The organism is Cyclobacterium qasimii M12-11B, from assembly GCF_000427295.1.
GTDB classification, from domain to species: Bacteria; Bacteroidota; Bacteroidia; order Cytophagales; family Cyclobacteriaceae; genus Cyclobacterium; species Cyclobacterium qasimii.
Window position 1 is genome coordinate 1 of record NZ_ATNM01000156.1, and the last position, 57,671, is coordinate 57,671.

Below are 57,671 nucleotides of genomic sequence, written 5' to 3' on the forward strand. Positions count from 1 at the left end.
ATCCTGAATATGGAGGACATTATTCGAAATCATACTGATGAACTTGTTCGAAACATCCTTATTATTGAACAATAGTTGGGTAAAGTCTTCTTTGGGAATACTGCATATTTCAACTTTGTTTAGTGCAATGGCTGTTTCGGTATATAGTCCAGAACTTCCCAAAATTGAAAGTTGTCCGATAAAATCGCCGCGGCTGAACATGCCTGTAACATACTCTTTCCCATTTTCGTTGTGTTTGAAGGTTTTAACCTCTCCATGTTGAATTAAATATAGGCTGTGGGCGGTGCTTCCTTCCGAGAAAATTACTTCTTTGGGATTCAATTCTGTGAGATTTCTGTCTTCCGAAAGCTCTTTTAGATTTTGGTATTTTGTGGCTTCTTTGATAAATTCATTGATTCCTTCAACGTTCTTGGCAAATTCCTTTCGCAAAAAGCTGTTCTTGTTAAGACGAACTTCAATTGCTTCGAGCAATTCGTGTGCTTCAAAAGGTTTGGTCAGGTAATCATCAGCCCCCATTGTCATGCCCTTGCGTAAATCTGATTTTTCTGATTTTGCCGTAAGGAAAATAAAAGGAATACTTGCTGTTATATGGTCTTTGCTTAATTGCTCAAATACGCCGTAACCATCAATTATGGGCATCATTATGTCACATAAAATAAGGTCAGGTTTGAATGCTTGGGCTTTTTCAATTCCAATCTTCCCATTTTCGGCAGTAGTTACTTCAAAGTTCTCAAGTTCAAGGATTTCTGCGGTCATTTCGAGAACTTCCCGATTGTCTTCAATTAGCAGTATTTTTTTCATTTTTCATTAAATTTATAGGTAGTTCAACGGTGAAAGTGGTTCCTACATTAAGTTTACTCTCAAAGCTGACATTCCCCCCCATCAATTCAGTATACTGTTTTACGATATTCAATCCAAGGCCTGTTCCTTGAATATTTGTAACATTCTTGGCACGATAAAAGCGCTGAAACAATTGATATACCTCTTCTTCTGGTATGCCAATGCCTTGATCACTAAAGGTTAACAATAATTTTTCATCGTTACAATCAATCGTATAGGAAATCGTCTTGTTTTCGTCAGAATATTTTATGGCATTCGACAATAAATTGTGTAAAATATGTCGTGTTAATTTGGGATCAAGACCTACCTCAATAATGGTTTGATTCGATAGTAGGTTGATTACCTGACCTTTCTTTTTAATTCCTTGAATTTCTTCGACCAATGATTTGGAGAAATCTATAAAGTCGAATAAAATTGGCTGGGCCACTACTTTTCCTTCTTCCAGTTTGCTCAGCGAAAGGAAATCATTGAGTATGGCCACTAAGTTTTTTATACTCGATTTTATGCTGCCTACATATTTTAGCCGCTTATCCTCTTTGCCAGGCTCGTTCTGCCTTTCAATCAGGTTTGTAGCAGAAAGAATAACACTCAAAGGAGTTCTAAATTCATGAGAGGCCATTGAGATAAAGCGTGATCTCAATTCATTGAGTTCTTTTTCTTTCTGTAAGGTATTTCGAATCTCAATTTCAATCTTTTTTTGATCCGTGATATTATTGTTCACCAACAAGACCTGGACAATATTTTTGTCCTTATCAAATAAGGGTGTAGTATTGACTAAATAGGATCTACTTTGCAAATATATTTCAAATGAACAGTGTTGTCCTTCAAAAGTTTTTTGAACATTTGTGGCCACCTTTTTCTTTACTTCTTCTGGTACGATCGTGATCTCACTTATTGTAATAGCAGAGTCCGCTAAGTTTCTAAATCCCAATTCGTCCAATTCTTCGCCCCCCATAAATATCAATTCATACTTTGAATTAACGACTGCGACAAAGCCCTTTGGGAAATTTTTAGAAATATTTCCCAATAGTTCCTGACTGCTGAGTGCCCTGTTTTCGGCGGCTTTAGTATCCTGAATTTGGTCTTCTAGGCTTAAATTTGATTCCACCAATTTTTGGACGATATCCTTTAACTCTGTAGTGCGTTCAGAAACCCTGTTTTCAAGTAATTCTGCATAGGTAGCCAGTTCTTCTCTACTTTTGTTTAAAGCCGTTCTAACATTGTGTTGTTCAATGGCCACACTTGTTGCCTGGGTTATATTGAATATTATTTCCCTTTCAACAGCAAGTGGTTTCCTTGGCGTATTGAAGTAGATTGCGAAAGTTCCCAGTAACTCTTGGTTTGAGGAAAATAGGGGGAATGACCAGCATGCTTTAAGGTTATAAGTAGAAGCTAGTTCCTTGTATTTTTTCCAATTGGCATCATTCGAAATATCGGTAACAATGACTTCTTTTTTTAAAAAAGCAGCGGAACCACAGGATCCTTGTAGAGGGCCAATAGCAATTCCTTCAATTGCATTCATAAACCCTTCGGGTAGATTGGTCACTGTCAATTTATGCAAGGTTCCATTTTCTTTGTTCAGCAATAGAATAGAACCAACGCAATTGGGAATGGCCGTTTCTATTGTTTCAACAATTTTATCCGTAATGTTTTTTAGTGGCTCATGCTGGATGATCATATTCATCACATGAGATTGCCCAATTTTAAAGTATTCTTCCACCTTGAGCGCTGTAACATCATTCTGCACGCCAACAAAGTGGGTCAATACTTTATTGTCATTGTATATCGGTGTGATGGCAACCTCGTTCCAAAACAAAGAAGCATCTTTTCGGTAATTACGCAAAACTACACGGCAACCTTTCCCCTGTTTTAATGCAGTAGCCATGATCTTAATTTCCTTCTGATTTTTGTCCTGACCTTGTAAAAAACGGCAGTTTTTACCAATGAAATAATCTCTATCATAGCCTGTTGTCTTCGAAAAAGCATCATTGCCATAGATAATGGGGAAATCTGGCTGCAGTGCATCGCAAATAATAATGCCACTAGCGGTTGCGGCCAAGGCACGATTTCGAATGTACAGCATATTTTCAATGGTTTTCTCCGCTGTAATGTCCTGGATTGTTCCGAACCATTCTAAGGGATTGCCATTGGTGTCATAGGTTGCTTTGCCCTTGGCCATTATAAACCTTACTGTACCATCAGGCCTAACAAATCTTGTGTTTTTAGAATAAGGTGTTTGGTTTTTAATGGCGGAATCAATGGCAGCCAACGTGTCCTTCCTATCTTCAGGATGAATAAACTGACTGGCAGTTTCAACGGTTAGTTTTTCATCGCCTGGTGGGAGACCACATATCTTATAAAATTCGTCCGACCAATTTCTTTCATTGGTCTGCAGGTTCCAAACATAGCTACCGACATGGGCTAAACTTTGGGCCTCATTCATCCTTTCTGAATTAATGGCAGCCTCCTTTAATGCCGACAACCGGGTAGAGATATCCATTATAAAGGCGATGACTACTTTTTTCTCATTTATACTGGTTGGACTAAGGCTTATTTCCAATGGAAATTGCGTACCATTCTTTCTAAGACCCCACAAATCAATGCCTTTGCCCATAGACCTACTTTTAGGTTTCTTTGCATAATGCATTCTATGACCTTGGTGATTTTTTTGAAACTTTTCGGGAATAAGGTCTTCTACTTGTCTCTTTATCAATTCTCCTGCTTGGTAACCAAACATTTTTTCCACCGAAGGGTTTGCCCTGATTATACTACCCTCGTGGTCTACTACCAATATTCCTTCTACCGAAGATTCAAAAATGCCTTTAAAGAGTTCGTTGTCTTTTAATTCCGCTGCCATTCTATACAGGTTAATGCAAGTATTATATTCCTCATAATTTTAAGGGTTTTGAAATAATTGAGGAATTCATTAATAGGGTTTTTGATGGGTATCAGGATGAATTTCTTTAGTATATTCTAACGGTTGTTCTCGTAAAATACATATTTTATTTCATTTATTCATTAGACTAGTAGGAACTCAATACTTCGAGGTAGGCTCATTCGTTTCTGTCACCAATAAATCGACCATTGGCTTTTGGACTAAGGGTCCTGAATTAACCCCAATAATTCCCGAAGAAGTGAGTATTGTCTCACCTATTTTTTTGGTCGTAGGAATATTCCATAGAATAAGGGTGATGGCATGTGTAACGATGATTATAAAGGCCATGTTTTTGATAAACCTGATTTGGGTAAGTATTTTTCGGTCTTTCGAATTATGGCCGGTAGCTTTCTCAAATTTGTGTTGTATATCCTTTTCTACCGACCGAAGAAATTCAATAAGGAGCCACATACAATTGATAATGATAATGGCCTCAATAAGCCTATACCAAATATCAGTTAATTCTAAAAAGTTTAAATAGATGAAAATTAAGAGTATCGAGACTAAAAATTTGCTGGGCTTCTTAAGGTGCTTCAGCAGTTGGGTTTTTAAAACAGTCGGGCTTTTTGTATTGCTTGCTTTAAACAAGGTATAAATGACCCACTGCAAGGCCAGACCTAACATTAGGCAGGCTAGGAATGCCACCGAGTAGCTTAGCCAAGACATTTTTCCAATATAGGTTGACGTTGTGGTGTACATGTACTGTTTTGACAAATATATAATTGCCAAACGTACCTAGGTATGACATAGATCAGGAACAATTTTTATAGGGGATTATTGAGGTCCAACCTTTTGGATCAGGCTGTTAAGGTTTACTTGTGTTCTTCCAGAATTTTTTTAGCCGCTAAGTAGCCCAAATCAAAAATTTCATCGATTCCATTCATGTCAAAGGTATTGTATCCTGCCAAACCTTCTGGGGATATTACTATATCACAATCTGTGAATTTTAGGATGGATTCGGAGGCTGATTTTATTTTGTAAGCCCTTTCAACTACGCTATAGGCATGTTTTAGGTCTACTATGTTGATCTTTTTTAAGGGATTCACATAAACACCAATTATTTTTTCACAATCTTTTTGCAGTGGTTCAGTAGGAAAATTGTTCAAAACACCTCCATCTACATAGTAGTCATTGCCTATTTTTATGGGAGTGAACATCCCCGGAACGGAGGCTGAAGCAAGTATAGGTTTTATGAGTTGGCCTTTATGAAAAATTTTAAGCGTTCCATTAATTATATCGGTGGCGGTTATATAAAGCGGTTTTTTCAAAACATTGAAATTGTCTTCGGGAAAAAAGGCCTTGAAGTTTTCATAAAATTTTTCAGTATCAATAAAACCTGGTTTACTGAGGGCATACCTATTGGAATGAAAGATCGGAATGGTTTTGAAGAAATTCAACATTTCAGGCCAACCAACACCACCTGCATAAAGTGCACCTACAACGGCCCCTGCGCTGGTGCCAGAAATGTGGGTAGGATAGATACCATGCTCTTCCAGTGCTTTTATCACACCAATGTGTGCAACACCTCTCATTCCACCGCCAGAAAGTACAAGACCTGTATTCATATTTTATTTTGCTTATAGTGCTGTAAATTTACAAAGGGTATCAAACCTACAATATGATCTTAGTCATTTAATTGGGGTTATTGGCTATTTATTGACCACCATGGAAGCAAGATGGCCTGTTCTGTATAAAAAAATAAAAGCTAACCCATTTAATGGGTTAGCTTTTAATAACTTAATTTTTATTGGGTTTATATAATGGGATTTCCTCCTCTTTCAATGTGGGAAGGTCTGTCACCCCGTCTGTCTTTTTCTAGGAAGCCACTACCAGAACTCTTATCTTTAATTCTATCAGCGCTTGTATCCAAAGTATCCTGATGGTTGAAAATGGTTCTATTTTCAAAGTCATATCGTCCATAAAGACTTCGGTCATCTTCACTGTAATAGGATCGCATGGTATGAAGGAACTCTCCTTGTGGACCAGTCGGCCAGTTGTCACTATCAAAACCTGGCGCATTTTCCAGTGTTTCTTTGGTCTCCCTTACAAATATGGCATCATCATAGGAAGGGGTGAAACCAAAAGATTCGAAAGGTAGCGCAAGAAGTTTTGAGCCAAGGTTCAAGAACCCTTCGTCTACCTTTAATACGACATAATCTATCTGAGACGTGGTTTTGTTAAGAACGATGTCTTTGATGGAGCCAACAGACTCATCTCTCGCAGTTTTAACGTTACGTGAAATTAAATCCGTTCCTCTTAACTGAAAATCATTTGCATTTTTCATTTTAATAGTTGGTTTAATGAGAAAATCATTTAACCAGTATTTCTCAAGATTTGTGCCAAAACCAATATAATCTTAAAATACTATTAAATCTTTATATATTTGTTTTAAATAACTAAAAAAGAGATTAAATAAATATTTAATCAGTTAATTATTTATTTAATAAAGGCATTTCCTTTCTTATAATTTATTAAGAAGCTTTCACAATTGGGCTAAGTAAACCTTCAAAATGATTCATTAAATTTCTTTTAGCAGGCAATGCAAATTGTATCGAGGTGGGGACTTGAAATTCCTTATAATTTCAAATTATTCAGTTTTGCGACCATTAAGTAAGGCGTTTTAATCTCAAAAGCTTTGGAAGTGGGATGTGGCTACTTTTAAAGCGATTTCAGCACGTAACAGAAGGTCTATTGCATATTTCAGGTTTAACTCTCTATAGCCTTCTCAATACCTTATTGTCCACATCCAAGCTCGCTTGCTTTTGATGGATGATTGGATAAACTCTTGGACCATGTCCTGATATTTAGCGCCCGATACCTCTCTCCCTCTCATTCTTTTTGGCAGGGTGGTGATTTCTTCAGGTTCTCCAAAAGTGATTTTCTCGGCTTCCACGATAAGCATGCCATCGTTGATGTCATAAGCCAAAATCAAACCTGGAAGCCCGAATTGCTCCTCCGGACCCGTTGAAACGGGAATATCTGAGGCGAACCAAGCAGTGATCTTTTGGCCTTTAATGCTGTCTTCAGACACAGCTTTCATACACATGTGTCCCAGGATATCCCGTATTTCGTTCATTACCCTCCATTTTGGAGTATTTAGGCTGCCACGAACGATATAAGTTTTGCCCATTTGGTCCATGTATTTCAGATAGGTCTGGTCTTCTAAATTGTTTTCAATGAAATAGTCATTTACCTGCCAAGAGTAGCTTTGGACTTGATAGGGTTCTCCGAAAGTATAGACACTTTTTTCTGGCCAAAACTGAAGTTTCATCCGAGTGCTGTAGCCATCAGGATTACTCCAAGTGAGTAGAATTCTATCCTTTTCCTGCTCGGTAATGTGAGGGAGGCTGGAATAGATTTTATCATAGAATATGCGGTATCGGTACTCTACCTCACCCACTATATTTTGGGCTCTTACTCCTGTGGAAATTAATAATAGAATAAGGATCTTTAGGTATTTTAATTTCATTTTTTGAATATTTTAAGAGATGGCTGAATCTGAATATGTGGAATGGATTTGCAAAATATACCAACATTGAAACCTTTCTATTTAACTACTTATACAATGTTAGATTAGAAGGAATCAACTTACTCTGCTATCTATATTTTTTTACTTCTACTCCCCGCATATTATAAGTAACTCCAAGTAGGAAATACCTTGATAGCGTTTCAATCCTTCCAGTGGAAACGTAGTTTTGGCCTGCAAACTGGCTGATGGTTTGATTTTGCTTGAAGATGTCATATCCAGATAGCCTGACTTCCCATTTTTTAGTCTTGCCGAGTAGTTTATAGACGAATGCATTGAGGATAGGTACTTCCTGATCAAATCCAAAACTTTCGTTTTTATATTGGTTGTAGTTGAATTTCACATCTAAGTAAAAATCTTTGGGGAATTTTATGTTCATATTACTATAAGCACTCCAATTTATTATGTCCTGATTTTGGGAGGGGTTCTGTTCGTATTTGGTTTTGCTAAGTCGGAAAGATGACCCGGTATATAGGCTGAGCCATTCTAAAGGTGTCAGATTTAAATTTACCCCAAAGTTATTGCTAAAAGTATGGGTCTCTGTCTCGATTGAGTTGATGAGGGAGAGGCTTTTAGAATAGGAAGGATTTGCAGATATGTACGCGGAAGCCTTGGTTTTTACGATGGGAAAACCAAAACCTAGATATGGGTTATAACGCTGCCCCCCTGAAACATTTCCTGCCTTGTAGGTAGTGACAAAGGTTTCTGGGTCTATGGTTTGATTTTGAACTACTTGATTCTGATAGAATGTTGAATTGAATGAAACCCGCAAATTTATAAACGTGGCAGGATCATACATGCTATACCCTGTATTGAAAGAATGGGTTACTTCAGGCTCTAGATCAGGATTTCCTTCCCGTATATACAAAGGATTAGATATGTCTTTGTATGGCTGTAGGTCGGCGATATTTGGGGGATTGACGCCCATGATATAGCCTGCATTGATACGCTTGTTCCCTTTCATTGTTTTCGAGTAAGTTACATTAGGGGTAAAATTAAGGTAGCTCTTGTTCACTCGGCCTAATATCTCACTATCTTTTACGACTGAAAATTGTCCATTTAATCGATAACTGGAGGCGGCTATACCTACGCTTAAGTTATTGCCTTTGTTGGCATATCGCATGCTAGAACCAAATCTGTTGTAGGTAATTGTATTTTCAAAAAGTCGACTGAGGTCTGGATTTAGCTCTTGGGTGTCGCTCGATTCCACATCATATACTTGTCGGTCTGTTTCGCTCTGTGACTGGCTGAAATTATAGAAAGTCTCCCAGAAAAATATTTTTTGATTGGTTCGACAAAGAGTAGGCTTGACTTGATCAGGTTAGAGCCATTCAGTGACTGGTTCAATTGATCCAAGTTTCGGAAATAGGTATTTGGGTCTGTTGAGTTCATGAGATCTACAACAGATTTTTGTATACCATTTTGGTCTGCCTTACTATACGTATCACTGATACTGGCAGCAAAGTTTCGTCCATTTTTTTTGAATTTATGCCTATAAATTGCTGTGCCCTGAAAGGCCCCAGACCATTTATCCGATTGGTTGTTCCTATCCATTTGGCTTTGCTCCGTGCTACTGCGAATCAGCTCTTGATGGCTGGCCAAGTATGTCGTAAGTGAACTTAGCCTTCCTTTTGCGGTAATGGTGATGGTGTTGGCGCTGTCTAATTCGTTTTGAAAACGAAGGTTTACCCGATGGTGACCTGCCATGTTATTTTGTGAGCTTTGGTCAGTTGAAGTGAAGGAGGTATTGTCCTGCAAGAAATTTGTCCTGCTATTGAAACTCTCTAGCGATTGATCACTTCGGCTATAGAAGTAGTTGCTATTAAAATCCTTCTTATCCTTCAGGTAGTTATAATTGATGCCTATGGCTTGGTTGTTGGAGTAGCCAGAGTTGAGGTTATTGAAGGGAATTTCGAAGGATTCTTCATTGTCTCCACCTGAAAACGAAATATAATTCGTCGCACCCCTTCCATTAAAACCAAAGTCCCCAGTGTCGCCATATTGGAAAGCACTGCTCCCTTTAAACTCCTGTAAGTCATCCCAGCTCAGACCGGATTGGTTGACATTATTGCCGTAGCCGATCACCGAAAATTGGTTTACTTTGTCAAATTTATTGAATGAGGCATTTGCAGTCCATCTTCCGTCTGTACCCATTCCTGCAGAAAGCTTACCAAAACCTCCTTTCTTGGCTTCCTCCTTCAGCTCAACGTTCAAGGTTTTTTCCTTCACTCCATCTTCCACGCCTGTTAGCTTTGACTGTTCTGACTTGTCATCGAACAGCTGAAGCTTGCTTACTGATTCTGCATTCAAGTTTTGCGTGGCCATTTTTGTGTTACCTCCAAAAAAGCGCCTTCCATCCACTGTTACTTTCTGTACTTGTTCCCCTTGTGCAACTATATTTCCATCCTTGTCGATTTGTATTCCAGGCAGCTTGCGGAGCAATTCTTCCAGGGTCGCTCCAGGGGGAACTTTGAACTTGCTTGCATCATACTCAAGCGTGTCTCCCCGCATCATCAACGGTGCTTTGGCGGCTTTCACCACTACCTCATAGAGTTCCTGTAAGATTGGCATCAACTGAATCTCATCGACTTCCAAATCACCTGTTTCGGGAAGAACCAGTTCCTTTTGCACGGGAAGGTAGCCCATATAGGTGGCTTTGATGAGCAGCGGTTGTCTTTCTACGTTTTTGAATTGGTATTCTCCGTCTTCATTAGTCAGGGTGTATGTTACCAAGGTCGAGTCTTTTGGGCTAAGAAGTAGCACAGAGGTGTAATCAAGCGGCATATTCGTGGTATCTTTCACCACTCCCCGAATAGTAAGTTTGGATTGGGCATGGGAGGCAAAAGTGATGAAGGCCAGAAGAAGGCATGAAATGAGCAATTTCATTTTTTTTCAGGTTTATGTTAATAACAATAATTTCTTTGACTAAAAACGATCACACCATTGATCACTATCAGTTCACCTTTACAAGTTGAATTGGTAGTGTCAGAAGACAGGCTCAGGATTGAATACGATGTTTATGAATCCAATTAAAAAAGTGGAAGTTGAGCGAATTTAACTTTTTGAAACGCTTAATCGACTTTTTTAATTATTACTCTTGAGCTTCAAATTCTAATAGTATATGCGCCTTCACTTTTCTTCTTCGTATAGCTATCTTTTTAAACAAATCAAAAATTCCTTCTTTCAAGTAGTGCCATTCAATTAAAAATCGACAAATACTGAAATATAGTACTATACTATTGACTATCAAACTTCTACAATTATAGTAATAATATAACTAAAAACATAATACTAAATTGTTAAATAATGTTTATTTAGGAAAAAGCTATGGAAATAATTCTAATTTTTAAAGTGACAAACACATCCTATTAAAATGGGAATTTTCTAAAAATTGATTTCACTCAAGTAGAAAAGAGAAATACGGGTTATTTTTTCCCCTTACCAATCAGTGCAGTTAATCCAAACTCATTTATGGGGAAGCTTCCATTTTCAACTCCTAATGCATCAGTGGAATGCTCACTTTTTTGGCTGAGCTTGCCAATAACCCCAAGTGCCGGATCAGTACCAAAAGATCGTAGGTGGAAGTTTTCGTAAAGCTCACTTAGTCACTGATCGTTTTCATGTTCAAAAAATGGTCTATGATGCCGTTCAGGAAATGAGAATTTTCCATAGATGGGAGGCAATTGATCAGGAGAATAAAGAAATAGAATTAAGCAAAGAATTAAAAAAGTCATTTAATCTCAAAACTATTCAGGTCCTTGGCAAGGGACTTCCAAACGAGAAAAGTAAAAGGAGTAGCCTTCACCAAATTAGCTCCATGGTACAATGAAGTAGAAGCAGCAGGTTGTAAATCATTCAATATAGTATCTAAAACCATACAAAATGACTACACATCAATCTTCAACTTTTTGACAACCGAAGTACCAATGCTTCAGCTGAATCATTTAATGCAAAAATAAAGGCTTTTAGGACTCCATTCAGAGGAGTTACCAACATGGAATTTCCCTTTTTAGATTGTCAAAAATTTATGCTTGAAATGAGGCTCCCCAGATTTTGAGCTTGACTCAGAAACAGGTGGTTTTTTTAGAAAAAAAGATGGCTGGAAAAAAGAAAAGCCAGTTCGCAATGAACTGGCTTTGTCGGGGTGGCAGGATTCGAACCTACGACCTCCTCGTCCCAAACGAGGCGCGATACCGGGCTACGCTACACCCCGTTGACTTATTGGGAAGACAAAAGTAAGTAAAAATTGAGTAAATCAAAAAGGATTGCACATTATTTTCAATTTATTTTAATTTTTTATTTCGCCCTAATCTGTGTTTGAATGCTCTATAGGCATTTGTCATGGTTGTTGGGATTGCAATCACAAGGAAATCAGGTAGTTTTGAAATTTTAACATGACGCAACAATACTTTTGTAGACTACACCGACCTGCTGAATTATTTTTAACCGCATTTCAACAGTCAATAAATATTTATCGCTAAATTCTACAAGGGAAATAGGTTTGTCTTGAATATTTTGATGGCAATTGAAAGTAGTATGATGCCAAATATTCTTCGTAAAATATCCAAGCCTGTCTTCCCTAGTTTTTGCTCCAGAAAATGAGTGCTTTTCAAAACGACATATATGATACCCAGGTTTAAGATAATCCCAACTGCAATATTGGCTTGTCCAAATTCTGCCTTAAGTGTTAGGATAGTGGTCAATGTTCCTGCCCCGGCAATTAAGGGAAATGCTATGGGTACAATTGAAGTACTGGTTGAGCTTGCCTCAGGATCGGTTTTGAATATTTCAATGCCCAGGATCATCTCTGCCCCTATGACAAAGATGATCAAAGCACCGGCGATCGCAAAGTCTTCGACATCTATTCCAAACAGACTTAAAATAGATTTTCCTACTAGCAGGAAAGTCACCATCAATATCCCCGCTACAATTGTAGCCTTACCACTTTGAATATGGCCTACTTTCTTTCTAAGATTGATCACTATTGGTATTGAACCCAAAATATCAATCACAGAAAACAAAATCAGGGTAACAGATAATATTTCCTTTAAATCAAACACTATAAACTTATTTTAATATGCTTTGAGAAAGACAATTAATTTGTCAAACTCCAAATCATTCAATGCGGGGAAATTAGCAATTCTAAAGCTAGTTGGCTTTAATGGGCCATAGCCGCTACCCATTTGCATTCCATTGGCTTCAGCTTCAGATTTAATGCGTTTAATAAAGCTTTCTTCTCCCCCTACTCCTAATACTGTTCTACTTCTGGTCGCAGGATTGCTAACCAGGAAATCCAAGGCTGAGGAATTTTCAACGATGCTTTCCAAAGTCTTCATCCTTGCCTCTGTTTTTTCATGTACCTCCTTGATATTTGGCATATCAGCCAATACCCTATTCAACAGAAAAATGCCTAGAACATTTGGGGTATAATGCGTTTGGAAATTGGCAGCATTCTCCAACATGAAATTAAGGCTGTTGTACCTTCCGTTTTCGCCTTTTTCCTTGGCCCTTTCTACGGCTTTTGGGGAAAGGATCAAAACGCCCAGACCTGCAGGCAGGCCAAAACATTTCTGAACGGATGCATACCAGATGTCAGCTAAGTTAAAATCAAGATTGATTCCCGCCATAGAGGAGGTGGTATCTATCGCTAGCATTTTGTCTGGATACTTTTCTCCAATGGCTGCTATGGTTTCATTGCTGACCTGGGTAGCGTTGGCCGTTTCGTTTTGTGTGACAGCGATGATGTCAAAATCAGACCCAATTTCCAGGTCATTTACTGCCAAGGCCGTGTTTTTGTCCAGTACCAAAGCGGCAGTATCGGGATTGATGTGCTTGGCAAAGCCAAACCATTTTTTTCCAAATGAACCGGAATAAATATGGAAAGAGGACTTTAAAACCAATGACTGGGTAATGATTTCCCAGTTTTCTGTAGCAGAGGAAGTAAAGAGCAATTTGTAATCATTGGGAACGCCCAATTTTTCCTTGAATAGCCTTTCGGTATCTTTATAAAGGTCCATGAAAACCGCACTGCGGTGATTGGCACTTAAGATTCCTAGTTGAAAAGCCTCCTGAAAATAGTCAGGTAGCTTGTCATGTACCTTAGATGGACCCGGAGCAAAAGTGAGTATAGCCATTATGCGTTTTCTTTCTTATTGTCAATGAAATAATTCAATCCTAATTCGTAACCTTTCAATCCCAAGCCCGCAATCATGCCCACACATTCCTTGGAAATAATGCTTTTGTGGCGGAAAGTCTCTCTTTTGTAAATATTTGAAATATGTACTTCCAGAACTGGGCTGCTGATGCCTGCAATAGCATCTGAAAGGGCGACCGAAGTATGTGTATACGCACCAGCATTAATAAGGATGGCATCATGCTCAAAGCCTACTTCATGAAGCTTATTTACCAGCTCACCTTCCACATTACTTTGGTAATAGGTCAATTCCAGGTCTGGATATTTTTGAACCAGGGTTTCAAAATAATCTTCAAATGAGCGACTGCCATAAATTTCTGGCTCTCGCTTACCTAATAAATTCAAATTGGGCCCGTTAATGATCGTGATTTTCAATGTTTGAAGGATTTAATTGACTACTAAACAGGCGCAAAGTTAAGCATTCGGAAAACAACTTAAATGGATATTCATATGTTTTTAGAAAAACTATTATTTAATACCCGCATTAAGTTAATTTTACTTTGTGTCTTGGGAAAAGAATAAAAGCTTTTGGTTATTACCTGAAAATTGAGCGTTCTCTAAGTGAAAACTCAATCCTGGCTTATCGACAAGATATCGATAAGCTCGCAGGGTTTTTGGCGAAAAGCTTCCCAGAAACCATGCCCAATAATGTGCAATTGTACCATCTTCGACAATTTGTAAAAGTGCTGGCTGAATTGTCCATTTCAGAGTTTTCTCAGGCGAGGATAATTTCAGGGATCAAAGCCTTTTTTAAGTTCATGTTGTATGAAGATAAAATCACTGAAAATCCCGCCGCCTTGCTCGAGGCACCCAAGCTAACACGAACATTACCTGATACCTTAAGTTATGCCGAAATAGAACAATTGTTTGAAGCAGTTCCTTTGGGGGAGCCTGAAGGACATAGAAACAGGGCAATGATGGAGATGCTATATAGCAGCGGACTTAGGGTTTCCGAATTGACAAACCTGAAACTAAGTCAATACTATGAAGACATTGGGTTTTTGAGGATTCTTGGAAAAGGAAACAAAGAACGTTTGGTACCTATCGGAAAATCTGCTGCCAAATACCTCGCCATATACTTAAATGAAGTTAGGGCCCATCAGGTGATTGCGGCAGGGCATGAAGACTATGCGTTTCTAAATCGGAGAGGAAAAAAACTTTCCCGGGTGATGGTGTTTTTAATCATTAAAAAAACGGTGGAAAAAGCAGGGATAAGTAAAAAGGTAAGTCCCCATACTTTCAGACACAGTTTTGCTACCCACCTTGTGGAGGGTGGGGCAGATTTAAGAGCTGTACAAGAAATGCTTGGACATGAAAGCATCACCACCACCGAGATTTATACCCATCTTGACCGGGATTACCTTAGACAAGTCTTAAATGAATTCCTTCCCGGAAAAGCTTAAATTTAACGGCACCTATCATTGGAAAAAGCCATTTACTGACGCTAAGTGCCGACTTGTGAAGCATTTCCTACTATTTGAAATTTTCCAGGCTTAAGTCAAAAGCACTCCGGAATGCTGTTTTTAGCTGGTATTGGTCGATTCAGTTAAGGACTAATTGTGAAGTTCACAAATAGAGTTTACGTTAGGCATGTTTTTTGAACTGTGGACTCCTTTAAAAAATATTTTCAATAACTTTCTTCAGAACAATGAAAACTACCTTCTTTTTAGGACTTATAATTTGGTTGATGACTTTACCTATGGAGGTCAGCGGTCAGGAGAGGCTAAAGAAATTGATCGGTGAGAGAGAGCGTTTGCACCTGGAATGGCAAGAATCTGAATCCCGGAAGTCAGGAATTTTTGGCAACAGAACAAAAAAGACATGACGGTAACCAATGAATGGATGACTCGTATCTTGCAGAAAGACAATCAGATAATTGGTGAATTGGAATTGCGAAAAGACATAGAAACTTCCGAAATTGGCAATGAAAAAGAGGATTACAAATACATTGCTCAAAAGGCTGAAGAAGATATTGTAAAGCTCAAAAGAGCCCTTGAGATTAGAGATGAGAAAATCCAGGAAGGGCTTAAGGAAAAACGCACTTATGAATGGTTGACCCTTATTTTTTTGTAAGTAGCATGGTATTGGGTTTTATGTATTCCAAAAAGAGAAGGAATAAGGTGGTATAAGAATCAGAAGTATTACGGTTTTCTTTAATTTTTGTTTTATTATCCGCGGGGTTTTGATAATTTCATTTTTTAAAACCTAAAACGATTATGAGTAAACTAATTATTAATAGCTTTGAAGACTTTCAAGAATACATAGGAAAAGAATTGGGAGTTTCTGAGTACCACGAAGTAACACAAGATCAGATTAATCTTTTTGCCGATGCGACCATTGATCACCAATGGATTCACACAGATCCCGAAAAAGCAAAAGCCGAAGGTGCCTTTGGTGGGACTATAGCACATGGATACCTTACCCTTTCATTGGTGCCATTTCTTTGGAACCAGATTGTGCAAGTTAACAACCTGAAAATGATGGTTAACTATGGAATCGAAAACTTACGATTTGCCAATCCAGTGAAAGTCAACGATGAAATCCGGATGCATGCTACTCTAGCAAATATCAGTGACCTTCGAGGTACTATAAAGACGGAAATGAAAGTAAAGATTGAGATTAAAGGGGAAAGAAAACCTGCACTTGCTGCTCAATTGATTTTCCTTTACCATTTCCAGTAAGCTTTATATTAAGTTTTAACACAATTATAGATTATCCCTACAGCGCTATTTTAAGGTCTCAATCTGCTGAAAATTAGCTCAATTAATAGTTTTTGTTGTTTTAAAGTTTTATTAATTTAAAAAGGAACGTATTTTATCGTTAGGTTAAAAACAAAAAACAACATCCATAGGATGCTGTCTTTTCCATTTTAAAAAACCTAATCTTTACTTATTAAAGTCTGTTTCTTTCTTCCGTACTACCGCTTCGTTCAGACACATTAAACTTCTCGCCCTGGGCAAACTTCCACCTAAGGGTGAAGCGAATACTTTGTATGCTGTTGTATTGACGGACATCGGTGTTGATATTGTAAAAATCGATACCTCCTTTAAATTTCATCGTTCTGAAAATGTCAGAGCCATTCACTGTCAGGCTTAATTTTTCATCCTTAAAAGTTTTCGTTATCCCAGCATCCAACCAGCTCATCCCATTTATTTTGATTTGCCCATCCTGAAAAGGACTTCTGTAGATCCCTACCAATTCCAACTTGAAGCCTTTTGGTAAGATGATATTGTGTTGGCTTCGAAACATATAGGAAAACTGCTTTACATCCAATAAGTCTTCTCCGATTTGGGATTGGAAAGAACTCCCATTGAATTGTAACATATTGCTCGTATTGTACCATTCAGCAAACTCAACCGGTATAGTAGCCCTAAGGCCTAAATTTTGTGTTTGATCAAGGTTTCTCATTTGAATTAGCGTGGTTCTACTGGCTTCGTCCTGAGTCAATATCTGACCGAAAGCATTTTCGGTTTGTGAATAAGTCAAAGCCAGCTGGTAGGCACCCTTGTAAATATGGTTCATCTCAATATTATTGGCGTACTGTGGCTTGAGGTTAGGGTTGCCTTCCTCTGTCGTTAGTGGGTCTATATAGAAGACAAAGGGGTTCAGCTGTCGGTAATGTGGCCGGGTGATTCTCCTGTTGACATTGTAGACAATTTGGTAGTCCTCATTCATTTTGTGTTGCAGGTATACACTTGGAAAAAAGTTGATGTATTCCTGGGTATTTACCTGAGAGGAGGTAATGGAGTTGCCCTCAATGTTTGCATATTCCGTTCTCAGTCCCATTTGGTATTCTAACTTTTCACCAAGAGGAGCTTTGAAAGAGGCATAGGCAGCCATTACCTTCTCTTTATAAATGAAGTGATTGCTATTGGCATCGGGTAGAAAAGGACCTTCTTCCTCACTTTTTGCAATTTCAAGAATGTTATCTGATTTCACCCAACTTCCTTTTAAGCCTAATTCCAGCGTTTTGTCCTCACCTATAGGCTTAGTAAAGTCGGTTTTAGCCGTGTAAATAGCGTAAACCATGTCATTTCCTGTTTTGACCCTATTCAATCTTCCCGCTTCTTTTTCCTCATTGACCCAATAGCTATTGTTCAATAGGATTATGCTGCTGGCATCCATATTGGAGTAATCAAAATCGACAGAGACCTTTGTGCCCAAGGTGTCAAGCTTTCCGATATAATGAAAATTCCCAAATATTCTGGCGTTCTCAAAATTTGTCTCATTTAGGGCATTTATATAGTTTAGGTCCGTGTTTTCTGGGTTCGAAATGGTGGTAAATGAGGTACCTCCATCTTCTCCGTTCTGGGTGGAGGCTTGTAAATTGACCCCTACGCTATGCTTTTCGTTGATCTGGTAATCTGTCCCTCCAGAGAAAAACAAGTTCTTGGTTAGCAACTTCATTCTTGCCCGTTGGTCAAACTCAGAAAGACCATTTTCCAATTGAAACCTTCTCAAAAGGTCAAGTTCCATATTTCTACCCCAATGGTTGTAATTCAAACTGGCATTGGATGTCCATTTGTTTCTCTTAATATTTATCGCTCCACCTGCAGAAGGTAAATGAAGGCCATTAAACTGGCTACCAATATTTAGGTTTCCATTTATACCATTGTAAGTATTTCTTTTCAATACCAGGTTAATAAGGCCTGCGGCACCTTCAGCATCATACTTAGCAGGAGGATTATTGATGACCTCTATGCTTTGGATATTGTCAGCAGGCATGGCCCTTAGAAAGTCTGCTAAATCTTTAGCCGACATATAAGTTTGCCTGTCATCCAGAAGTACCATCACGCCAGATTTTCCATTTAGATTGATGTTACCATCTGCATCTACAAATACACCCGGCGACCTGCCGATGACATCCAATGCATTATTGCCTTCGGCCATAGTCGTCCCCTCAATATTCACCACTGTTTTGTCTGCCTGAATCAATACATTTGGGCGTGCTGCACGAACTTCCACCTCGTCTAGCGCTCCCAATTCGGCATTCAGTTTTATGCTCCCGAAATTCCTGTCTTCAGCTTTTAATTGGAATCCTTCACTGATGAAATCTTCATAGCCAATAGTGGAGGCCTTGAGTTGGAGTTTGATGGTGCTATTTGTTTTTAGGGAAAAATTTCCATCTTCATCAGAAATTGTTCCTGTTATAAGTGCACGGGAGTCGATGTCCAGTAAAATCACATTTGCAAAAGGCAATGGCTTGTTTTCTTGATCGATTACCCTGCCGCTTACAGTTAATGAAGTGTGTTGGGCAGCCACGTGGCTTAATCCGAGCAAGAAAAAAAGGAAGTGGCAAAAATTAACTTAGAGAAATACATGGTTTTAAATATTGAATTGTTCAGATCAATTCAATGGGAAAAAGGTGCCAAAACCAAAAATACTATTAAGTACCTGATAATGAAAGGAATAAAAAATTGAGTGTTTAATAGACTGTCTCGGAAGTGAACACTTTTTATGTTCGATTTGGACACAAAAAAGCCTCCAATGTTTAAACAAAGGAGGCTTTTTCAAATCTTTAATAACTATGATTTATTTGGCAGCAGCAAATCTTTTAGCTACTTCCTCCCAGTTTACTACATTCCAGAATGCAGCAATATAATCTGGTCTTCTGTTTTGGTAGTTAAGGTAGTAAGCATGTTCCCAAACATCCAAACCTAAGATTGGTGTTCCTTTGCTTTCAGCCACGTCCATTACAGGGTTGTCCTGATTTGGAGTAGAGCTAACAACTAATTCACCATTGCTTACGCTTAGCCAAGCCCATCCAGAACCAAATCTAGTAGCAGCAGCATTTGAAAATTCTTCTTTGAATTTATCAAAAGAGCCAAACTTTTTGTCAATGGCAGCAGCTAAATCACCACTAGGCTTACCTCCTCCGTTTGGAGAAAGAACAGTCCAGAAAAGAGAATGGTTAAAGTGTCCTCCTCCATTGTTTCTTACACCTGCAGGTGCAGAAGAAACATTTTTCATTAGCTCTTCTAAGCTTTTTGATTCAAATTCAGTGCCTTTAATAGCATCGTTTAATTTGGTTACATAGGCGTTATGATGTTTGCCATGGTGGATTTCCATGGTTTTTGCATCAATATTCGGTTCCAATGCATTTTTTTCATAAGGTAAACTAGGAAGTTCAAAAGCCATTTTTTTTCTATTTTAGGTTAAACATTTAAATAAGTTGATGGTTGTGGGTCCCTATTAAAAAACCTATTCTATAAACCATCAAACATTAAAAAAGGTTCTTTTATTCCTTTGAATCTCTAATTTCTTAGATTTTTAAAAAATGTTTGCAATAAATCTTTGGATTCTTCCTGCAATATTCCGCTATGCAGTTTAGTTTTAGGGTGTATGATAGAAATGTCTGTTTTGGAGAATCCACGCTTAGGATCAGATGCAGCAAAATGTAATTCACCAAGTTGGGCCCAAAAACAAGCGCCTGCACACATGATACAAGGTTCCAGGGTTACGTACAATTTGCATTCGGGCAGGTACTTGGCACCGAGCGCATTTGAGGCGGCTGTGATGGCCAGTATCTCCGCATGCGCAGTAACATCGGTTAATTTTTCCGTTTGGTTATAAGCTTTAGCAATCACCCTGTTTTTAACCACTATCACGGCCCCAACAGGGATCTCTCCCTCATCTGCAGCAATTCTTGCTTGCTTGAGGGCCTCATTCATCCAGTATTCATCTGAAAACAATTCCAATATTTCGTTTTTAAAAAATGAGTGCGAATAGTTCTTTCCTTACACCTTCATTGATAATCAATGCCAAAATAAGTGATACGATCAAACCTATGCCCGCTTTTAGAAGGTCATTGGAAGCCATACGATAAGCCCTTACTAGTCTTGCTTTTCGCTTTTTCAATTTTTTTGATTTCGCCAGTGCAATGGAAAGCTCCCTACCTCCAAGAAGTCCGATAAATACCCAGGTGGTACTCATAGGCATCTGACTGTATGCTTTGAAATAGAAAAGAATTACAGCATATACCAAATCTACAATAGTAGCTGCCCTTACATCTGTGACCCTGGTTTTTTCATTTACAATACCTTGAATTTTGTCCCCTTTCATGTAGAAAAGAACACCAAGCCCTAAAAATACAAAGCCAGTATAGGCAGAAAATTCCCAAACATTCAGCTCTCTTGGAAGAAACACCGCTATATTGGCTGCATCCTGCATGATCCAAACTGCCCAAAGACAACCTGAAATGATCCATTGAAGAGGGTACCAATATTTACTTGGCTTGCCTTTTAGGTAGTTGGTGACAAATTTTTCTAAAACAAACCAGACGATTATGGCAAGGAAAAAGGCTACAAAATACCCAATGAAACTTTTTTGCATCACCCCTATGATGGTTCCTGCCTTGTAGGTAAATACATTAAGCAAAAGAAAGGTGGTGGATACAGGCATTCTCAAACGCGTCATCACCAACAACACTATTGGAGCCGCTATTTGGAGAAAGACAAAATTTGTGGGTGCCTGGTCAAGTCCATCTACCTGCAAACGCTGATAACTTACATCACCATTGTAATAAAACCAGCTAAAGGTTACAGTACCGACAAAAATCAGTCCCATAAACAGCCATAGGAAATACCACTTCTGTTTTTGGTTTGATGCGATAAAAGTCCCTATCGTCTGGATACTGTCATTGGCAATCGCTGAATAAGCGGCCAAAGCAAAGCCAAACCACATGGCGGCATAAGTATAAGGCGTAATGATCCCAGCAATTGAGACCAAAATACAGATAATCAAAAGAAAGGGTTTCTCCTTTTTAGTGAAATCAAAAAGTGAATAGGCTGCCTTAGATAATGTAGCCTGGTTAATGTTTTGATCTTTTAGTTTGGCCATGAGTAGATTTTGGCTATGAAATGAGGTGCAAATTAAACAAGAAAATTTAAGGATAATGTTACCAAATTGTTAAGTCCCTGTTTAAATTATTGTAAAGCCTTCCCCAATAAAGTTATTTCAATGTTTCTTTTTTCTCAAAAATATAAATATTTTAGTTCCCATTGAGCTAAATCGGCATTTTTAATCATTTCTTTATGAGCTAGTTGTTCTTTTTCATTATTAACATAAGTTTTACTTAAAAAGCGTGTTATTCTGTCTACTCTACCCGTATTTTGCACTTATATTCTCTGGACAAATTACAGCCTCGTTTTAATGACCAAAGTACCTGAAGGAAATACCTATTTTAAAAACCTGATAACAATAGTTACTATAATTATAGGTCTATTGATATTCATGTTTTCTATTGATTTTTTGACCATTTCCTTGACTGAACTAAACAATGAAGCCGCCAATGCATTGTTCACTGCTACAAGTAATCCATTTGTAGGCCTCTTTATTGGTATACTCACCACTGCCTTGATTCAGTCTAGTTCGACCATTTCTGCAATGGTAGTAGTATTGGTAGCTTCAGGAAATCTTAGTCTGGCACAGGCTGTCCCTGTAATAATGGGCGCAAATATTGGCACCACCTTAACCAGTACACTGGTTGCTTTTGGCTATATCTTAAAAAAGAAAACATTCCGAAAGGCACTTTCTGCCGGAGTGCTCCATGATATTTTTAACATCAGTACCGTTATCATTTTGCTTCCATTGGAGGTGTATTTTGGTATTTTAAGTCACCTGTCTGCCTGGCTTACCCATTGGTTCATCTGGGATGAGCCGGTAGATCTTGGAGAAATTGGCTTGAATGGCTTTTTCCTAAGGTCACTTAGCTATGAGCTGTATTCCTATTTAAGCTGGCCTTTACTTGCCTTGGCTACAGGAATTCTCTTGATGATAGGCTCTATTAAAATCCTTTCCTCACTGGCTTACAAATCCCTAATCACACCGAATTTTAAAAAGGTAAGGAAACATATTTTAATTTTCCCTTCCGCTCTTTTGCCTATGGTGTTTTCTTCACGGCCGCTGTACAATCCAGCACAGTGACCACTTCATTGATGGTGACAGCGGTAGCTACAGGTAAAGTAGCGCTTCGCAAAGTCTTCCCTTTTATTATGGGAGCGAACCTAGGGACTACCATTACGGCTGTAATCGCTGCTTTGTACAAAACAGAGGCCGCTATCAGTGTCGCCATTGTTCATGTTTTGTTTAACCTGATAGGCAACCTTATCTTTCTTCCTTTTCCAAGGTTGAGAGAAATCCCTGTTCGATTGGCCAAAAAATTTGGTAGACAAACAGCCAACAACAAATCGATTGGTTTTGCCTATATCTTGTTGACCTTTTTTGTGATCCCTTTCTTCCTAATCTATTTTAATCAAGCAGAGGTGAAGCCTGAACCATTTCAGGTAACCCTAGAAAAAAGAGAGGAAGTAGCATTTATTAATGATTTTTGTCCAACCAAGCCTCCATTATAAGGTGGCCACTACTGGTGCCAATTCTGTCTGCACCCGCATTTATCATAGCCAAAGCCTGATCTAGTGTTTTAATTCCACCACTTGCCTTTATGCCTACCTGGCTTGGCAGCATTTCACGCATACGTTTGATTGTGTCCACTTCTGCTCCCTTTCCAGCAAAACCTGTTGAAGTTTTTACAAAATCTGCCCCCGCATCTGTACAGATATTACAGGCAAGTAATAATTCTTCTTCACTCAAATAAGCTGTTTCTATGATTACTTTTAATAACCTTTCCGCATCATGACAAACCTTAGCCATTTGAGCCAATTCTATTTTTGGCCAATTCATGCCCGACTTAAATGCAGAAATAGACCAGACCACATCCAGTTCATCTGCGCCGTCTTCAATGGCTTGTTTGGCTTCAAAAACTTTGGTTTGAGTCATGGAGTAACCCAGGGGGAATCCGACCACTGTCACGATCTGTATGTCAAGTTCTCCCAAACCTCTTTTAGCTTTTTTAACCCAAAACGGCGGAATACAAACGCCTCTGAATGAATATTTCTTGGCTTGATTCACTGCAGTGTCGATAGCACGTTCATCTACAGTAGGCTGCAAAGCAGTATGCTCAATATATCGGTTTAAATTTTTCATTAGTCAATCAAATTGCGGATATTCGAAACTTTATGGAATATATCACTTTAGCTTTGGGATGGATTGTGTTTTATGCAAGCCACACCCTTCTGGCAAGTTTAAATATAAAAAGAAAATTCAGGCTTTGGATGAAAGGCAGTTACAAATGGTACAGGCTGGCTTATAGTTTGTACTCGACACTGTTTTTACTGGGCTTGTTTGTTTTTGCTGCTATCATAGCACCCTATTGGATATTTGAGCCCTCAGAGGGAAGTACTTACTTTGGATATATGCTGGCTACTTTTGGCACCATTATATCGGTTAAAAGCATGAAAGGGATTTCTGCAGGCAGATTTATTGGTTGGAGGCCTCATGATGACCTGAGTGAAAAGGAAGAACTTATTAGGGATGGTTGGTACAAGCATATGCGACACCCCTTGTATGCTGGTTTGATTCTGATTTTTCTAGGCTATTTCCTTTATGTGCCTAATTTGTCCTCATTGATTCATCTATTGGCTTTGCTTTTCTATTTGCCCTTTGGAATTTATTTTGAGGAGAAAAAACTGATAGCCATCTATGGTGAGGCCTATGTTGATTATCAAAAAAATGTTCCACCCCTATTTCCCTGGTTTAAAAAATGAATGAGCTGATCTTTTATAGTGTTTTGTTGTTCTTTGTGTTGGGACATTTGGTTATGGCTAGTCTCTTTTACAGACAGATTAGCAAAAATAAATTTTTGTCTTTTCATGAAAAAAATGACTGGCGCCTAAAAGCCCTGATTTTTCCTCTTGGTTATTGGTTTTTATTCAAAAAGCGAATAAAAACATTGAAAAGTCGTGAATTCTAACTTACTTTTTTAGCGGTAAGGGCTGAATTGGTTGGCCATCTATAGGCATGGTTAGGGGAAGAATAAGTGAATGGTGTTTCAACTTTTTGTAGAAATAGATACCATTGATAACCATTATCACCGCACTAAAAGTCATCACCAGGATCAGCCCTTCGGAGTAGAATGTAAACCAACTCATGGCCTCCCAGTCTCCAAATTGCTTGAAAATAAGGATTCCACATGAGCCCAAATAGCCAAAGCTATCTACCAGGTACATCAGGAAGCCAACATTGCCAACATATTTAAAGGCAGCCAATAGGCGATCAAAAAGAAGACAATTGAATGGGATGTAGGCCATGTAGATGCCTGTACCTGTTGCCACTGTCCAATAAAAGGGGTTTATCCACCCATTTTGAAGGCATAGCGTAGAAATAACAGCCAAAAGTAATCCTGAAATAATAATCAGGTGGTAGAGGAAAAGGGCTTTGAAATTATTTTTCACCAAAACCAGCAAACCCATCATCAGCAGCAGTATCAAAGTTATGGGGATTTCCGTTTGGGTAAGGAGTTCAGGAGCCAATCCAACTTTTAATTCTTTCCAGATTTCTACCACGAAGTTATCCCTTATGTCCCTAAAGGCTGTCAATGCCATATAGACCAATACCAGCAATACGATTCCGAAACTAAAATTCCTGAAGAAGGCTTGACGTTCAGGTTTATTCATGGATTTCCGCTGTGTTTTAAGGGCTATGTCTCCCTCACTTGGAGGTGGGGTATGGTCCAGAAAAAACACCACTGTGATCAGAAGTGGAATAAAAAAGGCACCTGTCACAAAGGGCATCCAATAGGGGTCAATCGCCCAATCTACTAATAAATACCGGCCGATAGACTTTACAAAACCCGAGGAAAAAACAAAGCTTATCGCCAGTATACTCCCCATCATTTCGGTGAATTTGCGCCCTTCAAGGTAATGAAAAACCAAGCCCCAAATTAGCCCAAGTGGAAAGCCATTTAAAAGAAAACAGAAAATATTGAAGGGGGCAGGTAATAAAGCAAAGCCGAGCAAGGACAACCAGGAAAACCCAACAAGCGAGAGAATCAAAAGGCCTCGTTTTTTTCCACTTAACTCTGCAATCAATTTGATGCCATAAAACTTACTGGCCATGTAACCGAAAGTTTGCATGAGGATTAACCAGACTTTAATGTCAATACCCCACCATTCTTCTCCCGTGAAGGTGGCTGCGGCAAATGGTTTTCTAAAGGCATACATGCAGCTATAGGTCAGGAAAGCCATGACAGCTACAAAAGTGCTCATAAGCAATGGATTTGCTTCAGAAAGCCTTTTAGAAAGAGAAGGGAAATGGAACATGAATCTTATTCAGGGGTCTTAGTAAGCTCATTTTCAACAAGTGGGATGATTTCCGAAAGAGAACCCAGAATATGGGTTGGTTGGGCGGTTAATAATTCACTGTGGCTAAAATTTGGGTTGGTAATGCCTACACTCATCAGGCAACCTGATTGCTGGCCTTCTAGTATATCAGCCAAAGTACCACCAATTTTAATTATCTCAGAGGGACTACCAATCCCTAAAGCAGCCATCATTTGCAAGATCATATCAGGATGAGGCCTTCCTTTACAAACTTCATCACCGCATACGGTGATGTCTATCAAGGGATGATCCTTCCATCCAATTTGTTTTAATAGTAGGTTTGTTGTTTCTCTATCCAAATTGGTATTGAGCCCTATTTTTATTCCCATCTGTTGCAATGTCTCAAAAACTTCCAAAGCGTCTTCCTCTGGAGAAATTTCAGGGTTTAAGCGACAATATTTTTTAATTTCTGCCTTGAAAGTAGCATAGATCTTTCCCACAATTAGCTCAGAAAAATCCGGCTGATAAGTTGTGTGTGAAGCAAGGATTTGTTTGATAGCTTCAGGAATGGCATAACCCATTTTTTCATGGATCGCTTCCTTGATGAGCTTGTCGAAACCATGTTGAAGAAAGGCTTTCAATAATAACTCAGGTACCACCTTATCATTTTTTATAGCAGTTCCTGCCATATCAAAGACAGCCAATTTGATTGGAGTTTTCATGTTTTTATCTTTCTTTAGTAGCTGTTTCAACTTCAGCATTTCAAAATAATCAAAAATATTGGGAACTTAAAACCTGAGTTGATTAGGTTTAATTTATTATTTAGTGGCTCGAAATTGTCAATAGTGAAAGATTGTTTTTAATTTCCATCTAAAATAAAGCGCTCATGTCCGAACTTAGTCCTGAAAACAAGGTTGATGAAGTTTTTGCCTTGTATGAATCTTATGGAAATGCAGATTATATAGGAGAGCCTGTCTCTCAGGTCGAGCACATGAGTCAGGCGGCCCAGATGGCCGCCGAAGAAGGGTATGGGAATGAAGTGATTTTAGCCGCCTTTTTTCACGACCTTGGCCATTTATTTTCCCAAAGAGAGGAATTGGAACAAATGGCAGGTTATGGCGTTATGGACCATGAAAAACTAGGTGCAGATTATCTTCGGGAGCTGGGGTTTCCTGAAATTGTAGCCCGATTGGTAGAAAGCCATGTGGAGGCCAAGCGGTACCTTACTTTTAAAAACCCGGTCTATTTTAAAAAATTGTCTGAAGCAAGTAAGAAAACTTTGACATTTCAAGGAGGAGTTATGACGGCTGAGGAAGCCAGGGAGTTTGAAGCGGATCCACAGCACAAGCTCATTCTTAAAATGCGTGAATGGGACGAAAGGGCTAAAGAAACTGGTGTGCCTGTGCCCAAGCTGGATGCCTATAAAAAAATGGCCCTGGAATTATTGGCTTAATCTTTCCAGGGCTTGTGCTTATTTATTTTTCTGAGGTAACAAGGTCTTTGACACAATTGACCCAGGTATCTTCTGAATTTAAACTAGGAACCAGGTCCCACCTTTCACCACCCAATTCTAAAAAGAGGTCTCTGTATTCTTGCCCTACTTCCACAGTGGTTTCCAAACAGTCGGCCACAAAAGCAGGTGAGAAAACCATTACTTTTTTCACGCCATCTGCTGCCATCTCTTTGATAAGTTCATCGGTATATGGCTTGATCCAAGGATCTTTTCCCAACCTGGATTGGAAGGAAGTCAGGACTTTCTCCTTAGGTAATTGAAGCTTTTCAGAAATCAAACGAGTTGTATGAAAACTTTGTGCCCGGTAGCAATACTGGTTTTTCTTATGGTAAGTCGCACAGCATTTTCCATTTAGCTGACAATATCCATCGACGGCACCTTTGAGAATTTGTCTTTCCGGAAGGCCATGGTAGGAGAAAAGGTAGCGGTCATATTCCTCTTCCACCATCAGTTTTTTACCTAATTCTGCCCAAGCCTCGAGAAATAAAGGGTGGTCAACAAAATTACTGATAAACTTTATGCCTGGAATAATTTGCCATTCCCTGGCCAGGGCCATGACTTTTTCAATGACAGAGCCATTGCTTGCAGAGGCATATTGAGGAAATAGTGGCAAGACTACAATCTCTTTTACGTTGGCATTGTTCAAAGCCTTGAGACCATCCTCAATACTTGGGGTTTGGTACCTCATGGCAATTTCAACCTGATACTTTTCCTGGTCCAGCAATGGAACCAGCTTGTCTTTTAGGTCCTGTGTGTGAAACAGTAAAGGCGAGCCTCTTTCTGTCCATAGTTTGCGGTATTCCTTGGCAGATTTAGGAGACCTGAAAGGGGCAATAATAAAATTGACCAACATCCACCTTGATAGGAAAGGAATGTCCAGCACCCTTTCATCCATCAAAAATTCTTTGAGGTACTTCCTCACATCAGCCGTATCAGGGCTGTCAGGGGTTCCCAGGTTGACCAACAAAATACCAGTTTTGGATTTGTTTTTATTCATGCTTTGCTTAATTGTCCGTTTTGCTAACCAAAAATACAGGCTATTGTTAGAAAATACCAATAGAATTCAACTTTGGCTTTATTTAGAATAAAAATGAACCAGAATAAGGGGGTTCAATTTGTTTAAAATGCTTTCATTGAGAAATATCTACCAAAGGCTTTTTGGGCCATATGCTGGATATTGCCCTTTTAATTCCGCTATCCTTTTGGCCAAAAGCTATTCCTTCAAATCTTAGTTTTTTATATTCCATAGAAACAACTTCTCAAAGTATTTGAGTTTTCGAATCTCTACGTTTCTATAAGGATAGATTCTATTTTTGGAGATATTATTGAACAATAAGGCCACCACGAGTAATACCATCAAGCCTGTGAAGATAGGGTTGAAAACGTAAAAAAAGCCCATTTCCTTAATCTCATCAGAACCAATATTGGCGATAAGTGCAATGGCTCCTCCAGGAGGGTGCAGGGTCTTGGTATACTGCATGACTAATATGGCTAAGGCTACAGACAAAGCTGGTGATAGCCAAATATGTTCCTCCATATAAAACACCTTATAGGTTAATACACCCACAATTGCAGAAAGAATTCCACCAAACAATGTGTTTCTAGGTTGTGCCAGCGGGCTATTAGAGGCACTGAAAAGCAATACAGAGGAAGCACCAAAAGCACCTATGAGAAACAACTGGTCCTCTCTATCGAGATGGTAAAAATATTGCTGGATCAAACCAATGGCAGCTATACCAATAAAGGCCCCACAAAAAGACCAAAGATTATCAATAGGTTGATGGCTGGTTTCCTTGTAGGCAATCATTTTTACCTTTTGAATCCCCCGCTTTATTTTTTTCATGGGCTTATCAAATGCTTTTAAGCCTGCAAAGTTGGGCATTTGCAACAACCCCACCAAAGATTGACAGGAAATAATCCAGGTGAAACGAAAAAGCCATCCAATAAATGGATGGCTTCATATGAGAGTAAATAGAAATAAAACTTACAAACTATTTTTGATTGGCTCTGTTCTGAAATTCCTTACTTGCAGTATCCAGAAAATCAATAAATTTCTGGATATCCGTTTCGTAAGCAATGGGATTGATAAGCAACTCTTCCTCTTGATCTAGAATCACATAATAGGGCTGCGCATTGTTATTGAAACGGGTAATTTGAAAATCTGCATTTTGCTTGCCAATGGTTTTCTTGACCTTATTGTCATAAGTGGAGGTGTACCATTGTGATTCAGGCAAGGTGTGCCTTTCGTCTATATAAAGCGCTACCATTACGAAGTCTTCCTTTAAGCGCTTAAGCACCCTGGAATCTGACCACACCCTGGCTTCCATTTCACGACAATTGACGCATCCATGTCCAGTAAAATCGATAAACAAAGGTTTGTTTTGTCTTTTAGAGGCCCTGAGTGCCTGGTCGTAATCAAAATATCCTTGAATTCCATGCGGGAAATGAAGGAAATCCGCATACTTGGGTGATTCATCCAGTTCATTGTCCGAGGTCTGTCGGCTGATCTTGGTCAAGTCAAAATCATGTGAAGAAAGTGGTGGTAAATAACCACTAAGCCCTTTTAATGGTGCTCCCCACATTCCAGGAATCATATAAATGACCAATACGAAGGTCGCAATGGCAAGCATTAATCTTGGAACACCGAGGGATTCCATAGGGCTGTCATGTGGTAACCTAAGTTTACCTAACAAATACAAGCCCATCATGGTAAAGATCACGATCCAGATGGCCAGGTAAATGTCCCTGTCAAGAATTCCCCAATGGTATACCTGATCGGCAATGCTTAGGAATTTGAAAGCGAGGGCAAGTTCTAAAAACCCAAGAACCACTTTAACTGAATTTAGCCAGCCACCAGATTTAGGCAAAGAACTAAGCCAACCAGGGAAAATGGCAAATAGCGTAAATGGTAAAGCAAAAGCCATTGAAAAGGCCAGCATGCCTAAAATTGGCTTGATTAGCGCTCCACCAGCTGAACTAATTAATATCGATCCGACGATTGGGCCGGTACAAGAAAAAGAAACCAGAACAAGGGTAAATGCCATAAAGAAAATGCCCATCATGCCACCTTTATCAGCCTTGGCATCCATTTTATTTACCAATCCTGCAGGAAGCGTAATTTCAAACAAGCCTAAGAAGGCCAATGCAAAGAAGATGAATACGGCAAAGAAAAACACATTTGGTACCCAGTGGGTAGAAAGCCAGTTGGCAAACTCAGGCCCTTGTACAGCGGCCAACACTGTGCCTGCAATGGTATAAATGGCAATAATAGAAAAGCCATAAATAAAAGCATTTCTATAGCCTTCCATTTTAGACTTACCTCTTCCAGTGAAGAAGGTAACTGTCATAGGGATCATTGGAAATACACATGGCGTCAAAAGTGCTGCTAATCCAGCGAGGAAAGCAATGAGCATAAAACCGATCAAGGATTCTTCGGGTTGCTCCAAATTGATTTTTTCTCCTACCGGGGAGTCAGGTACCTGTCTAGTAACCGGATTACCCAAAGTTATTGAAAAATCTTCTTGATAATTTATGCAAAGATTGGTGACATCGGAACACATTTGATAGTCCACTGTACCCTTAATTTCTGCATTTTCCTCGGTAATAAGTAACTTTTGTCGAAACTCACCTTCTTTTTCAAAATAGGTGATGTCTCCCTCCCAGGTGTCGTCGAACTTTTTCTTTGAATTGATGGCTTCCAGCCCTCCCATAAGGCTGATTCCTTTGGCCTCTTCAAGGTTGATTTCCGTCAATAAAGGGCCTAGATCCGGATCGAATTCGTTGGAATAAATGTACCAGTTGAGAGGGATATTGGCCTTTAATATTAGTGTAACTGTATCTCCAACCGCTGGATCTTTTTGGTCAAGTTGAATGTCCCATTTTGGTGGGTCAGTTACCTGAGCGCTTAGTGATAGGCTTAGGAAAAAGAAGCTTATTGCTAAATATAATAACTTATTGTAGTTCATTACCGAATTTTTTTACCCATTTAGGTTTCACACCACATAGTAATTAAATTCGGTAATGATAAGTTCCTTATTGTCCCTTCACTTTTGTTGCTTGGTCTTAATCTTTATTTGAAAGGCGGTGATAATGTTTGAAAAACAGAGCAATGGTTTCTATGCCTTTAAAATAATTGTCTACACCATAGTGTTCATTAGGGGAATGGATGGCATCTGTGTCCAGTCCAAAACCAAGTAAAATGGGGTCCAAGCCTAAAACCTGTTGGAACAAAGCGGTAATAGGTATAGATCCACCTTCTCTTGTCGGGATGGCTTTTTTACCGAAAGCCTCGTCTATGGCAGCTTCAGCTGCTTTATAACCAATCGAATCAGTAGGGATTACTGCTGCTTGTCCACCATGGTGAGGCACCACTTTTACTTTTACAGCAGGTGGTGCTATGCTTTTGAAGTGTTCTTCAAATAGTTTGGCAATGGCTTTATGGTCCTGATTGGGCACTAAACGCATTGAGATTTTTGCATTGGCTTTTGACGGAAGCACCGTTTTAGCGCCTTCACCTATATAGCCACCCCAAATGCCATTTACATCAAGGGTAGGGCGGATACCAACTCTTTCGATGGTGGTGTATCCTTTTTCGCCATAGGTTTCATTGATGTCAAGTTTTTTCTTGTACTCTCCTTCATCAAATGGTGCCTTATTCAATTGTTGGCGGTATTCTTTGCCATATTCTTCTACATTGTCGTAAAAGCCAGGGATGGTGATGTGGTTGTTTTCATCGTGAAGAGAGCTGATCATCTTGCAAAGGACATTGATAGGATTGGCCACTCCGCCACCAAAAGTACCACTGTGTAAATCCATTTTGGGACCGGTAACTTCAACTTGCATATAAGCAAGTCCCCGAAGGCCTACCGTAACAGATGGATGCTCCAATGAAATCATTGATGTATCAGAAATTAGGACTACATCAGCCTTTAACTTTTCCTGATTGTCACGCACAAAAATATCCAGGTTTTCAGATCCTACTTCCTCTTCCCCTTCAATCATAAACTTAACATTACAATTGAGCTGTCCGCTGGCCAGCATGGATTCGAAAGCCTTGACGTGCATGTAGAATTGCCCTTTGTCATCTGCCGAGCCTCTGGCAAAAATGGCTCCATTGGGATGACTGCTAGTCTTTTTGATCACTGGCTCGAAAGGAGGTGAATCCCATAAGTCAAGTGGATCAGCTGGCTGCACATCATAATGTCCATAAACCAAAACCGTAGGAGCAGCTGGGTCAATTATTTTTTCTCCGTAAACAATAGGATAACCTGCGGTGCTGCAAATTTCGGCATAATCCACACCTGCGGCTTCAAGACTGGCTTTTACAAATTCTGCGGCCTTAAAAACATCCTTTTTATAGGCGGGGTCGGCACTAACAGATGGGATACGCAACAAGTCCAATAACTCATCTAAAAATCTTTTTGAGTTGGATTCAATGTATTTTTTCAATTCCATGATGCTTTATTATTTTTGTGAGCCCTTCTAAGGCAATTTATCAGCTGCTGAGATCGATTTAAAATCAGTCCATTGTTACTCTTTCTAGTTTCATCCTTGCGCAGGTTGAAAGCTATATGGTCCCAGGTTTCAACTTTGATTTCATGAAGAGTAAAACTTCCGGGTTTATCACGTTATTTTTCAATTCCTCCGAATCCATGTTGAATCCTAAAATTAAGACATTTTAAAGAAATTTGCCTTATAATTTAAAATTAACCAAGCGTCCTTCTTTATTGGAATGCATGTGAGAAGGAATAGCCGATTGAATTTCTTCAAAAAGCAAAGTCACCAGTTTTTGTTTCAAAAAGCTACGGGTGCGGATGAGGCTTATTTCTCTTACTGGAGGATCTCCAGCAAAAGGCCTTAGCCTGATTTTTTCTTCTTTTGAAAGATTTTCTGTAGCAAGTTCTGGAAGCAATGTAATGCCAGTGTAGCGGTCAACCATGTTTTTTAGCCCTTCCAGAGAGCCGCTTTCATAGTGAAAATTCTTGCGCTGAAATTTACTTTTGTCACAGAGGTTGAGGACTTGGTCCCGGAAACAATGGCCTTGCTGTAAAACCCACAAATCTTCAGAAGGAAGATTTTCTACCCGTATTTCTTCCTGGTTCAAAAGTGGGTGGGCATTGGATAAATAGACATAAAATTTTTCGTAAAATATCGGTTTCTCTACAATTCCATTTTCATGAAGAGGGCTGACAACTAAGCCCAAATCAAGCTCATCATTCTTAAGCCGGCTTATAATGTCTTCAGTTACCATTTCTTGCACCTCCAGAAGGACATTTGGGTACTTTTCAATAAAATTCCTAATAAAAAGGGGCAATAGATAGGGAGCAAGGGTAGGGATAATCCCGATTTTAATCGTTCCACCAACTTCTCCTTTGATTTCTGCTACCAGTTCAAAAATGCCCTTACTTTCCGCAACCACTCTTTTGGCCTGAACAACGATTCTTTCTCCTATTTCTGTGGGTATCACAGGCATTTTGGACCTGTCAAATAAAATGATGCCCAATTCCCTTTCCAACTTGCTCACTTGAGCACTTAGGGTGGGCTGGGTGACAAAACAAGCTTCAGCAGCATGTCCAAAATGCCGAAACTTCTCTACAGCCAATATGTATTCCAGTTGTTGTATCGTCATATGCTAATTTACGGTAATTTAGCTACGAATTTCTTCTGCCAAAGATTAAATATAGAAAGCATTTAATCAATTTTATCCCCCTGATTACAGTTGGTTCTATTATTTTTATTTGTTCAAAACATTGACAATAACCTTTTGTGGCCAGGTTGAATGGGGTGAAGAAGCATCAAGCTAAGGCCCCAATTTTAAGAATATTATATTTTAAACTAAATCTTCAATATTATGGTTTTGTCTTTTAGTTTTTAAATAAAATGAATAGCTTTAAGCTGATTAACTTTAGACTTAGTATAATGGTTAGAGCCCTAATTATCATCTTTCTATTTGGCGTTTCATTTTTTTCAGCCAGTTCTCAAACCCTTAAAAAGGTAAAAGAGAAAAGTAAAAACTCTAACACAGTTTTTACTTTTCATGTGCTTGATGACGAACAGACCAAAGAAGGAGCTGCTGAAATTAAGTACAAAGGAAATATGGGGTTCCGAGTAAAAGGACAATATAGTCAAGGAAATAAGTCAGGAACATGGGATTATTTTGATTCTGACAACACTTTAATTCAACAATATAACTTTTCTACAAAATCCTTTGAATACCTACAAGATTTCAAATCAGTCAAGGCCGTTTATATTTTAAAGGACGAAGATTTGGTAGAGGTAAAAACAGGTGCCATGCCTGTATTATTAGGTGGTGATGCTAAGTTTTTCTATTTCCTGGCCAATAATGTACGCTATCCACACGCGGCAAGGGCAAAAGGTGTTACCGGTACAATAGGAGTGATGGTAACCATTACCAAAGAAGGAAAAATGGAGCGTCCATTTATTCCGAAAGCAGGGGATAAATCCTTAGACGCTGAAGCGTTAAGGGTGGTTTCTTTGATGCCGAACGATTGGATTCCATTATATCTTGATGGGAAAGCTACCGATAGTTTGGTGCTGTTATATTTTAACTTCCATATGGGGTAGTTTGTCATCAGCTTAAATTCTTTAAGGACTTTCCAAGGCCTTTTTTAAAAGCAATTGAGAATTGCGCTAAGGTGCTGTAAGTATGGTAGGTAATGATTTACCTGACTTTTTATCTTTTAATTGGTGCCAACTAATATTTAGTCCTCACAGGTCTTCGAATCAAAGATGGAAAACCAAACAGGTACATAGGAAATGGAATGAAAACACCCTTTTTTATTCCACTTAAATCCTTTCAAGACGTATCTAAAGTCCTCTATATTAGGTATTCCATTATCCTTGAAAATATTTTCCCAATTCTTTACTTACAATTTAAAGGTTTTTTATCTTTGCACGGCTGTTAAACCTTTCTTAGATTAAATCTAAATAATGTTTAACTTTATGGAACCGTTTAAGCGCTTTAGGTTTGTGATTGGTAATTCCTATAGGACCAAGGGATTAAAGTATTTGGGAACATAAAGAGGAGTCAATAGTGAGCAGGAGAAAAAGGACTTTGTTGCTCTTTTATATGCGCAGCACAAGAAAATTAATTTGAAAAAATTTTAGCATGGAATTTACCCTAATCGGTTAATTCTCATTGTTGTTTATAAATCAATTCTACCAAGTATATGACAAAGCAGAAAAAATCTAAAGCATGGGCTAAAACCAGGAAGTTCTTTAATGATATCCACTTATGGGCAGGGTTGATAAGTGGGATAGTATTATTGGTGGTCTGCTTGACAGGTACTGTATATGTTTACAACACCGAAATCCGTGAGTGGAATGCTTCACACCTTTATCAAGTAAGCAATAGTGAGGGGAATGCTGCGCTAACTCCAGATGAATTGCTTGCCAAGGGTAGAAAAGTTATTGAGGGGAAAATTTTGGCCATAAAAATTTCTTCAGATGAAAATAGAAGTTTTCAGATAAATGCAAGGGCAGAGGGAGATAAAAGTCGATCTGGAACCACCTATTTCTTCAATCAATATACTGGGGAATTATTGGGTAATAGCAATGAAGAAAATTCGGCGGCTACATTTATGGGCTATATGTTCAGCTTACACCGCTGGTTGTTGTTAGACAAAATTGAAGCCCCAATTTTTGAAGGTTTAGAAAATAGAAAGCTTGGTAGCTATATTACTGGGGCCAGCACTATTCTTTTCACCATAGGTGTATTAACCGGATTGGTCATTTGGGTGCCACGCAAAGCGAAGTATTGGCGTCAAGGGCTGAAGATTAAATTTAGTAGCAATTGGAAGCGTATCAATCATGACCTTCACAATTCTCTGGCCCTTTATTCTGCCATAATTTTGTTTTTAATGGGAGTTACTGGCCCTTTCTTTTCATTTCCCTGGTACAGGGAAGCATTGCAAAAATCCTTGGGAACCTACGAGGAGAGGAGTGTAAGAGGTCCAGCTCAGAATGCTGGTCAGGGTAAGAAGGAAGCAAAAAAAGAGGAATCCAAAATAGAAATGTTGCCTTTGGAAGATTATTTGTACAGCGTGGATCAAACGCTTGACTATAAAGGTGAATACACTGTTAGCTTACCTGGAGCGGGCGATTCTAAAGTAAATATCAGTAAAAAACGTGCAGGATTTTTTGCCCCGGCAGCGTCTGATAAGTTAGTTTTGGATGTGGCAACTGCTGAGGTGTTGGAAGCGGACATTTTTCGAGACAAGCCTTTCAACGAACGGGTTTCAGGATCTATAAAGGCTTTGCACTTAGGGGACGTATATGGGTCATTCTCTAAGTTGCTCTATTTTATTTCTTGTTTGATCGCCACTAGCCTTCCTATTACGGGTACGCTTATTTGGATCAATAAGATGAAGAAACCTAAGAAAAAGAAGGAAAGAAAAGCAGCATCGGTTTGATGAATTGAGGGTTTAAAACCGAATTCGAATCCATTGATAAGTACATTTTGTAGTTAAGCTTACATAGGGATTTTGTCAGTATTGTTGCAAAAAAACAGGCAACAATACCGCCAAAATCCTGTTGTATCTCTTGTTTTCACCTGGGCCTCACTGCCCTGGCTACAATAATTTCACTTCTCTGGGTTTTTGGGATTTATGAAATTTCTCAGTCAACATCAAAATTAAATTTAAGCTAAAAAGAGTTAGATAGCATTATGGAATAGGATGTGCATTTTATATTTAAACGCTTCTATAAGATAGAAACCAAGGCTGTTTGTTTTTGCAGCCTTATAATTAAAAGTCAGGCATAACCATTTTTGACATTTGCTTTTTTATAAAGCAGCAAGGAGAAAGAATAATTTTGGTAACGCTTAGTTGCGATTTGACAAATGCAGGCAGGAATAAATTCCTGCATTTTTTGTTTTAGGTCTTGCTTCTTGTCCTTTCCCCTAGAAAAAAAGATAAAAAACAATTCCAACAAAGAGCAAAAAGGAAATCCTACCAAACCAATAATTAAGCTTGGTCCAGCGGATTATTTGATTGATTTTTAGGTTTAACTCTTCGGTCTCAATTTGGTCAAAAAGTTGGGACAGTTCTTTTAAAGAGTACCTTAAAGAAATGCTTTGTTTGTTAATGGACAACTTGTGTTTCTTTAAAAGCGCAGAAACTTTAAAATAGATCTTGAACCCAACAATTACATGAATTACAAATAGAACATATACAATGTAGAGAAAGGTCATGGTTTTTAGCGAATAGGCCCTTGCAAAAAGCTTTTGTCAATGTTTGAATGTAAGAAATATAATTTGATTTGAAAGTTTGCCTTTAGATCTGTAAAAATTAGGTGGAGGCGTTTTGTTCACAATTAAGCTAATATTTTGATTTATTCTGAGACGAAATGAGCGTATAGTGCGTCTTAAACAATTAAAGCAGCTAAAATATTATGAAAAAGAACCACGTTTTTCTAATGCTATCTTTATTTCTCTTATCGATGAGCTGTGTAGAGGAGGAGGTAATCGAAGCCCAAAACCTTTATGGGAACTGGGAAAACTTTATTTATCTTGAAAATCAGGACTTGAATAAGGTAGATACCTATGTGTTTGATTTAAACGGAAAGTATTATAGAAGCATTGCCTTTAAAAACCCCGAACAAATCAAACTTTGGGTTATTCCATGTATTTGACGGGGAATTATATTTTGGAAGGGAATGAATTGGTATTGAATGAAGAAAGCAGGCTTTTTAACTTAGGGGAAGACCTTTATGAAGACATTGATGGTCTTTCAGAAATTGATGTTGTAGAAAATACAACTGTAAGTTTAGCATTTAAAAGTAGCAGGCAAATTTTGGAAATCACCAAAACTTGTAGTCCATTGTTATCCAGTATTTGTATTCCTGTTACCGCCTATAATCGAAGAGAATATGCCTTGTTTTCTCCCCAGTGATTTAACCCGAAATGGGCAATAGACGACAATTAGGAGATGGACCTTGGAAACCCTAATGCATTTTCTGGGTTAAAGTTTAACAGAAAAAAGTTATTATTTATTTTTTAGCGGAATCCAAATTTCCTCCTCTGATAAAGGGGAGCTGTTGCTGTATTTATCCCCCATGACTTGAAAGTGAGGCCTGTCATCTAGCTGGTAGTCGGAATGGGGAACCCAGGTGTTGTAAATGTATTCAAAAATGCTTTTGTCTGTATTTGGCCCTTTATAATTAAAGACGGCAAACAGACCACCCTTTAGCAGAAATGGCGTTAGCTGATTGGGTATTTCTTTACTATTTTCGACCTCCATACAAGCCCATTGATAAAACTCCTTTGTTGGATCAAAGGTATTAAAGTGTTCTCTATCATATACTTGTAAAGCGATCAATTCCTGAGATTTCTGGATGGGAAGAGTGGTCTTAATCAGCATAAAACTTTTCCAGAGCTCAGCTGTCTGATTGTTTACCATGCTCATTCGACAACTTTTTCCTACCAGCTGCTTGTCTTTAATATTTACTAATCGTGGTTGCATTTTTTACAATAAAACTTTCAATTATAACTTCTTTGAAACAAGCTCTTTTAGCTCTTCATTGAGATCTTTGTATTCATCAATGTCATTTAGGCTTTCCAAAAGGTGTATTTTAAGTGGAATTTTTTTCGCAATGTCCATGGTTTCAGTGAATACTGACTGGGTGCTCCATTCAATGTTTTCAAACAAACGTGGATCATTTTTATTTAAGCCTATGAGGTAATAACCTCCATCGTTGGCTGGGCCCAAGACCAGGTCATTCCTAACCAAACTATCGAATGCTTCCTCAATATGGCTCTGTTGAAGCTCAAAGCAGTCCGTGCCAATGATTAAAACCCTGTCATAATCTATTTTGAAGGCTTGTTCAAATGCATTGCACATTTTTTCTCCCAAATTGTCTCCCACCTGTTGATAGAAAAGGTAATGGTGAGCAGGATATTGCTCCTTATTTATTTGGCCATCATGAAAGATCAGCACATCTGCTTTTGTCCTTCCCAATAATTGATGCGTATAATTTAACAAGTAGGTGTAAATGTAAACCGCTTTTTCATTACCGATAGTAGCAGCAAGTCTGGTTTTTACTTTTCCCGGAGCTGGAAACTTTTGAAAAACAATAATGGCCTGTTTCATAGATGAGGCAAAATTACAGTAAAATTGGAAAAGCTATAAAAAAAGCCAAGGCTTCTTTTCCTTAAATAACCAACAATGACTATTGGGTACTCCAGGTAGAACCTTGGCTTTTCATTAATTATGGTTAGGAGGATAAAACCTCGTTATGTTTCCCTTAAAGGGACTTATTCACCGTCTCCTTGATTTCCGCCTCTTTTTTACGGCCTTGTGGCCTTCCTTCTTTTGTTCAGCTGCCCATTTTTCTTTCTGCTCAGGAGTAAGGATGGCTTCCAATTTCTGTTGGTGTGCCTCTCTTGCCGCCTTCATTGCTTCTCTGTCAGCATCTTTGGATTCTTTACGACTATTGGCTTGCTCAAGGAATAAAGCATTGATTTGCTTTTCCTGTGCCTCGCTCAGGTCTAGTTTTTCATCCATCCTCTGGGTCATCCTTTCGGCCATTTTCTCAGGGTTAACTTCTCTGTCGCCTTGTCTTTGAGCTTGTACGTGCACCACGGTAGCTACTACCAGTGCACAAATCATTATTACCTTCTTCATATTTGTTTCTATTTTTAGATTGTATAGCTGTTAGACCAGCAGATAGTGTACAAGTTTAATGTCGAGGTGTTAAGGAATGTTAAATAAATGAAAAGGATTAGTTTTTGTCTTCTATCAACTCTTCCCTGTCTTTGGGTTTGACATAGGTAGGTCTAATAAGCAACCTAAGTGAAGGGTCGAAGGCAAGGTAATTCCAGGACCAGTCAAGGAAAATAAAAATTCTGTTCTTCACCCCAAGAATCGCCATTAAGTGAACAAAGAGCCAAATTAACCATGCAAGCAACCCTTGTAACTTAATAAAAGGCAAATCTACAACGGCTAGTTTTCTCCCTACTGTTGCCATACTTCCCAGGTTTTTATATTTGAAAGCCTTTGAAGGTTTGTTTTTCAGTTTGGCAAGGAAGTTATTGGCAAGGTTATCCGCTTGCTGAATGGCTACCTGGGCCACTTGTGGGTGGCCTTTTGGGTAATCAGGCAATTGTTGCAAGCAAAGATCTCCCAACGCATATATGTTTTTACTTTCGTTGACTAGATTATGTTCATCTACAAGTAGGCGGCCATTTCTGAACATTTGAATCTCTTGAAGGCCCTCAATGCCATTGGGTTTAATTCCTGCCGCCCAAAGCAAGGTATTGGTTTGAAGGAGCTTTTCACCTTTTGATTATTACATTCAGCCCATCATAGTCTTCCACTGCAGTTTGCAGCATAATTTCTACTTTAAGAGATTCCAGGTATTCCTTCGCTTTAAGACCGGATGTAGCAGACATTCCCGCCAAAAGTGAGGGGCCAGCCTCAATGAGCACCACTTTCATGTTGTGAAAATTAAGTTGAGGGTAATCCTTTGGAAAAACCTCGTTTCTTAGTTCCGCCATTGCCCCTGCCAATTCCACACCAGTGGGTCCTCCACCTACTATCACGACATTCATTAATGCTTTTCTCTTTTCTATATCAGCAATGTTGATAGCTCTTTCATAGTTTGAGATGATTTTATTTCGGATAAACAAGGCTTCAGACACAGACTTCATGGGTATACTGTTCTCCATGATGTTTTTCATTCCAAAGTAGTTGGTATCCGCTCCCATTGCGAGGATAAGGTAATCATATTCAATATATCCAATATCAGTATAAAGGCGATTTTGACTTTGATCGATCCGTTGTGCTTCGGCCATCCGAAAGGTTACATTAGGGGTATTGTGAAATACCTTACGTAAGGGGAAGGAAATGGCACTTGGCTCCAAACCTGCAGTGGCCACTTGATAAAATAGAGGTTGAAACTGGTGGTAATTGTTTTTGTCCAGCAGTATTACTTGATAGTTTTTGTTTTTAAGTTTTCTAGCGAGTTTAAGTCCTGCGAAGCCTGCTCCAATCACAACGATTCTGGGTAAGGATAATTCTGGAAGATTTGGAAGTGGTTGATCCATCATAAAAATGTTTAAATGAGGTTGTATTACCTAAAAATAAAACGTATATCGTGGGCCATAGTTCAACAAATACCCAAAACCTTGCAACTAGATTAGTCTTGCTTAGTTTTGGTGTGATGTTAGTCCTATCAAAAAATTTATTTATTTTTACAATCCAGAAAAATAAAACTTATGGGAAGAGCATTTGAATTTAGAAAAGAAAGGAAATTCAAAAGATGGAATCTAATGTCGAAGGTGTTTACCCGCCTTGGCAAAGAAATAGTGATGGCGGTGAAGGCCGGTGGACCTGATCCGGCAAACAACTCCAGACTAAAGACCATCATTCAGAATGCCAAGGGTGCATCTATGCCCAAGGACAGGATAGAAGCGGCGATTTCCAGGGCCAGCAATAAAGATGAAAAAGACTATGAAGAAGTAGTTTATGAGGGATATGGTCCCCATGGTATTGCTGTTCTTATTGAGACTTCTACCGATAATATCAACAGAACGGTGGCCAATGTTAGGCATTACTTCACCAAAGCTGGTGGTTCTTTAGGCACTAGTGGTTCTGTTAGTTTCATGTTTGAGCACAAAGCAGTTTTTCGTTTTCTTAAAGCAGAATATGATTTAGAAGAACTTGAACTGGAATTAATCGATTTTGGCTTAGATGATATTGATGAGAACGAAGGTGAAATTTTTGTCTATACAGCCTTTGAGGACTTTGGCAACATGCAAAAAGCACTTGAAGATAAAGGCATAGAGGTCATAAGTGCAGAAATGCAACGCTTCCCAATGTCGACTACTGATATCACAGATGAGCAGGAAGCCGATATAAACAAAATGATAGAGCGTATAGAAGAGGATGATGATGTAAACCATGTTTACCACAACATGTCTTAATCCAGGTATTTCAAAAATTAATTCACAGAATGGCATTCCCTAAAAGAAGAAATTTACAGGAACAAAAAAGGCAAAAATTAGTAATTGTCGGCAGTAAAAATCCTGTAAAAATTAAAAGTACCGAAAATGCATTTTCCACCCTATTTGATGAAAGTTTTATAGTTCAGGGATTGAATGTTGACTCTGAAGTTAGTCCTCAACCCAAAGGAGATGTTGAAACCTATACCGGTGCCTACAACAGGGCTTTTGCCTCAAAAAATGCCTTTCCTGAAGCCGACTTCTGGGTTGGGATAGAAGGTGGTGTGGACAATGTGGGGGAGCAAATGGTGTCCTTTGCCTGGATGGTCGTACTTAATAATGAGACTACGATTGGAAAAGCCAAGACGGCAACGTTCTTTTTACCAGAGGCTTTGAATAAAATGGTCAGTGAGGGAATGGAACTGGGCGAAGCAGATGACAAGCTGTTTAATCGAACCAATTCCAAAGAGAGTGGTGGAGCAGTTGGTATTCTTACCAATGGCGTGATCAGCCGGTCTGATTATTATCAGCAAGCATTGTCTTTGGCCCTTATTCCTTTTCTTCAAAAGGAGCACTATTAAGAAACGCTATGGCTCATAGATATTTTCAATTGGATTTATTTAATTATAGTATTTATCTTTGAGCTTTAAATAAACCAAAAGTTATATGCTACAAGAATTAGAATCAGACAATTTAGGACAAGTCATTAAGGACAACGAAAAAGTAGTGGTTCAATATGGTGCTACCTGGTGTGGTAACTGTAGGATTATGAAGCCTAAAATGAAAAGATTAAGTAAGGATTATGAGGGGATCACTTTTTTGTATGTTGATGCAGAGAAACTACCAGAATCCAGGAAACTAGCTGAGGTAAATAATTTACCTACTTTTGCGGTTTTTAAAGGGGGATCACTCATCAATCAAATACAAACAAATAAGGAAGAAGCTTTAAAAACACTGATCGATGAGGTTGCCAATAATTAAACATGTACTGGGTTTCATAGAAGAGAACGATGAGGATTGGGTTGTAGAAACCATAGAACTTCTCGAGTCAATGACGGAAATAAGCAGTCTGAAAGATGAGGAATTGGATGTGATGGGAGAATTGCTTTCCAATTTGTACGGAAGCTTAGAAGTTCAGAAAATGATCAAAGAAGAAGGCATGGATAAAAAAGAAGCCATGAATGCTTTTTTGAAAAGAGTAATGGGCTCCATAGACAAGTAATATCGCATTGGAGAAGTAGAAAAGTTGTTTATCACCCTAAATAAAATCTGCTATTTCTAAGTGTGGAGGTAGGTCCGTTGGATCTACCTTTTTTAATTTCCCTTCTACCAAAACATTGAGATGGGAAGTTTGGGCGAGAATCAGCTTGAAATTTTAAGGCGTGATTTGATCTAAAAAATCCTTAAGCGCTATTCGCCAGTCCGGAGAGGCATCCCATTTTTCTCCGATATACAATTCATTCCTTACCAAAAACCGGATGTAGTATTTCACCACAATTTTGTCTGGATTTTTACCTTGTTCCAATGGCACACCCATACTTCTCATTAGGTCAGCTTCCCGGCCTTCCTGTTTCATAAGGATAAACTGGACTTTTTCGCTGATAAGTTGCTGGTTTGATTTAGATGAGGTCAGGAATTCAGTTTGAAAGGGATACTCAGCTTTAAATATTTGTTCTATTCCTTCTCTTTGAGCGCGTTGCTCTGCCATTACTTGGTTTTGTTCCTTACCATAAATGTCTTGTCGGAAGGTATTCAGAAAGCTCTCATTGCCTGCAGCACCTGTGAGTAATATACCTAGCTTGAATACGTCCAGGTTTAAAGGAGCAGCTTGTATGTACCCGCTATTTACCGAGTTGTTTTCCAAGCCTGGAATAGCAGGGTATTCTGGCACTTCTATTACGAGGAAATTTTCACTTCTTTTATTCAGTCCTATAGCTTGGATTTGTTCCTTAAATTCATCCTTGTCACTTGCTTTAGTGGACCAATTATTGCCGGGAGCTATGATATTACCATTGCCTGAGAAAGGGAAAATATGACAAAACAGACGGCCATCCTCTTTTCTGATTAATAAAACAATGTTTTTAATCTGCCTTGTAACAAAGTGACTGGCATAGGCATTTTTAATGGCATCAGTTAAAATGACTTCTTCCAGGTCGAAGTAGGCTACAGGATCTCCTCCAGCAGCTACCAGGGCAGGATGAATTTCTGCTGCTAGATCTTGCCAATTTATTGGGGGAAGTGGGGAGGTTGCTGCCGAAACAAGAACCACTGACTTACCGTCTAAAAATTGATCTACAGGTGTTGTTTGGGCAATGCTTACCAGAGAAAAAAAACACATCAGCCCTGTCAAAGAAATATATTTCATAAACAAAGTCAAATCCACATCTGAAAGTTTAGTATTTTCACGAATATACACAAGCCATTGTAAAATCTTTCGTTATGAAAACGATTACCTACTTCTTTTTATTACTTTTTTGTTATTTACCATCCTTGACATGGTCTCAAAAGATAGATAAGCAGACCTTGTTGCAGGATGTACAGTATCTTTCTTCAGACAAATTAGCAGGAAGAGCTACAACTACCGAGGGAAACGAATTGGCGGCTAATTATATTATTAGCAGGTTTGAAGAGTTAGAAATAACCAGTCAGTATCCTGATTACATTCAACATTTCACTTTAAGCGAAGGAACTGAAGGGAGAAATATCATTGGTTTTATACCTGGCACATCCTCTTCACAAATCATTTTGCTGATGGCGCATTATGATCATTTGGGTAAGAAAGACGGTAAAATTTACCATGGTGCGGATGACAATGCCTCAGGAACGGCTACTTTACTTAACCTGGCCGCTTATTTTATGGAAAACAAACCTTCCCATTCCATACTGTTTGCCGCCACTGATGCCGAGGAAATGGGGCTCTTAGGAGCTAAAGCCTTGCTTCATGACTTTCCTTTTCCTTTAAAGCAGATCAAATTGGTAGTAAATATGGACATGATAAGCCGAAGTGAGGAGAATACCCTTTATGCTGTGGGCACTACCTTTTATCCCCAATTCAAACGCTATTTGGAAAAAGCAGGCAAACGCTCTCCTGTGGAACTCGTATTCGGGAATGATGGAGGCAAAGGAGAACTTGATTGGACCAATGCTTCGGACCATGGACCATTTCACAAAAAGAAATTCCATTCATTTATTTCGGTGTGGCAGATCATGCCGATTATCACAAGCCTACTGATACCTTCGAGAACATCCAACAGACATTTTATTTACAAGCCAGTGAGCTTATATTAAATGCGCTTTTAGAAATTGATGCTACGATAGAGTGATTAGGTAAGATAGGTCGGAAAGTGATGGCTTTGCTCATTTAGCATTTGAAAAATCAAAATTGCTCATTCCTTTGACCCATAGAGAACGCCTGGAAATTTACTTCAGTAGATAGGTAATCCCAATATTTCCAACGAAAGTGCTCTTGTCCAGCCCTGGGATAAAATAATCGTTAGGATCATTTTCCAGGTACCATTTATAGTTTAAGGAGGTTACGTATTTAAAGTTGGCTGACAACAGAAGGTTATCAAAGCGCCATTCTCCAATGAGTGAGGGTGCTATGTCAACATACTTTCGACGAAGGTCCTTGATTTCTTCAAAGCGTTTGTAATAGAAATCGTTATTGTGATTGATGTATTCAAACTCAAAACCTAAGCGGTTAAAGTTTTTAACCCAGGCCATATCTATGGTAAGGGCATTGCTTCCTGGTCCATATCCAAAACCTAAAACTTGCCCTTTGTGGGTATAGCCATGTCTTACATAAGGGTGCGTATACCAGCTATTTCTTTCAAGAATCACCTCCCGAACAGTTTGTCCTGTTTGGGTAATTTCCATACCCATTTGCAAAAATTCATCTTTGTTCTTCAGTGGCGTTAAGTTTGTAAAGCCAAGGATAAAAGCCCTGTTTTTGTCTGGGTTAATAAGGAAATCCTTGAAGGTTCGGCTATTGCCATTGCTGCCATATTCGCCGTAGAATTCAAAATGTCCATTGGTATTTATCCATCTGAAATAACCTGAACTTAGCTGATTCCTTTTGTCTACATTAGGCTTGCTTATGCTTTCAGGGCCCTTCTCTCCATTAAATACAGGGAGGTAATCAGCAAATTGATTCATGTCTGTATGGTACATTTGAGACACACTGCTGAAACCCAGGAATAATCCAGGAACCCATTTGGGTTGGTAGCTAAGCACTAATCCAGATAAGTAACGCCAATCTTCATCAGGCCTTTTTGCTACATAAAGCGGTGTACTTGTATATACATAATCGTAATTGACAGGTTCTACACCTGATGACCTGAGCTGGCCAGCAATTATTTGTCCTTCAAAACTACCGATAACTGTTTGAACAGGTTTGCGGGTATTTAAGGTAAAATGTAAAAAGCCAGGAGCATTGTTACTCATCAGCAATGAGGCCTTTCTTCCAGGGCCCCACCATAAGTTTTCATTAGAAATTCCGATGGAATATTCTTTATAGTTGAAACGAATACTGGATTGTCCCAGTGAGAGTTGAGTGATCGCGCCACGGTCAAATCGTTCTGGGATATCTGAGGTGTTGATCCATTCAAAGTACTGTAACCATGTGCTTCCCCAATGGTCCAAAGGAAAACCTATGAAGTCTTGATTGCCTGCATGCAGTATTTCGGGTTGAAGCTGAAGGGTCAATGGTCCATATTCAAAATATATACCCACACTGGCATTTAATTGAAGTCCTTTGTTGGGGATCATCTGCCCATCATTTATGCCAAAAGGGAGGTCACTATTGTACCTGCTTTTTATCATTGGCGGAAGGGCCTTAAAATTCAGTTTTTCGAAATTTTGGAAGCCTGGCTCGGCTAAAGCTGAATCTTCATTATTCTCTTCAAAATGGAATGGATCACTCTTATTAAAAGCCTCGGTAGGGTAAAGGGGACGAATCATGAAGCTAGACTCCTCCGGCAGGTTACCTAGGAGTTGTTGCCTGCGCATATAATCGTCATAAATGGGATAATTCAACCCTATGCTTTGCGCCAGAACTTTTGTTGGGGAGGCCAAAAATATAAAACATGCCCAAAAAATAATCTGTAGATAAAAAGGATGCTTCTTGTTCATGCCGGGTTCAATTTATTGTCAAGGTGCTAACCTGGATGCTTGATACAGACCAACTTTCATCACAAATCGGTTCAGGCGTGTTTTCTTGTTTAAGATCATCTCCTAAAGTGATGGAAAGTTGATTTTGCTTATGGTTGATGATTTTGGTGATTCTGTAAAGACTCGTCCAGCCATTACCGTTTTTATGTTGACACCTACCTGGCAGATCAGTGCTCAAAGCTTCGGTTTTTGGGTTGTTAAACCTGGGGTAATTGGCTGGGTAAGACTGGTAAAGGCAGAACGTGGATTCGCATGGTGAATTCGAAAACGTTGTGTTGAGAACGGATTGACCATCCAATTCTAAATACCAGAAATCTGGGCCTCCAACATTTTCCGGATTGCCATCCCAACTGTCATGAAGGAGAAGATCAATGGTGACCTTGATGGCATTGTGTTCAGGTAAAGACGCCAGGTTTAAGACGACTTCTTCATCATTGTAATAGCCTAAAACGGTGTCTCCGTTGAATTCAAATAGTCTTCCGTTTTCTATGAAATTAAGATCTGCCGTAGAGAAATCGTTATTATAAATCATGATTTCTTCTTCGAGCGCATTTTCACAAGAAAAGCTACAAAGCACAAGTAAAAACAGAAAGGTTGATTTCAATGAGATATGGTTCATTAAATACATGGTACAGGCACCTTCAATATAAATGACAAATAAACAAAATATTATCCACATAAAGGTGGATTTAGCCTGATTTTGCCTTTAACCTCAATCCAGTATATATTGCCGTTTTACCCTTGGCCCTATACCTGTTAACAGTTCGTAGGGAATGGTTTCAATCTTCGCTGCTAAGTCCATAATCGAAGGTCTGGCGCCAAAGAGTATGGCTTCATCACCCTCGAATACATTTAGGCCAGTTACATCTGCCATGCACATGTCCATACAGACATTGCCTATTATTGGAGCCATTTGCCCCTTTATCAAAACCGTTGCCTTTCCATTGCTAAATCGACGGTCATAACCGTCCGCATAGCCAATGGCCAAAGTGGCCACTTCTCCATCATTTTTCATTTCTCCTTTTCTTCCGTAGCCTATTGTTTCACCTTTCTGAAGTGTTCTTACTTGTGATACAACCGTTTTTAAAGTCATGGCAGGTTGGAGCTTGTCCTGTTCTAGCTGATTGACTTCTATGCCATAAAGCCCAATGCCCAACCGGACCATGTCAAAAGCGAACTCAGGGTAACGGATAATCCCTGCCGAATTTAAGCAATGCCTAATCGGTTTACAGCCAGTCTCCTGAATAATCCTGTTACTTGAGCTTTCGAATGAGCTGATTTGTGATAAGGTAAAATCCTTGTGCACTGCCTCATCTGCACCTGCCAGGTGCGTAAAGATGCCCGCAACCTTTAAATTGCTGCATTGTTGAAGGATTGAAATGGCCTCATCCAACTCTTGATCGGACATGCCAAGCCTCCTCATGCCAGTGTCCAATTCTAAATGAACAGATAATAATCCCGAATTACTATCCATTGCATTCGACAATGATTTCAATTGATTCAGGTTATATACCACTGGTTCCAAAGCATGTTCCTGTAGCAACTCCAAATGGTAACTTCCAGGATTCATGACCATAATTGGTAAGGTTATTCCATTGTTTCTTAAGAAAACCCCTTCATCAGTATAGGCCACGGATAGATAATCAGCACCAATTTCCTGCAAATAGTTGGCGATTTCAGCTGCTCCACCTCCATAGGCAAATGCCTTAACCATGACCATTATTTTGGTCCCGGGTTTAATTTTCTGCCGGTAATGGATGAAATTGTGGCGCAGGGAGTTGAGGTTTATTTCTAAAATGGTTTCATGTGCAAGCGCCTCCAACTTTTGAACAACACGTTCAAAACCATAGGCCCTGGCCCCTTTGATGAGGACCAGGTCATTTGAAAGGGATAATGCCTCTAAATTTCTCAAAATCATGTCGGTGGATTCATAAAAATCACTTTCCGCTGGAAATAAATGTTTAAAGTCAGCAAAGCCCTTTCCTACTCCTACAAAAAGGTCAATACTGTAGTGTTTCAAAAGCCAAGCTATTTTTTGGAAAACAACTTCTTCTTTTCCCTCTTGTTGCATTTCCGACAAAATCAGAATCTTTCGACCACTTGCCGTGATTTGCTGGCTCATAAATTCAAGTGCAAGTTCCAAACCTGCAAGATCATTGTTATAGCTGTCGTCTATTAATTTACATCCTTTGCTGCCTGATTTCAAGGTTAGCCTCATGTCCACAGCATGAAGCAGTTTAAGCCCTTGTTGAATAATTTCAGGCTTCATTCCCAGGCTTAGGGCTGCGGTGATGACATGCCTGATGTTTTCAAGGGAGGCCTGATCCCTGAAGGAAGTTAAGAATGTATACGTTTGAAAGTCCTTGCCAATCAAATAAATCTTCGAGCCGTTGTTATGCCGTTTTACGGATAAAATATAATCCGCACCTGCCTTATCAGACCAACTAATGAGAACAGAGGGATCAAAATTTTCCTCCAAGTATTGACCTACCTGGGTTTGGTCTTTTCTATAGATAAGGTATTTGGCACTTTGGAAGAGCTTGCATTTTTCTTCAATTTTAGCTCTTGTGTCTTCAAAGTGCTCATCATGAGCACTCCCAATATTGGTAAAAATACCCAATTGGGGCTGGATGATTTGGGTCAAAGCGGCCATTTCATCAGGAGCTGAAATTCCGGCCTCAAGTATAGCAACTTGATGTTGTTGGCTAATTCCCAATGCCGAGAGGGCGACGCCAATCTGGCTATTGTAACTTTTGGGTTTTTCCACAAATTATACTTGGCAGAAAGAATCTGGGCAAGCCATTCTTTTACGATGGTTTTTCCATTGCTGCCAGTTATCCCGATTACAGGGCCTTTAAAATTTTCTCGGTTTAACTGCGCCAATTGCTGTAAGTCTTTTAAAGGAGAGGTGGATAAAAGAACATTGCTGTCTTCCAGACTTTTTATAAGGGAAGTAGGGCAATTGGCAGGAAGAATAAAATTCCGAACACCTTTATCGTATGCGTCTGAAGCAAATTCCCAACCTGCATACCTGGAACCGTCTAAGGCTACAAAAAGGGTATTGTTTCCGGATTGAATTTTTCTTGAATCGATGACTACATTCAAGAGCATAATATTATCCGAATTATTGGTAAAATGCTTTGCAAATTTTGAAGCAAATAGAGGGAAATTGATGGCCTGCATCATTTTATGAATAGGTTAAGCAGTTGGAGTTAAAACAAATTTATAACTTATATCCATAGCTATTATTTTTTGATAGGATTTTAAAATTTTACGCTAAAATGCTGTTAAATAATAGCCTTGATCCGCTAGCTTGAATTTGTAAAAGATTAAATAATTGTGTATCATTGGTTTACTAATCGTTAATAATTGGATTAGTTCTTGTTTTAACCAATAAAACCATGCGTTTTCAAAATAATATTCGGATTATATTCAGTATTCCATTTGTTCTTGGGGTTTTGTTTTTATGTCTATTATCCGGGAAATCTTTTTCTCAAGATAATTCCGGTAACGTTTACAATTATGTCCAGCAAAAAAGCCAACTAGAAAAGGCTGAAGTAATTCAAAGTGAAAATTCAGGAGATAAGAAAAATCGTTTTATTGGTTATTCGAATGGCATAAGCCCAAAACCTTCAAAATCCAAAGAAGTTTTGCTTAGCGAAAGCGTTACTGCCTTGCCTCAAATTGCAGCTGAAACGGAAGAAACGTCAACACTCTCCTTGAATGTATTTTTATATGTTCTTGATAAATTTAAAGAAGAGTAATTTCAAGTAGCACCTAAACCAAAGCCTTTAAAGTTTATTTTTTGTTAGTATGCTGGGATTTCGTTATTTTACTCCTTAACGATAAACCCAATGAGAAATTCCTGTATTTTGTTTGTCATTGCCTTGGTGATGACTTTTTCATTTGTACCTACGATAAAAAATTAAGAGATTGACGTGCTGTTTAATGGCTTGAAAGTCAAAATCAAAAAAGAGGTGGAAATGTGCAGTTAAATTATCGAACGAGGTGCAATTTCCTTGATCGTGGATAGAACAGCTTATATGGAAGCAGGAGAGTAGTTCCCTTGGTTTATTTATAAGATTCCATAATCTGAATCTTTTATTATTTAGGGATTTGAAAATTATAACCAACCGATTGAATTTGAACGCATATGTTGTTAAAAATTAAATTTTTATTCCTCTTCCTGAGTTTTGGCTTTATCCAACCTGATCCCATGATCACCTTGGATTTTGATGGCTTCAAGAGCGAAATTGAAACACCTTCTGAAGACCTTAGAATTTACAATTTTTGGGCTACCTGGTGTGCGCCTTGCATACATGAGATGCCTTATTTTGAATCTGTCGTCAAGGATACCAAAGGTACTAATTTGGTATTTGTGTCTTTGGACGATGACAGAAGACCTGAAAGGGTGAAAGCCTTTGTGGAGAAAAAGGGATTTAGCTCTCCAATATGGTTGCTAAGCGAAAAAGAACAAAAGGATTGGAAACAAAAATTGAAGGAAGATTGGTCGGGAGCCATTCCGGCCACTTTGTTTGTTACGGCAGCGGGTAAAAGACATTTCCATACAGGCCAAATAAGTGAAGAGAAGCTTAAAGAGCTTATTGAAACGTACAAATAATGGTATTGGAAAGGCCTCCTGAACTCAAGGAGGCCTTTTTAAACCGACTTTTTCAACAGGTTTTGGGATAGCATAAATAATGAGTTTTGGGTGTAAGCTTAATTTAGGGTCAACCTATAGATCAATCGAAATGCAAATACTTGCTTACCCCTTCGGCATTTTCTACTTTAAGATAGACCTGTTTTAGAATTAAATGTTTTAAATGATAATTTTTTGAAAAGCCACCGGTTTCTAGGATTTCATCCCTCATGAGTACCTTATGGTTGTTGTTGAAAATGGTTACTATCGTACCTGGGTCAGCTACTCCAAGGACTCTTAGATTGAAAGTATTTTTATCAACTGCTTTTGCGTAAGCCATCAGTTTCGTTTCTGCTTTTCGATAACTTTTAATTTCGAAAGTCTGCGAATCTTCTTTGGTTTCAAGCTTTACTTTATAGTGGCCTTCAGGTATTTCACTTAAATTAAAAGGAATGTTTTGTGGCGCTGTTATCTCGAAGAAGGTCCTGTTTATGATTTTTCCCTTTGGATCAATAATGGTAATTCGAACCATACCTATGGCTTCTGTTAGTTTTACTTGAAACCTTTGTTCCTGAATCTCAACAGAGGAAACCTCCATCAAGCGTTTGTCTAATGCGAAGCTAGAGAAGGATAAGCCGATCGCGAGGAGTAATGTTGCTAATGTTTTCATGATTTGATATTGTTTGGTCTTGACTTTATTTGAAACAGTTATTGCCAAGTACATACCAAATCATGGTAGAAATCATTTTTGAAAACCTATAGGGATTATTTTGTATAGAGGTGTAACCTTAAAAAGGACCTTGGTAAGACAGAGGTGTATCATAACCGAACAGCTGTGCAGCTATTTGTTATTTTTCTGAACAGTAAAAGTAACTTTTAAGTAAGGGAAGGTAAAAAATAATATTCTTAATTTTTCACTTAAAAAATATAAGTAGCTGAATATCTGTGTGCTAAATCTTTTTATATGGTCGAAAATGAACAGGAGTTGTTTTAAAAACGGGCAATAGTAGGCCTTTTCACTTAGGGAATGATCCATTTGCTGCAGGGAAAATCTCTAGCAAATTTGTCAAGCTATGCTATTGCAAAATGGATAGGGCTTTACTACACCTCCAACTCTTCTATAGGTGATTGCTTTGAGGTTATCCCTTCATAGAAATGAAAAGAATTTGCCTCTTTAGGGCAAATTCAAGACATAGAGCGATCAAGAATAAATAGAGAAAAGATCAAAAACGGGAAGCCTTCTTTTTTATTCTTCTAAAAGCACCCTTTCTTCTTTTGTTATTGGAGTAAAAATTATATAAAAAATTGACAGCGATTAGTGTAACTGATATCGGGACGAAAAAAGTAGGCATCATGATTTTTATGCCCAATAGGATAAAAAGAGAGGCGATGATCCCAATTTTAAATGAGGTGTGGCTCTCTGGGTATATGCCGCTTATTAATATTAGGCTGGTGATTTCTACAATTATCAACACTACAATCATGTAGGTGAATACTGTAGCTGTTGTTAATCCAGTGCTTACAAAATACCAGGCAAGAAGTCCCAGGACTACTACTAAACTTAGACTGTGAAGGCTAAAATTGATTTTTTCTTTCATATTAAAGAGAATATTATGATTATGAATATAGGATTATTTCCCTTGAATCCAAAAAATCTCATGTCATAATTACAAACTTATAATTTTGCAAATTAAAGATTCGAATGTCAGTGAAAATTCCAAATATTCGTCTGTTCAGATAACTACTGGACCCTGAGAACTTTAACTTGGTCTGACTAAGGAAGTTTGGTGGAATAGGCAATAGGGCAATGCTTGTTTTTCCAGTAGAGGAGATATTTATTCGATTTTATGCCCTTTTTCTATAGCTTACCCAACCATTTCAATAAGGTGTTATAAGGCTTTGACCAGGTACGTTGGAACCTCAGCGGGCCATTTAACTCCCTTTCAAAGAAAGGCAAATGATGCGCATTCAAATAGGCGATTCTTTCCCTCTTTTTTTGGTTGGTCCCTGTTTTTTTTCTTTTGCTTTGCTGGGTCAGCCTGTAATAGAATCCAATAAATGGAAGCTGTACAACCTCTCCTCCATCTTTCAACATCTTTATCCAGAATTCCCAATCCTCACGACCCATTGTCATGTCTTCCGAGAATCCTCCTATTTCAATAAAATCTGATTTTCTAAACAAGGCTGCTACAAAGATCATATTGTCTCTGGCCAGCTTATTTCGACTAAAAGGCTTGAGTTTCCAGGGCTTTTGTATGCTGGAATTGAATTTTACTGCCTGACAGTAGACTACTTTCACCTTTGGCTGCTGCGCCAGTACTTCCACACCTTTCTCCAGGTAATCTGGTGAAATAAGGTCGTCTCCATCTAAGGGTAAAATATAGGTACCTGTTGCTGCATCAACCCCAGCATTTCGCGCTTTGGCCACACCACTGTTGGGTTGGTCCAATACTGTTATTTCAGGGTGTTTTTCTTGTAGTTGTTGGGCAATCTTCAAAGAATCGTCCTTAGATCCATCATTGACAATGACAACCTCAATGGGCCTGTAAGTAGAGGCTAAAACGGATTGAACTGTTTCGTCCAGATAACTGCCCTGATTGTAGCAGGGGATTACAATGGATACCAATGCATTTTTCATTAAGCAAAGAATTTTTGAAATGCGGTACCTATAGGTTCTTTAAGTGCTAAGGTGTTGGGACCAAATTTCCGTGTGGAATATTGGTTTTCTTTTAATAAAAGTAGGCAAGACTCGTAATCCTGAGCATTTAGGCCTACATTTTCAAAGATTATGGCTTCAGGTTTAGTTTGAGGGATGTCAAAAATACGAATGACCTCTAAATCATAACCTTCGGCATCGATCTGTAGCAGATCTATTTTAGCGATCTTATATTTCTTTATAAGGCTTCTCGGTGAAATTACTTCTACATCTTCATTTGCAACCCATTTTTCTTTGTCCTCAGGAATTTCAACCCCAAATTTTGAACAATTGGAAGCAACGATACCATCTTCAAAGGCCTTTAAAACCTTTTCTTTGGAAAAGGAGGTGAGGCCAGTTGCCCAGCGCATGTCAGAAAAACCAATTTTATACATGGCTTGTGTACCATCTTTTTCACCAATAGCAGCGCAGATTGTTTTTATGCCCTTATTCTTAACATAAATCTTTTTAAGGTATTGATGAAATACGCCGGGAAGTGGTTCCAGTAATACACCTTTCCAATTGTCCCGTTTAATAAATTTATGTATGGGGTCATGCGTTATGCCATCATTGGCACCGATCTGAATGACAGTGAAATCACCTTTTTTTGAAAGAGAGTAAAGACTCAAAAAATCACTCAGGCTTCCTTCTTTCGGATTGTAGAAGTATTTGTAAAACCCTATAAAGGCAGGATTATTTGATGCACTTAAATCGAAGCGAAAAGCTTTCCATTTTCCTTGTAATTTCCGCTTAAGGGAAACAATTGATAGTTTTTTGTGCATCAATCAAAGATATTAAAATTTGACTGTTTTGCAAATTTGCAAAACAGTCAAAAGTTGCGAAGCCAGCTAGTGTATCAGATTTATTTATAACAAACCTCTAAATTGACTAAGGAACCTTATGTCATTTTCTGTGAAAAGCCTAAGGTCGTTGATTTGATATTTTAGCATGGCGATTCGTTCAATACCCATACCAAAGGCAAACCCAGTATATTTTTCAGGATCAATGCCACAATTTTTAAGGACATTTGGGTCCACCATCCCTGATCCACCTATTTCTACCCAACCACTGCCTTTACAGATATTGCAGCCTTTACCTCCGCAAAGTTGGCAAGAGATGTCTATCTCAGCACTTGGCTCTGTAAAGGGGAAGAAGGAAGGTCTAAACCTCACCTTGGTGTCTTTCCCAAACATCTCTTTGGCAAAATGGAAAAGCGTCTGTTTCAAATCCGCGAAACTCACATTTTCATCTACGTAAAGCCCTTCCACTTGGTGGAAAATACAATGGGCTCTGGCAGAGATGGCTTCGTTTCTAAAAACTCTGCCGGGGGAAAGGGTGCGGATAGGGGGTTCTTCATTTTCCATTACCCTCACCTGTACTGAAGAAGTATGTGTTCTTAAGGCGATGTCAGGATGCTTCTCTATGAAAAAAGTGTCCTGCATTTCCCGTGCCGGATGGTTTTCCGGAAAATTTAATGCAGTAAAGTTATGCCAATCGTCTTCGATTTCTGGTCCTTCGGAAAGGTTGAAACCGATTCGCTCAAAAATGGTAACGATACGTTGACGGACTGCAGTTAAAGGATGTATGCCACCAACAGGCCAGGCTGTAGGAGGTAGGGTAAGGTCCTGATCAAGACTTGCCTTTTTTTGGTTTCCGCTTTCAGATTTAGCGATGAGGTCCTGGAATTTTTCTTCAGCAAGTTGTTTTACTTCATTGACTTCCTGGCCAAATGCTTTTTTGTGTTCATTTGGAATGTTCCTCATTTCGGCAAAAAGAGCACCTATTACACTCTTTTTACTTATAAACCGCATCCTATAAGCTTCAAGTTCTTCTGCATTTGTAGCTGTAGCTGATGCTATTTCGGCTTTAATCTGGTTTATTTTTTCACTTTGCATGTGGGGATCGATCTTTGTAAGAACACAAATCTAAAATAATTTTTTGAGGCCACCTATCTTTTAAAACGGCTAAAAGCTATTCTTTCTACTTTATGGGCTCTTGCTCTGGTTCTTTTTTCGGAATTTTGGGTTTCATAAGTCCCGAACTTCCCATCAAGCCGGAAAAGGTAGCTTTCCACAGATAGTTGAAAACAAACTTGTGGTGAATTCTTTCAACATAAATGGGTGAGGATACCAGTCTATTAAACAGGGGGCGAGGATTGTTTTTGCGGAGTGCCAGCGTATTTATAACAAAGGTTAAAATACCTTTTCTTCCTCCTGCCTCTTCAAGTGTTCGCTCTTCGAGTAGCTGAACTTTAAGATTGTTGTATTTTAGGGTCATTGCGCCTATAGCATGGTTCTTATCTGCTACAAAATGCCATTCACCCTCCTTAATTGTGCCCCTTTTAACTGTTACAAAAGCATTTGTGGCCAAGATCGAGTTTATGGCAGCAAGCTCGAATGGCCCGACACTTGCGTCGATAGAAATGGGATAAGGATCTATAAAACTCATGGATAAAGAGGCCTTCAACGCTGCTGCCTGGTTTAATCTAAATGTGGCTTCAACTTTTGGGGTTTTTCTATCCTCACCAAATTCACCTAACCTAAAAGGATACATTTTAGCATTGAATTGATCGAAAGTAATTTCCCCAGGTACCATTCCTTTTATAGGAAATTCACTGTAAGTCACTTGCCCATCTTCTACAATTAAAGTGTCTATTTCGACTATCTGACTTGAGAGCTCCATAAGTTGCTGGGGCATCATCTTAAAAGCCGTGGAGTCTTCCTCAATCCTTTTGTCTCTGAATACTTCCAATTGTGGACTTTCGAGCTTCATCGTTACGGCCTCGAGTTTTTCTTCAGAGATGAATTTTTGTAGGTTAAATCCATCGATAATTATTTTCGGAACAAATAGCTCCATAGCGTCCGTTTGCTTTCCTTTTACCCTAGCATAAGCAAACCTACCAACTCTGGGTGAGAAGCGGACCTCGTCAAGCACAAGCCTGTCTGTTGAGACCATTAACTTACCAATGCTTATCTGGTTTAGACTGTCGGGTAGATTCAAGACGTAATCCTTGAATTCAAATCGAAAATCATCATTGAAAAAGA

Annotated in this window: 56 protein-coding genes, 1 tRNA gene and 2 pseudogenes (1 of these 59 running past the window's edge); 20 read left to right on the forward strand and 39 right to left on the reverse strand. The window is 38.8% G+C overall.

Features of this window, described 5'->3' with window-relative positions; translation table 11 throughout:
• The 8 genes from ADICYQ_RS20165 to ADICYQ_RS29040 all read right to left on the reverse strand — a co-directional run.
• The coding region (locus ADICYQ_RS20165; RefSeq protein ID WP_040417278.1) for a response regulator at positions 1–801 on the reverse strand (801 nt) is incomplete at its 3' end.
• Positions 779–3,697 (reverse strand): sensor histidine kinase, encoded by a 2,919-nt coding sequence (locus ADICYQ_RS26285; RefSeq protein WP_020889873.1) that lies wholly within the window; start codon positions 3,695–3,697, stop codon positions 779–781. The genes ADICYQ_RS26285 and ADICYQ_RS20165, both read right to left, overlap by 23 nt.
• Positions 3,698–3,874: 177 nt before the next feature.
• Complete coding sequence (locus ADICYQ_RS27230; protein WP_146947563.1) at positions 3,875–4,186, reverse strand: hypothetical protein; 312 nt, start codon at positions 4,184–4,186, stop codon at positions 3,875–3,877.
• 401 nt (positions 4,187–4,587) lie between these two features.
• Positions 4,588–5,340 (reverse strand): patatin-like phospholipase family protein, encoded by a 753-nt coding sequence (locus ADICYQ_RS20180; RefSeq protein WP_020889875.1) that lies wholly within the window; start codon positions 5,338–5,340, stop codon positions 4,588–4,590.
• Between the two features lie 188 nt (positions 5,341–5,528).
• Complete coding sequence (locus tag ADICYQ_RS26290; RefSeq protein WP_020889876.1) at positions 5,529–6,059, reverse strand: PRC-barrel domain-containing protein; 531 nt, start codon at positions 6,057–6,059, stop codon at positions 5,529–5,531.
• Positions 6,060–6,500: 441 nt separating this feature from the next.
• Complete coding sequence (locus ADICYQ_RS20190; RefSeq protein ID WP_020889877.1) at positions 6,501–7,244, reverse strand: GLPGLI family protein; 744 nt, start codon at positions 7,242–7,244, stop codon at positions 6,501–6,503.
• Positions 7,245–7,371: 127 nt separating this feature from the next.
• The gene (locus ADICYQ_RS29035) at positions 7,372–8,511 is read right to left on the reverse strand and encodes an outer membrane beta-barrel protein (RefSeq protein ID WP_161625618.1); all 1,140 of its coding nucleotides are present in this window, start codon (positions 8,509–8,511) and stop codon (positions 7,372–7,374) included.
• Complete coding sequence (locus ADICYQ_RS29040; RefSeq protein ID WP_051160303.1) at positions 8,484–10,187, reverse strand: carboxypeptidase regulatory-like domain-containing protein; 1,704 nt, start codon at positions 10,185–10,187, stop codon at positions 8,484–8,486. The genes ADICYQ_RS29035 and ADICYQ_RS29040 overlap by 28 nt, the downstream gene beginning before the upstream one ends.
• Positions 10,188–10,851: 664 nt before the next feature.
• Between ADICYQ_RS29040 and ADICYQ_RS20200 the strand changes: the two genes are divergently transcribed.
• Complete coding sequence (locus ADICYQ_RS20200; protein WP_040417279.1) at positions 10,852–11,130, forward strand: transposase; 279 nt, start codon at positions 10,852–10,854, stop codon at positions 11,128–11,130.
• Between the two features lie 310 nt (positions 11,131–11,440).
• Here the strand turns inward: ADICYQ_RS20200 and ADICYQ_RS20205 are convergent.
• From ADICYQ_RS20205 to aroQ, 4 genes are all read right to left on the reverse strand, one after another.
• A tRNA-Pro gene (locus ADICYQ_RS20205) sits at positions 11,441–11,514 on the reverse strand.
• A 271-nt stretch (positions 11,515–11,785) separates the two neighbouring features.
• The gene (locus ADICYQ_RS20210) at positions 11,786–12,361 is read right to left on the reverse strand and encodes a MarC family protein (RefSeq protein ID WP_020889883.1); all 576 of its coding nucleotides are present in this window, start codon (positions 12,359–12,361) and stop codon (positions 11,786–11,788) included.
• Between the two features lie 12 nt (positions 12,362–12,373).
• Positions 12,374–13,429, reverse strand: coding sequence for an aminotransferase class V-fold PLP-dependent enzyme (locus ADICYQ_RS20215; protein ID WP_040417349.1), 1,056 nt, complete (start codon positions 13,427–13,429; stop codon positions 12,374–12,376).
• A 5-nt stretch (positions 13,430–13,434) separates the two neighbouring features.
• The gene (gene aroQ, locus ADICYQ_RS20220; RefSeq protein ID WP_040417280.1) at positions 13,435–13,869 is read right to left on the reverse strand and encodes a type II 3-dehydroquinate dehydratase; all 435 of its coding nucleotides are present in this window, start codon (positions 13,867–13,869) and stop codon (positions 13,435–13,437) included.
• Positions 13,870–13,994: 125 nt separating this feature from the next.
• On the opposite strand from aroQ, the gene ADICYQ_RS20225 reads away from it, so the two are divergent.
• The 4 genes from ADICYQ_RS20225 to ADICYQ_RS20235 all read left to right on the forward strand — a co-directional run bounded on the left by ADICYQ_RS20225 (position 13,995) and on the right by ADICYQ_RS20235 (position 16,175).
• Positions 13,995–14,897, forward strand: coding sequence for a site-specific tyrosine recombinase (locus tag ADICYQ_RS20225; RefSeq protein ID WP_020889886.1), 903 nt, complete (start codon positions 13,995–13,997; stop codon positions 14,895–14,897).
• 245 nt (positions 14,898–15,142) lie between these two features.
• Positions 15,143–15,319, forward strand: coding sequence for a hypothetical protein (locus tag ADICYQ_RS29045; protein WP_235114815.1), 177 nt, complete (start codon positions 15,143–15,145; stop codon positions 15,317–15,319).
• Entirely contained in the window at positions 15,316–15,567 is a 252-nt protein-coding gene (locus tag ADICYQ_RS29050) for a hypothetical protein (RefSeq protein ID WP_235114817.1), read from the forward strand. Before ADICYQ_RS29045 ends, ADICYQ_RS29050 begins: the two co-directional genes overlap by 4 nt.
• Before the next feature lie 143 nt (positions 15,568–15,710).
• Positions 15,711–16,175: a MaoC family dehydratase gene (locus tag ADICYQ_RS20235; RefSeq protein WP_020889891.1), complete on the forward strand. Its 465-nt coding sequence runs from the start codon at positions 15,711–15,713 to the stop codon at positions 16,173–16,175.
• A gap of 211 nt (positions 16,176–16,386) precedes the next feature.
• Here the strand turns inward: ADICYQ_RS20235 and ADICYQ_RS20240 are convergent, their stop codons facing one another.
• The 4 genes from ADICYQ_RS20240 to ADICYQ_RS20255 form a co-directional block, all read right to left on the reverse strand.
• Positions 16,387–18,756, reverse strand: coding sequence for a TonB-dependent receptor (locus ADICYQ_RS20240; RefSeq protein WP_020889892.1), 2,370 nt, complete (start codon positions 18,754–18,756; stop codon positions 16,387–16,389).
• Positions 18,757–19,026: 270 nt separating this feature from the next.
• On the reverse strand, positions 19,027–19,632 hold the full coding sequence (locus ADICYQ_RS20245; protein ID WP_020889894.1) for a superoxide dismutase: 606 nt from the start codon (positions 19,630–19,632) through the stop codon (positions 19,027–19,029).
• Positions 19,633–19,748: 116 nt separating this feature from the next.
• Complete coding sequence (locus ADICYQ_RS20250) at positions 19,749–20,192, reverse strand: nucleoside deaminase (RefSeq protein ID WP_020889895.1); 444 nt, start codon at positions 20,190–20,192, stop codon at positions 19,749–19,751.
• Between the two features lie 10 nt (positions 20,193–20,202).
• A complete protein-coding gene (locus ADICYQ_RS20255) occupies positions 20,203–21,333 on the reverse strand; it encodes a hypothetical protein (RefSeq protein ID WP_020889896.1) in 1,131 nt (376 codons plus the stop codon).
• Positions 21,334–21,726: 393 nt separating this feature from the next.
• On the opposite strand from ADICYQ_RS20255, the gene ADICYQ_RS29875 reads away from it, so the two are divergent.
• Positions 21,727–22,419 (forward strand): Na/Pi symporter, encoded by a 693-nt coding sequence (locus ADICYQ_RS29875; protein WP_316929330.1) that lies wholly within the window; start codon positions 21,727–21,729, stop codon positions 22,417–22,419.
• A pseudogene (locus ADICYQ_RS29880) lies at positions 22,413–22,847 on the forward strand (Na/Pi symporter); the annotation flags it as partial. The gene ADICYQ_RS29875 and the pseudogene ADICYQ_RS29880, both read left to right, overlap by 7 nt.
• On the opposite strand, the gene deoC reads toward ADICYQ_RS29880, so the two are convergent.
• Positions 22,813–23,478, reverse strand: a complete 666-nt coding sequence (gene deoC / locus ADICYQ_RS20265; protein WP_020889899.1) for a deoxyribose-phosphate aldolase — start codon at positions 23,476–23,478, stop codon at positions 22,813–22,815. The pseudogene ADICYQ_RS29880 and the gene deoC overlap by 35 nt on opposite strands.
• A 32-nt stretch (positions 23,479–23,510) precedes the next feature.
• Here deoC and ADICYQ_RS20270 point away from each other — a divergent pair, with 32 nt between their 5' ends.
• Positions 23,511–24,098, forward strand: a complete 588-nt coding sequence (locus ADICYQ_RS20270) for a methyltransferase family protein (protein WP_020889900.1) — start codon at positions 23,511–23,513, stop codon at positions 24,096–24,098.
• A gap of 207 nt (positions 24,099–24,305) precedes the next feature.
• On the opposite strand, the gene ADICYQ_RS20280 is transcribed toward ADICYQ_RS20270, so the two are convergent.
• Positions 24,306–25,598, reverse strand: coding sequence for a DUF5690 family protein (locus tag ADICYQ_RS20280; protein ID WP_235114818.1), 1,293 nt, complete (start codon positions 25,596–25,598; stop codon positions 24,306–24,308).
• A 59-nt stretch (positions 25,599–25,657) separates the two neighbouring features.
• Positions 25,658–26,374, reverse strand: coding sequence for an HAD hydrolase-like protein (locus ADICYQ_RS20285; RefSeq protein ID WP_161625619.1), 717 nt, complete (start codon positions 26,372–26,374; stop codon positions 25,658–25,660).
• Positions 26,375–26,538: 164 nt separating this feature from the next.
• Between ADICYQ_RS20285 and ADICYQ_RS20290 the strand changes: the two genes are divergently transcribed.
• The gene (locus ADICYQ_RS20290) at positions 26,539–27,105 is read left to right on the forward strand and encodes a phosphonate degradation HD-domain oxygenase (protein WP_020889904.1); all 567 of its coding nucleotides are present in this window, start codon (positions 26,539–26,541) and stop codon (positions 27,103–27,105) included.
• A gap of 22 nt (positions 27,106–27,127) precedes the next feature.
• On the opposite strand, the gene hemH is transcribed toward ADICYQ_RS20290, so the two are convergent.
• The 5 genes from hemH to ADICYQ_RS20315 all read right to left on the reverse strand — a co-directional run bounded on the left by hemH (position 27,128) and on the right by ADICYQ_RS20315 (position 33,793).
• Complete coding sequence (hemH, locus tag ADICYQ_RS20295) at positions 27,128–28,162, reverse strand: ferrochelatase (protein ID WP_020889905.1); 1,035 nt, start codon at positions 28,160–28,162, stop codon at positions 27,128–27,130.
• Between the two features lie 231 nt (positions 28,163–28,393).
• On the reverse strand, positions 28,394–29,008 hold the full coding sequence (locus ADICYQ_RS20300; RefSeq protein WP_040417357.1) for an HPP family protein: 615 nt from the start codon (positions 29,006–29,008) through the stop codon (positions 28,394–28,396).
• Positions 29,009–29,156: 148 nt separating this feature from the next.
• Complete coding sequence (locus ADICYQ_RS20305) at positions 29,157–31,130, reverse strand: protein-disulfide reductase DsbD family protein (protein ID WP_020889908.1); 1,974 nt, start codon at positions 31,128–31,130, stop codon at positions 29,157–29,159.
• Between the two features lie 97 nt (positions 31,131–31,227).
• A complete protein-coding gene (locus tag ADICYQ_RS20310) occupies positions 31,228–32,619 on the reverse strand; it encodes a dipeptidase (RefSeq protein WP_020889909.1) in 1,392 nt (463 codons plus the stop codon).
• A 238-nt stretch (positions 32,620–32,857) separates the two neighbouring features.
• Complete coding sequence (locus tag ADICYQ_RS20315) at positions 32,858–33,793, reverse strand: hydrogen peroxide-inducible genes activator (protein ID WP_020889910.1); 936 nt, start codon at positions 33,791–33,793, stop codon at positions 32,858–32,860.
• Positions 33,794–34,083: 290 nt separating this feature from the next.
• On the opposite strand from ADICYQ_RS20315, the gene ADICYQ_RS20320 reads away from it, so the two are divergent.
• The 4 genes from ADICYQ_RS20320 (at position 34,084) to ADICYQ_RS20340 (ending at position 38,075) form a co-directional block, all read left to right on the forward strand.
• Complete coding sequence (locus ADICYQ_RS20320; RefSeq protein WP_020889911.1) at positions 34,084–34,749, forward strand: TonB family protein; 666 nt, start codon at positions 34,084–34,086, stop codon at positions 34,747–34,749.
• Between the two features lie 605 nt (positions 34,750–35,354).
• Positions 35,355–36,596 carry a PepSY-associated TM helix domain-containing protein gene (locus ADICYQ_RS20325; protein WP_020889913.1) on the forward strand — a complete coding sequence of 414 codons (1,242 nt, stop codon included), beginning with the start codon at positions 35,355–35,357 and terminating at the stop codon, positions 36,594–36,596.
• A 979-nt stretch (positions 36,597–37,575) separates the two neighbouring features.
• Positions 37,576–37,815, forward strand: coding sequence for a hypothetical protein (locus ADICYQ_RS20335; protein ID WP_152520506.1), 240 nt, complete (start codon positions 37,576–37,578; stop codon positions 37,813–37,815).
• Positions 37,806–38,075 (forward strand): hypothetical protein, encoded by a 270-nt coding sequence (locus ADICYQ_RS20340; RefSeq protein WP_040417288.1) that lies wholly within the window; start codon positions 37,806–37,808, stop codon positions 38,073–38,075. The genes ADICYQ_RS20335 and ADICYQ_RS20340 overlap by 10 nt, the downstream gene beginning before the upstream one ends.
• 93 nt (positions 38,076–38,168) lie before the next feature.
• Here ADICYQ_RS20340 and ADICYQ_RS20345 read toward each other — a convergent pair whose 3' ends face one another.
• The 4 genes and pseudogenes from ADICYQ_RS20345 to ADICYQ_RS20360 form a co-directional block, all read right to left on the reverse strand.
• Entirely contained in the window at positions 38,169–38,645 is a 477-nt protein-coding gene (locus ADICYQ_RS20345; protein ID WP_040417290.1) for a GyrI-like domain-containing protein, read from the reverse strand.
• A gap of 21 nt (positions 38,646–38,666) precedes the next feature.
• Entirely contained in the window at positions 38,667–39,272 is a 606-nt protein-coding gene (locus tag ADICYQ_RS20350; RefSeq protein WP_020889919.1) for a TIGR04282 family arsenosugar biosynthesis glycosyltransferase, read from the reverse strand.
• A 168-nt stretch (positions 39,273–39,440) separates the two neighbouring features.
• The gene (locus tag ADICYQ_RS20355; RefSeq protein ID WP_020889920.1) at positions 39,441–39,806 is read right to left on the reverse strand and encodes a DUF4890 domain-containing protein; all 366 of its coding nucleotides are present in this window, start codon (positions 39,804–39,806) and stop codon (positions 39,441–39,443) included.
• A 97-nt stretch (positions 39,807–39,903) separates the two neighbouring features.
• A pseudogene (locus ADICYQ_RS20360) lies at positions 39,904–41,227 on the reverse strand (NAD(P)/FAD-dependent oxidoreductase).
• A gap of 171 nt (positions 41,228–41,398) precedes the next feature.
• Between ADICYQ_RS20360 and ADICYQ_RS20365 the strand changes: the two are divergent.
• From ADICYQ_RS20365 to ADICYQ_RS20380, 4 genes are all read left to right on the forward strand, one after another.
• Positions 41,399–42,106, forward strand: a complete 708-nt coding sequence (locus ADICYQ_RS20365; RefSeq protein WP_020889923.1) for a YebC/PmpR family DNA-binding transcriptional regulator — start codon at positions 41,399–41,401, stop codon at positions 42,104–42,106.
• Positions 42,107–42,135: 29 nt separating this feature from the next.
• Complete coding sequence (gene yjjX, locus ADICYQ_RS20370; protein ID WP_020889924.1) at positions 42,136–42,705, forward strand: inosine/xanthosine triphosphatase; 570 nt, start codon at positions 42,136–42,138, stop codon at positions 42,703–42,705.
• An 85-nt stretch (positions 42,706–42,790) separates the two neighbouring features.
• Complete coding sequence (locus ADICYQ_RS20375; protein WP_020889925.1) at positions 42,791–43,105, forward strand: thioredoxin family protein; 315 nt, start codon at positions 42,791–42,793, stop codon at positions 43,103–43,105.
• Positions 43,086–43,346, forward strand: a complete 261-nt coding sequence (locus ADICYQ_RS20380) for a DUF6952 family protein (RefSeq protein WP_020889926.1) — start codon at positions 43,086–43,088, stop codon at positions 43,344–43,346. The genes ADICYQ_RS20375 and ADICYQ_RS20380 overlap by 20 nt, the downstream gene beginning before the upstream one ends.
• Before the next feature lie 153 nt (positions 43,347–43,499).
• Here ADICYQ_RS20380 and ADICYQ_RS20385 read toward each other — a convergent pair whose 3' ends face one another.
• Positions 43,500–44,489 carry a hypothetical protein gene (locus tag ADICYQ_RS20385; protein WP_020889927.1) on the reverse strand — a complete coding sequence of 330 codons (990 nt, stop codon included), beginning with the start codon at positions 44,487–44,489 and terminating at the stop codon, positions 43,500–43,502.
• A 74-nt stretch (positions 44,490–44,563) separates the two neighbouring features.
• Here ADICYQ_RS20385 and ADICYQ_RS20390 point away from each other — a divergent pair, with 74 nt between their 5' ends.
• Positions 44,564–45,412, forward strand: a complete 849-nt coding sequence (locus tag ADICYQ_RS20390) for a M28 family peptidase (protein ID WP_316929329.1) — start codon at positions 44,564–44,566, stop codon at positions 45,410–45,412.
• A 132-nt stretch (positions 45,413–45,544) separates the two neighbouring features.
• On the opposite strand, the gene ADICYQ_RS20395 is transcribed toward ADICYQ_RS20390, so the two are convergent.
• From ADICYQ_RS20395 to ADICYQ_RS29055, 4 genes are read right to left on the reverse strand one after another with little or no spacing between them, the layout of a single operon-like run.
• Positions 45,545–47,254 carry a capsule assembly Wzi family protein gene (locus tag ADICYQ_RS20395; RefSeq protein ID WP_040417294.1) on the reverse strand — a complete coding sequence of 570 codons (1,710 nt, stop codon included), beginning with the start codon at positions 47,252–47,254 and terminating at the stop codon, positions 45,545–45,547.
• 7 nt (positions 47,255–47,261) lie between these two features.
• Positions 47,262–47,972 (reverse strand): hypothetical protein, encoded by a 711-nt coding sequence (locus ADICYQ_RS20400; RefSeq protein ID WP_020889930.1) that lies wholly within the window; start codon positions 47,970–47,972, stop codon positions 47,262–47,264.
• Between the two features lie 33 nt (positions 47,973–48,005).
• Positions 48,006–50,009 (reverse strand): alanine racemase, encoded by a 2,004-nt coding sequence (alr, locus tag ADICYQ_RS20405; protein WP_235114823.1) that lies wholly within the window; start codon positions 50,007–50,009, stop codon positions 48,006–48,008.
• Positions 49,934–50,479, reverse strand: coding sequence for a Mur ligase family protein (locus ADICYQ_RS29055; RefSeq protein WP_020889932.1), 546 nt, complete (start codon positions 50,477–50,479; stop codon positions 49,934–49,936). Before ADICYQ_RS29055 ends, alr begins: the two co-directional genes overlap by 76 nt.
• A 215-nt stretch (positions 50,480–50,694) precedes the next feature.
• Between ADICYQ_RS29055 and ADICYQ_RS20410 the strand changes: the two genes are divergently transcribed.
• Entirely contained in the window at positions 50,695–51,057 is a 363-nt protein-coding gene (locus ADICYQ_RS20410) for a hypothetical protein (protein ID WP_020889933.1), read from the forward strand.
• Positions 51,058–51,446: 389 nt separating this feature from the next.
• Positions 51,447–51,914: a TlpA family protein disulfide reductase gene (locus tag ADICYQ_RS20415; RefSeq protein WP_020889934.1), complete on the forward strand. Its 468-nt coding sequence runs from the start codon at positions 51,447–51,449 to the stop codon at positions 51,912–51,914.
• 121 nt (positions 51,915–52,035) lie between these two features.
• Here ADICYQ_RS20415 and ADICYQ_RS20420 read toward each other — a convergent pair whose 3' ends face one another.
• The 6 genes from ADICYQ_RS20420 to ADICYQ_RS20445 all read right to left on the reverse strand — a co-directional run.
• Complete coding sequence (locus ADICYQ_RS20420; RefSeq protein ID WP_146947582.1) at positions 52,036–52,602, reverse strand: DUF3244 domain-containing protein; 567 nt, start codon at positions 52,600–52,602, stop codon at positions 52,036–52,038.
• A gap of 553 nt (positions 52,603–53,155) precedes the next feature.
• Positions 53,156–53,530 carry a hypothetical protein gene (locus ADICYQ_RS20425; RefSeq protein WP_040417295.1) on the reverse strand — a complete coding sequence of 125 codons (375 nt, stop codon included), beginning with the start codon at positions 53,528–53,530 and terminating at the stop codon, positions 53,156–53,158.
• Positions 53,531–53,790: 260 nt separating this feature from the next.
• The gene (locus tag ADICYQ_RS20430; RefSeq protein WP_020889938.1) at positions 53,791–54,570 is read right to left on the reverse strand and encodes a glycosyltransferase family 2 protein; all 780 of its coding nucleotides are present in this window, start codon (positions 54,568–54,570) and stop codon (positions 53,791–53,793) included.
• On the reverse strand, positions 54,570–55,409 hold the full coding sequence (locus tag ADICYQ_RS20435) for an FkbM family methyltransferase (protein ID WP_020889939.1): 840 nt from the start codon (positions 55,407–55,409) through the stop codon (positions 54,570–54,572). The genes ADICYQ_RS20430 and ADICYQ_RS20435 overlap by 1 nt, the downstream gene beginning before the upstream one ends.
• 84 nt (positions 55,410–55,493) lie before the next feature.
• Positions 55,494–56,522, reverse strand: coding sequence for a phenylalanine--tRNA ligase subunit alpha (gene pheS / locus ADICYQ_RS20440; protein ID WP_020889940.1), 1,029 nt, complete (start codon positions 56,520–56,522; stop codon positions 55,494–55,496).
• An 85-nt stretch (positions 56,523–56,607) separates the two neighbouring features.
• Positions 56,608–57,671: the final stretch of a hypothetical protein gene (locus ADICYQ_RS20445; protein WP_020889941.1), read on the reverse strand. 3,280 nt of this gene lie beyond the right edge of the window; 1,064 of the gene's 4,344 nt are visible here — the last part of the coding sequence; its start codon lies beyond the right edge, outside the window — the gene reads right to left on this strand; it ends in the stop codon at positions 56,608–56,610.

Bases quoted from the DNA above. Each gene is read 5' to 3' on its own strand.
- ADICYQ_RS26285 (WP_020889873.1), bottom strand. From the start codon at position 3,697: ATGGCAGCGGAATTAAAAGACAACGAACTCTTTAAAGGCATTTTTGAA.
- ADICYQ_RS27230 (WP_146947563.1), bottom strand. From the start codon at position 4,186: ATGTGGCTCCTTATTGAATTTCTTCGGTCGGTAGAAAAGGATATACAA.
- ADICYQ_RS20180 (WP_020889875.1), bottom strand. From the start codon at position 5,340: ATGAATACAGGTCTTGTACTTTCTGGCGGTGGAATGAGAGGTGTTGCA.
- ADICYQ_RS26290 (WP_020889876.1), bottom strand. From the start codon at position 6,059: ATGAAAAATGCAAATGATTTTCAGTTAAGAGGAACGGATTTAATTTCA.
- ADICYQ_RS20190 (WP_020889877.1), bottom strand. From the start codon at position 7,244: ATGAAATTAAAATACCTAAAGATCCTTATTCTATTATTAATTTCCACA.
- ADICYQ_RS29040 (WP_051160303.1), bottom strand. From the start codon at position 10,187: ATGAAATTGCTCATTTCATGCCTTCTTCTGGCCTTCATCACTTTTGCC.
- ADICYQ_RS29045 (WP_235114815.1), top strand. From the start codon at position 15,143: ATGAAAACTACCTTCTTTTTAGGACTTATAATTTGGTTGATGACTTTA.
- ADICYQ_RS29050 (WP_235114817.1), top strand. From the start codon at position 15,316: ATGACGGTAACCAATGAATGGATGACTCGTATCTTGCAGAAAGACAAT.
- ADICYQ_RS20235 (WP_020889891.1), top strand. From the start codon at position 15,711: ATGAGTAAACTAATTATTAATAGCTTTGAAGACTTTCAAGAATACATA.
- ADICYQ_RS20245 (WP_020889894.1), bottom strand. From the start codon at position 19,632: ATGGCTTTTGAACTTCCTAGTTTACCTTATGAAAAAAATGCATTGGAA.
- ADICYQ_RS20255 (WP_020889896.1), bottom strand. From the start codon at position 21,333: ATGGCCAAACTAAAAGATCAAAACATTAACCAGGCTACATTATCTAAG.
- ADICYQ_RS29875 (WP_316929330.1), top strand. From the start codon at position 21,727: ATGTTTTCTATTGATTTTTTGACCATTTCCTTGACTGAACTAAACAAT.
- deoC (WP_020889899.1), bottom strand. From the start codon at position 23,478: ATGAAAAATTTAAACCGATATATTGAGCATACTGCTTTGCAGCCTACT.
- ADICYQ_RS20270 (WP_020889900.1), top strand. From the start codon at position 23,511: ATGGAATATATCACTTTAGCTTTGGGATGGATTGTGTTTTATGCAAGC.
- ADICYQ_RS20280 (WP_235114818.1), bottom strand. From the start codon at position 25,598: ATGAGCACTTTTGTAGCTGTCATGGCTTTCCTGACCTATAGCTGCATG.
- ADICYQ_RS20285 (WP_161625619.1), bottom strand. From the start codon at position 26,374: ATGAAAACTCCAATCAAATTGGCTGTCTTTGATATGGCAGGAACTGCT.
- ADICYQ_RS20290 (WP_020889904.1), top strand. From the start codon at position 26,539: ATGTCCGAACTTAGTCCTGAAAACAAGGTTGATGAAGTTTTTGCCTTG.
- hemH (WP_020889905.1), bottom strand. From the start codon at position 28,162: ATGAATAAAAACAAATCCAAAACTGGTATTTTGTTGGTCAACCTGGGA.
- ADICYQ_RS20300 (WP_040417357.1), bottom strand. From the start codon at position 29,008: ATGAAAAAAATAAAGCGGGGGATTCAAAAGGTAAAAATGATTGCCTAC.
- ADICYQ_RS20305 (WP_020889908.1), bottom strand. From the start codon at position 31,130: ATGAACTACAATAAGTTATTATATTTAGCAATAAGCTTCTTTTTCCTA.
- ADICYQ_RS20310 (WP_020889909.1), bottom strand. From the start codon at position 32,619: ATGGAATTGAAAAAATACATTGAATCCAACTCAAAAAGATTTTTAGAT.
- ADICYQ_RS20315 (WP_020889910.1), bottom strand. From the start codon at position 33,793: ATGACGATACAACAACTGGAATACATATTGGCTGTAGAGAAGTTTCGG.
- ADICYQ_RS20320 (WP_020889911.1), top strand. From the start codon at position 34,084: ATGGTTAGAGCCCTAATTATCATCTTTCTATTTGGCGTTTCATTTTTT.
- ADICYQ_RS20325 (WP_020889913.1), top strand. From the start codon at position 35,355: ATGACAAAGCAGAAAAAATCTAAAGCATGGGCTAAAACCAGGAAGTTC.
- ADICYQ_RS20335 (WP_152520506.1), top strand. From the start codon at position 37,576: ATGAAAAAGAACCACGTTTTTCTAATGCTATCTTTATTTCTCTTATCG.
- ADICYQ_RS20340 (WP_040417288.1), top strand. From the start codon at position 37,806: ATGTATTTGACGGGGAATTATATTTTGGAAGGGAATGAATTGGTATTG.
- ADICYQ_RS20345 (WP_040417290.1), bottom strand. From the start codon at position 38,645: ATGCAACCACGATTAGTAAATATTAAAGACAAGCAGCTGGTAGGAAAA.
- ADICYQ_RS20350 (WP_020889919.1), bottom strand. From the start codon at position 39,272: ATGAAACAGGCCATTATTGTTTTTCAAAAGTTTCCAGCTCCGGGAAAA.
- ADICYQ_RS20355 (WP_020889920.1), bottom strand. From the start codon at position 39,806: ATGAAGAAGGTAATAATGATTTGTGCACTGGTAGTAGCTACCGTGGTG.
- ADICYQ_RS20365 (WP_020889923.1), top strand. From the start codon at position 41,399: ATGGGAAGAGCATTTGAATTTAGAAAAGAAAGGAAATTCAAAAGATGG.
- yjjX (WP_020889924.1), top strand. From the start codon at position 42,136: ATGGCATTCCCTAAAAGAAGAAATTTACAGGAACAAAAAAGGCAAAAA.
- ADICYQ_RS20375 (WP_020889925.1), top strand. From the start codon at position 42,791: ATGCTACAAGAATTAGAATCAGACAATTTAGGACAAGTCATTAAGGAC.
- ADICYQ_RS20380 (WP_020889926.1), top strand. From the start codon at position 43,086: ATGAGGTTGCCAATAATTAAACATGTACTGGGTTTCATAGAAGAGAAC.
- ADICYQ_RS20385 (WP_020889927.1), bottom strand. From the start codon at position 44,489: ATGAAATATATTTCTTTGACAGGGCTGATGTGTTTTTTTTCTCTGGTA.
- ADICYQ_RS20390 (WP_316929329.1), top strand. From the start codon at position 44,564: ATGAAAACGATTACCTACTTCTTTTTATTACTTTTTTGTTATTTACCA.
- ADICYQ_RS20395 (WP_040417294.1), bottom strand. From the start codon at position 47,254: ATGAACAAGAAGCATCCTTTTTATCTACAGATTATTTTTTGGGCATGT.
- ADICYQ_RS20400 (WP_020889930.1), bottom strand. From the start codon at position 47,972: ATGTGGATAATATTTTGTTTATTTGTCATTTATATTGAAGGTGCCTGT.
- ADICYQ_RS29055 (WP_020889932.1), bottom strand. From the start codon at position 50,479: ATGATGCAGGCCATCAATTTCCCTCTATTTGCTTCAAAATTTGCAAAG.
- ADICYQ_RS20410 (WP_020889933.1), top strand. From the start codon at position 50,695: ATGCGTTTTCAAAATAATATTCGGATTATATTCAGTATTCCATTTGTT.
- ADICYQ_RS20415 (WP_020889934.1), top strand. From the start codon at position 51,447: ATGTTGTTAAAAATTAAATTTTTATTCCTCTTCCTGAGTTTTGGCTTT.
- ADICYQ_RS20420 (WP_146947582.1), bottom strand. From the start codon at position 52,602: ATGAAAACATTAGCAACATTACTCCTCGCGATCGGCTTATCCTTCTCT.
- ADICYQ_RS20425 (WP_040417295.1), bottom strand. From the start codon at position 53,530: ATGAAAGAAAAAATCAATTTTAGCCTTCACAGTCTAAGTTTAGTAGTA.
- ADICYQ_RS20430 (WP_020889938.1), bottom strand. From the start codon at position 54,570: ATGAAAAATGCATTGGTATCCATTGTAATCCCCTGCTACAATCAGGGC.
- ADICYQ_RS20435 (WP_020889939.1), bottom strand. From the start codon at position 55,409: ATGCACAAAAAACTATCAATTGTTTCCCTTAAGCGGAAATTACAAGGA.
- pheS (WP_020889940.1), bottom strand. From the start codon at position 56,522: ATGCAAAGTGAAAAAATAAACCAGATTAAAGCCGAAATAGCATCAGCT.